This is a genomic window from Mesorhizobium sp. B2-3-11 (assembly GCF_006442215.1).
Taxonomy (GTDB): domain Bacteria; phylum Pseudomonadota; class Alphaproteobacteria; order Rhizobiales; family Rhizobiaceae; genus Mesorhizobium; species Mesorhizobium salmacidum.
In genome coordinates, this window is record NZ_VFVS01000008.1 from 112,409 (window position 1) to 170,079 (window position 57,671).

A 57,671-nucleotide genomic window follows, 5' to 3' on the forward strand; every position below is an offset into this window, starting at 1 on the left:
GCCGCTGGCCGCGCCGATGACTGTGCTCTTAGTATTGCCGCCGATGGCCTGGCCGACGAGAGCACCGCCGGCGCCGCCCAATAGCGCACCCGTGGTGGCGCGCTGCTGGCCTTCGGTCTGCGACTGGCAGCCCGCGAGTGCCGCGGTGACCAGCACCGCTAAAATAGCCTTTCTAACGATCATGACTGGAACTCCTATGAAGCCCCGGGAACTGACAAGCGGGGGGCGATGGCCCGAGTGCGGCTGCATTGCGGCGGAACGGCGGCGCGCCGGCTCACGAAGTGAGACAAGGTTTGCCGGTAGTTGAAAGCCATGGTTTCCAAAGCGGAAAGCTAGCCGGACGGACGATTCGATTAAACTGGACTGGAATTGCTATGCGCTGACCGCTAGGATTGACAATCGTCCCGATGGTGCAAGGCGATGGACAAGGTTGCTGCGGCCCGCGAACCTCCTATGGAGAGGAGAAGGGTTCGCGCGGCTCAATATGTACGAATGTCCACCGAGCACCAGACTTATTCCCTTGAGAATCAGAAGGATGCAATCCGCAGTTATGCCGAGGTCATGGCGTACGATATCGTCGCCACCTATGAAGATCCCGGCCGTAGCGGGTTGCACATAGAAGGCCGGCCCGGCCTCAAGAAGCTGCTGTTCGACATTGAACACGGACTCGCGGACTACGAGACGGTCGTCGTTTACGACGTGAGCAGATGGGGCCGGTTCCAAAGCGTCGATGAAAGCGCTTCCTACGAATATCGATGTCAGATGGCGGGTGTACGGATCGAGTTTTGCGCCGAGCAATTCGCGAATGATGGCACCGTCGGATCCGATGTACTCAAGGCCATAAAGCGCAGCATGGCTGCAGAGTACAGCCGGATGTTGTCACAGAGGGTCTTTTTGGGCCAGGTGAGGATGGCCCGCATGGGCTTCCACGTAGGCGGCATGCAGGGGCTCGGACTAAGGCGTCTGATGGTTGACCAGTTCAGACAGCCCAAACTCATCCTCGCCCGCTACGAACACAAGAATTTCCAGACAGACCGGGTGATCATCGTACCGGGGCCACCGGAAGAGATAGCCACTGTTCGATTGATCTTTCGCCTGTTTGTCCGGTCACGCAAAAACGAACCTCAAATCGCAAAATATCTGAATGACCGGGGGATCCTGAATGACTTCGGCCGGCCTTGGAAGCGCGAAGGCGTGCGCCGTGTCCTGACCAATGAGAAATATATCGGCAACAACGTTTGGAATAGACGATGCACCAAACTCAAAACCAAGGTTGTGTACAATCCCCCGGACCAATGGGTCAGAGCGGACAACGCCTTTGAACCTATCATCAGTTGCCAATTGTTCGACAAAGCACAGCAAATATTGAAATCGCTTTATCTTCACATGAGCGATGACGAGATGCTGGCAGCCCTACGAAAACTCCACAAACGTCATGGGAAACTGTCTTATGACATCATTAACGCAGCGCCCGAATGCCCTTCGAGCTATCGCTATAGCGCGCATTTCGGAGGTCTGCTCGGTGCATACAAGCTGATCGGTTGCCTGCCGCCCAGAAAGTCTCATTTCATCGAAATTGACAGGCGCCTCAAGGCTATCCGCCATCGCGCAATGGAACACCTGCTGGTCGCGATCGAACAGGTAGGCGGCCGAGCTTCCCAGGACCCTGTAACGGAGCTCATCCGCATCAATGGCGAGTTGACCTTAGCGCTCGCGATCGCCCGGTGTCGCGTTTCGCATTCTGCCTATCCCCGCTGGTCTTCGAGGGCCGTGCGAGAGGCCAGGGCGGATATTTTCGTTTTGATCCGAATGCAGCCGGGCAATCTGATCATTCGCGATTACCTGATCGCTCCGACACATGAAATCTCTGAGTTTAAAGGAAATTTCCATGTCAACAATGGAATGAAGCTGGATGCGTTTCTTTTCCGATCACTAGATCCGCTCGTTGCGCTGGCTGAGCGAGCATTCGTAGGGAACGCCGCATGAAGGTGCGCCGCGTAGTTTTAGGCTTGGAAGCCGCCGACCTCATTTTGCAAAATAACCGCACAAGACACGCAGCGCTTTTGGAAAAGATGCACGAGCCCAACAGATGGTTCACCGGTCCATGGCTGTGCAAAACCTATCAGGCTGAATGCCAAAGAACGCGGGACATGATCGCCGAAGCGAGTATCTCTCGGCATCTGCTGGAGACGATCACAGAGGTGTTTCGATATCCGATTAAGCAGGAATCGTTCCGTCGCCTGCTATCGGCCGAAAGCCTGGCCTCTGTGCCGAAGGCCCTAACCGAAGGGCCTACTTTGAACCTGCTCGCGGACAGTTCAGCGCCAAGGCCGCTGGTCAATGGAGTTTCTCCCGAGGCTCTCGATCTTTTGCAGGATTGGAATGTGCCTCCACAGGTCTTCGCGTCCTTGCGCAAGATGGTTCCGGAAAGGCAGCTCAAAGCGGCAAGGCTCATGATCGCCCTGAAGAGAATGGGCTTCCACTATGCGCAACTCCTCTCAACGCTCACTCCGGCGTCGCAGTTGGCGGATCCCTTCGTGCCGAGAAAGAAGTTTGTCGGGGTGACAGCCGACCAGCTGGCCGCCATGGAAGCTGAGTTTGAATTGCTGAACGAAGAATTTCTGTACTGCGCAAGCCTTCGTGGCACCTGGGCGCTGGAGTTGATGGTGGCAAGGCTCTATCTCGACCGTCTGATGGAAAACGCACGGGTGGTCAGACACCTTGCGCGGGATTTCCCGGAGCAGCTCGGGAGGTTCCAATCGATACTGGACATTCCAGCAGGTGGGGAAGCTTTGACGAGCCAACCGGTAAAAACCGGGCTAAAGCGCACGCATTTCGTCTTTTGAGTTGACCCCTTCGGGCAAGATGCAGCCCGCTACTCATTGCGCCTCAGCCCTTCGGGCTTTACCATGGCATGATGCGAGCATTTTGTGCACCAGGCCCCCAAAGTGTGCCACTCACGGAGGTCGCCAAGGGAAACATCCAAGCCGGCGTGAACGCTGCCATCGATGATCGTTTGCGGCGGAATCACGACCTGGCCTGGTGTGATGATCTTTTCCATGACATGGCGACTGTTGTAGTGGATCAGCAGCATGCCGGGGCGGCGCCGGATGGCTGCCTGCCAAACGGCTGGCTGACCATGGCATCCGGAGACCGACACATGGTTTCGAGATGCGTCTTCTCATCTCGGTCCCAGATTCGATCCGGAAATTGTCTCCGGTCGTGTCTGCCATCTAGGGTCGCGCCTTGTGCCAGCCGCGAGAGAAGCCGTTGGAAACTGCCGCGCGCGCCAGCGCGAGCTCGCGCTCGATTTCGGCGTCCCTGGCCAGAATGTTCAGCAGTGCGATCACGGCGTCGCCGCGGCCACAGCAACGGCAACGGCATGCTGCGCCGCCATTTCCAGTTCCGACATAGCTTCGCCGGTCGGCTTGTTTTGGCGCTTTCGCATCTATCCTCCAATCGACACGACGGTACGGCGACCCGGCCTACATGCTTGGGAGGCGTATAGCGGTGCCGGCTGGCCACCGAGTGCCGTGAGAACGAATAAGGAACATTTTCCTTGCCCGTCAAGACGGATCGTGGAATCTATCCCGCATGAGCGACGAACCGACGAGCTTGCCGATGGCATGACGCCGGCGCCGCGAGAGCGCACCAGAGCGCTCGGCCACATCTGCGAGCAAACCCGTTGCGCGAAGCATGCCGGGCTCGGTTTTGCCAGGCCTCGTCAGGACCCACACTGGTTCTCTTGAGCACAAAAGGGACGGCGAGCAGTACCTATAGGAGACATGCCATGCTTTACATGGACGAAAGCCATCAGCCTGAGTTGAACACAAACCTCGTCAGCGACCGGCCGGAAATCGAGAAGACCGTCAGGCGCGTGTGCAAGTTGCTGAACAAGCTGTCGCAGGACGGAGCGATTTATGCGCACGGCTGGGTCGGCGCCGAACTTATCAACAGCCTGGTCGGTGACGAGGAGAGGGCCATCGAGCTATCGCGGATCATCCAGCGACAGATCGAAAAAGAACTGCGATCGGTGCATAGCGCGAAGGGATCGTCGACCAACTAAATGGCGGCGGCCCGTTCGAGATCGCAATTAGTCGTGGTTATGGCTGTGGCGCAAGTCGACGTTGCCGTGGTCTTCGGAGCGCGAATGTTTTGGTCCGGATAACTTGGCGGCTCTAAGCCGTGTCACCGGGGTGGCAAAATGCAAGTATTAGCACTTGCTTGACGAAGCTGTTGACCGCCCAGAATCATCGTATGGCTCAGGGCATCAAGATTGGCGATGAGGTCGCGATAACCGCAACCGTCCGGCGGCGGGTAACTGAGGACCACGTGAGCGTTTCCATCCCTTCTTATGGACAGCCGCATCCGATTGTCGATCAAACAGCGAAGGTGCAGAAGGGGCAGCACATCGAGCTAATTGGCAGCGTCACCCACATCGACGAAAATCACGTGACGGTGAACCTATGCATTTCCGTCACCCTCGATGCCGGTACCGTCAGACTGGTGACGCCCTATAAGCCGCCCACGCGGAAGACGCCACGGATGGATAAGGCCACATAGAAAGCCGCCATCAAGCGGGACGTCTCACCCGCCTGGAAATGGCCCGCAATAGGTCCGCTTCGTTCGTGGTCCCGGCGTCGAAAACCTGGAACACTTCCCTAGCCAGGGATTCCCGTTGTTCCCTGTCTTTTTTGGCTAGGCGGCGCTCGCTACACAGCCGGTCAAATACCCGCTGGAGCTTATCCAGATCAGCGGGCCAGTAGACATTACTGTTGCTCGACCAAGGCATTGCCGCCGACCTCGGCGCGGCTTTGAGAAGACACCATTGAGGCAGCAGGAACCCGCTCCAGAACGCTACACGGAGCGGGTTCCTATTCCTATTCCTGACCACAGGGCGGGCTCAGGCAAGCGCTGCTGCGGCCAATGGAATTGCTGAAAGGGTGTTGCCTGCCGCGGTGGGAACGCAAGTAGGTCTTCCGGATGGCACCACCGCCGAATGGAGGAACTCCTCGGCACGAACAGAGTTGCCGACGCCGGGACATGGCCGGATTGAACCGGAGCCGGTCAAAGGCAGAGGCAGAGTCTGGAAGGCCGTTGCGTCCCACCCTCGCCCTCTCACGAGAAACCCCCAGAGCGGGGTTCTGTTAAGGCGACGCATGCAGCTTGCGTGACCCACAGGCATCGGCTCCCAACAGCGCATCGAGTATGATGGACATTGCGCTATCCTCCGTTGAACCTGACCATCAATGCACATCTCGGCGGGGCGCTTTTTGGCCTTGAGGTTCGATGGGAATTCCCCAGGTCTCTGCGTGGCTGAAGAGCCCGCACCGCTCCGGGCGGTGCGGGCCGACCAGAGATCGGGTCTTTGGTCAGCGACAGGCCGGTGCAACGCTGTCGCCGTTGGGTCAATTTTCAGCGACGGACAAGGTTCCGTGCTGCGAAAAAGCCGGCCACCTTTCGGCAGCGGGAGGGCTGGAGTGGTTGCGACGGGTTGACCGATTGAGGCCGAAGCTACGTCCAAAACTGTCGTGTTCTGGAAAGCGGTGGTCTATGCCCATCGCATTCGCGATTTGGGTGGTACGCAATTGGTCCATTTAATGATGTGATCCCTCCTCAACGTAGGTCAGGGCCGGCCGCAATAAACCCGCCGCCCCATTCACGGCAGCGGCGGGCGTCCCTAGGGATGAACCAAGGGACTGCCCGGGGCGGGGTGACCCGGGCTCATAGCAAGATGCAATTTCGGTGCCGAGTGAACTGTGCCGCCATTAAACACTAATGAAAAAGCCGGCCGCGTGGCCGACGGACTCGGAGGTGACTGCAGCTGAGGAATTGACCACCGCATGCTCAACATGCCGTGCCAGACAAGGTTCCGAGCACCAAGCCGGCCGGGTCGGAACGGGCTCCGATCACTCAACCTGGGTCAAAGCCACGCCGGATCTCGGCGGAACCGGTGAACGCGTGATCGGCAATGCCGTGAAGGGATATCGGCAACAGAGATGGGGAGGAAGTTGACAGCATTTTCGCGGTCATGGTCGATGCTGTCGCCAACCTCGCCCGAGATGGAGGAGTCTCGTGACACTTCGGCGGAACGGGTGACGACTTCGAGTGTTCTTACTGGCGGCAACAAAAGGAGCAACGTCATGGCGGCACCCCGAGCGGTTTGGAAGGGCTTCCTGAAGGTCGGGTCGGTTTCGTGCGGCGTGAAGATTGTCGGTGCGACCAGCGAGGCCTCCAAGATCCACTTCAAGATTTTGAACCGCGAAGATGGCCTGCCTGTCAAAAGCGCGTATGTGGATGAAGAGACCGGGGATGTCGTCGAGAGCCAGGACCAGGTTAAGGGTTATGAGGTGGACAAGGACCATTTCATCAATATCGAGCCTGACGAGATCAAGAAACTCAAGCTGACATCGGCCCACACTCTCGAGGTGGATTCATTTGTCGCGATCGAAGACATCGACACCCGATATCTGGAAAAGCCCTATTACCTGATCCCGGCGGACGGTGCCTCCCTCGAAGCCTTTTGCGTTCTTCGCGACGCGATGGCGAACAAGCGCGTGGCTGCGCGCTCTTGCGTGGTGCTCTACCAGCGCGGGCGCGAGGTGCTGATCCAACCTTTCCAGAAGGGGATGCTGCTGACCGAATTGCGCGCTCACAGCGAGATGACGTCGGAAAAGACCGTGTTTGAGGGCTTGAAAAGCCATAAATACGACGAAGACCTTCTTGAGATAGCCGAACTGTTGATCGACAAGAAAGTCACCAAGTTCGACCCGTCGAAATTCGAAGACACATATGAGGACGCGTTAATCGCCATGATCGACGCCAAGCGCAAAGGCAAAGCGCCGCCCAAGCCGGTGCCCGCACCAAAAGAGAATGTCGTCGATCTGGCCTCGGTCCTTCGCAAGAGCCTGGCCAAGGAAGGCATCAAGGGCGGCGCCAAAGCCAAGAGCCGAAAGTCGGCGTAGAAATGCTGGCGCTTGTCAAGCCTCCAGGTCTTAGTTCTGTTCCTGGAAGAACGCCGAAGGGGCTCCCATGTGCAATGACTACGAGCAGCACGTCCTCTGGGCCGAATATTGCCGGATGATGGCCTCGCTGACGTTGAAGATCCCGAACCATCAGACCGAACTCGATCTGCCGCAGGCAGACGACATTCGCATCAACGACCCAGCTCCAATTATGCGTGCCGGCGGCGGCGTCATAGAACTTGCATCGATGACGTTCGGGTTCCCGCCATCAGGACCGAAAGGGGGACCGGTGTTCAATTTCCGCTCGGAAGGCAGGCAATTCGCAAACAGCAACCGGTGTCTGGTCCCGGCGTCTGCATTCTTCGAATTCACTGGCATCAAGTATCCAAAGGCCAAACATCGGTTTACGCTCAACGGCGCTCCGTTTATGGCGATTGCCGGCTTATGGCGTGAGGGCACCGGCAACAAGCCGCCGACCTTCACGATGCTCACGACCGATCCCGGGGCGGACGTTGCGCCATATCACAACCGCCAGGTGGTTGTGCTCAAGCCTGAAAATTGGCGGGCTTGGCTCGATCTTACGAAGCCCGAGGCCGAACTCTTGCGGCCGCTTTCGGCCGGGGCGCTCTCGGTGGAGACTGTGCGGCCCGAAAGCGCGTGACACGGCGGCGCCTATTCCATGTCTGGCACATCGCCACTGACCAATAGCGTTGTGGGCGGACCGTAATCGCCTAGTGCAGGGTCGGCATCTCGGCTCCAGGCGATCACGCCAATATGCTTCGAGGCGAGCCCCTTGGCCATCCTGATCGCGCGCTCCTCGCTTTACTGATCAGTCGGGCCCTAGGCGGTGAACAGTTCGCCATCTTCACCGCGGTCGAAGGCCACGACAACGATGAGTTTCGGCTTTTTCTGGGAAGGCAGGCCGTGGTCGGACATCAATCCATCAACTCAAGGAATTGATAGTTCTCCGGCGCCGCATCACTTGGCCAGTCAGCGCAGCAGGCTATGATTGCCGCCTTATTGGCGTCCATCCAGATCGCCGCCGCTACATCCTCGTCCTTCGAGGGTGCTCATCGTCAAAGCTGGAATCGTCCCAGTTTTCGAGCGCGAACATCCCATCCGTTGCCTCTTCCGCGGATATTCCCGCTGCGGCAAGGACAGCTTTGGCCGCTTCGATGCCGCGTTGCTTCTCTTCCGGCGAAGCGCCTTTGATTTTCAGCTGAAGCCTCATCACTCGCCTCCCGCGGCCAATCTGGTCAACAGTGAACGAAATAAGAACAAAAAGTCAAGAGCGGCCTTGACGAGGCAGGAATAGATTCCTTATTCCTGAAAGACATATGAGCAGGAAAGGCTATGGGAAAGCGCCAGAACGCGCCGGGCGGCGAAGCTATGTCGGATTTGGAAACCGCGGTGCAGCAGGCCATCGCTGCGGCGGGCGGCGATTGCGTAGTCGCACTGCTGCACGTTCTATCCAGGAACACCGAACTCGAACGTGAGCTCGCGCTGTCGCGCGCGGCAGTTTCCAACGGCTTCTCTCGCGGCTGGCACAGGGACGCATCTGATGGCGAATACGGCCGAGGACAATTTCCGCATCGAAGTCTGGGACAGGGAGGAAAAGACCCATCTCGAAACAATTTCAACGTCCCCGGATGCGACAGTCAGCCAAGCCGCCTGGCAGGCTGCAATTCGCCGTCGACCCGGCATGCTGCTGATCCACTACAACAGCCGGCATGTCATGGAAAAAATCTTGACGCCTGGGGAGGTGAAGATCCCGCCACAGGCAATTGTCGACGGAAGCATTCATGCCGGTCTGGACGTCTCACTCGGGGACTTACGCGAATGGCACAAGCTGCGGGCGTGGTGCAAGACTTGCTCTCATCACGCCGAGGTGAAGCCGGCCGCGCTGATCGGGCGATACGGGAAGGCCGCGCTGTTCAGTACCGTTGAGCGGGCGCTTCTCTGCACGAACTGCGATCGAGGTGGCCCGGTGAGATTGGAAATCCACAAACTTCCCCGGAACTGAGAGGATGTTCAAAATGCACGATCTGATCACTTTCTTCCAGACCAATGCGACTCTGGTGATCGCCAACCCTATAGCCTTTATGACTTTCGCAGTTCTTTTTGGAGGCGGAGGGTTCATCGTTGGCCGCTACTTTTTGACAGAGCGCATTGCAAACTTGGAAAGCCGGATCGCAAGGCGTGATGACGAAATCGAAGCCCTGAAAATTGGACGTAAGCGCAAGCCTGAAGAGCCGTCACTGATCCCAATAAAAGGCACTTCGGCAATTGAGAACGATGCAACGCCGCTGTTGGGACAATGGCCGGATCGGCGCCGGCCAGGAACACTGTCTGCGCCACCACGTCAGCGACGCAGCTAACCATCTGGTTGTTTAGGCTCGGTCGTTCTTAAATTCTGAAAGGGCCTGCGGGGAATTTCTGCGCGAGATATCGAACGACGCGCACATTGTTTATCAGGAAGCTTCGCGAACCTTTGCCGTTGCAGCAATCGAAGCCGACCGCAACTGACCGCCACCAGGTCCGAATGGACGACCTCCTGAAAGCTCACATCTACCGTACAAATTGGATGGTTGGGTAAGACGAACAAAGTCTGCAGACGATCCCTTGCTTTCCGGCCATTCGCGCAACCAGAGTACGAAGCTTCTAGCCATCGTGATGAGCGGCGTGCCGCCGACAATTTTTGCTCAGCGGTCAGGTTTAAAGAAGCGTTGAACTTCCTCAGCCTAGGCCGTGTACTTATTAACCAAGCGTCATGTGACTGGTGACGACATCCCGCTTTGCTCCTCTAGCGACGAAGTTCGTGCGGCAGGGCAGTATGTGGCGGTGGGCCAACAGCGGAAGTTCCTTGCTATGTTTGAGGGAGAGCCCTCGTGCTATTGAAATGCACCATCTCTTCGCTTCCATTTTCCCGGGCGGAACATCTATGGCGCGCGTTGCTCGAGTCGATTTGCCGCTACGTTCGGTGCTTGAGCCGCTCTACGCCAAGGCGGGATTCGCTGACGCATTCGCGATCGATCTGCCGAGCAATGCGACGGGCGATGCCGAGCGCCTCGCCGCCCATATGCTTACGGGGCAGGCGCGGTGGGTTGGCTGGCTAATAGCTATAAGGGATACATTGGTTGCGGGGTTTGGCCTTAAGACATCGTCTGAGTTGCGCGATGACGTTTCGACCGACAGGATCGATTTCTTCCGGGTCTACGATCGGCGCCGTCATGAGATTGTTCTTGGCGAGGACGATCGCCATCTCGACTTCCGTTTGTCCGTTTTGGTCGAAGAGTCCGCTTCGTGCCGCCGACTCGGCGCTACAACGGTCGTGACCTTCAATCATTTGGGAGGGCAAGCCTATATTGCGGGAATTGCGCCTTTCCATCGCCTGATCGTAAAGTCGTCTTTGCGTCGAGCCGAGCGATCGGGCTGGGTGAACTGTGAGGTGGTGCGCCGCCGGCCTGGATCATGGCGACTCTCGAGGTCCTTCGCCTTGCGTTCAAGCGTCGCGTAGTCGTTGCCGTGTTGCTCAATTAGGTTGTGATGGCCGAGAACAACATTGCCTTCCGCTCCCAAGCGGCAACGGTACGGCAAATGTGGCACGATGTGGAGCGGCGCGCGGCGACCCACGGGCGCCGCCTTCGGCTTCCAGCGTGGGGCCGTAGCGCCGCACCTCGGCGGGAACCCGCCTGGGTGAGACGCGCATTCCAAGCGCGCGCCGGCTGTAAACCCCCCGGGACTACCGTTTTCCCCCGCTTCCTTATTCTTGCAAGGAACCAATCGATGCATTCCACGTTGTCACCGTTGCGGCGAGGTGCATCTTTGGCCGCGGGGGGCGGATTCATTAGATAATCAACATTTGAAAACCGCTGGGGTGGGAGTGGCAATGTGAGCGTGCAGGCATCAAGAAAGCAATTAGATCGCCGACAAGTTCTCAATTCCTTGAAAGCATTCAGACGGGGAGACTTCTCGGTCCGCATCGATAATGTTTATGAGGGTATAGACTCCGACATCGCCGAGACCTTCAACCAGATCGTCGAACTGAACGATCAGGTGACACGCGAGTTCGAACGCCTGAGCAGGGTGGTGGGCAAGGATGGCCGGATCGGCGAGCGCGGCCATGTTCGCAATGCTACTGGCAGTTGGGAATCCAGCGTCCGGTCAGTCAACGACCTCATCGAAGACATGGTCCAGCCCACGGCGGAAGTGGCCCGCGTCATCGGCGCCGTTGCGAAGGGCGACCTGTCTCAAACGATGATGGTCGAAATCGATGGCCGACCGCTGCGTGGCGAGTTCCTGCGCATTGGCAAGATTGTCAACACTATGGTCGGGCAACTGGCCTCTTTTGCATCGGAGGTGACGCGTGTCGCGCGCGAGGTAGGCACTGAGGGAAAGTTGGGTGGACAGGCCCGTGTGAAGGGCGTGGCTGGCACATGGAAGGACCTGACCGACAACGTCAACGCTATGGCCACCAATCTCACTGGGCAGGTGCGCAACATTGCCGAAGTGACCACAGCAGTCGCCTCCGGTGATTTGTCAAAGAAGATCACGGTCGATGTCAAAGGCGAAATCCTCGAACTCAAGAAAACCATCAACACGATGGTTGATCAGTTGAACTCATTTGCCTCGGAAGTGACCCGTGTTGCTCGCGAGGTGGGCACCGAAGGCAAGCTCGGCGGTCAGGCCCGTGTCGAAGGCGTTGGTGGTACCTGGAAAGACTTGACCGACAACGTGAATTCGATGGCTGAAAACCTCACGGGCCAAGTGCGCAACATCGCCGAGGTTACGACTGCGGTCGCGTTGGGCGACCTTTCGAAGAAGATCACCGTCGACGTGAAGGGCGAGATCCTCGAACTTAAGAATACCATCAACACCATGGTCGATCAGCTCAATTCCTTCGCTTCGGAAGTGACGCGCGTTGCACGTGAGGTGGGCACGGAAGGCAAGCTCGGGGGCCAAGCCCAGGTGCGGGGCGTGGCAGGGACATGGAAGGATCTGACTGACAACGTCAATTCGATGGCCGAAAACCTCACCGGCCAGGTGCGAAACATTGCCGAGGTCACGACTGCGGTCGCTTCGGGCGATCTATCAAAAAAAATAACCGTGGCCGTGCAGGGCGAGATCCTTGAGCTCAAGGACACCATCAACACGATGGTTGATCAGTTGAACTCCTTTGCTTCGGAGGTGACCCGCGTTGCGCGTGAGGTGGGAACCGAAGGCAAGCTCGGTGGCCAGGCGGAGGTGAGGGGCGTCGGGGGTACTTGGAAGGATCTGACCGACAACGTCAATCTGATGGCGGCAAACCTGACAGGGCAAGTCCGCAACATTGCCGAAGTGACCACGGCGGTCGCCCGAGGCGATCTCTCAAAGAAGATCACCGTTGACGTGAAAGGTGAAATCCTTGAGCTGAAGGATACCGTCAATACGATGGTCGACCAGTTGAACTCCTTCGCCTCCGAGGTGACCCGCGTGGCGCGTGAGGTCGGCTCGGAAGGCAAGCTGGGTGGTCAGGCGCACGTCGAAGGCGTTGGCGGCACGTGGAAGGACCTGACCGACAATGTCAATGCCATGGCAGGCAATCTGACCGTACAGCTGCGCGACGTGTCGAAGGTGGCTACGGCAATTGCGACTGGCGACCTCACCCAGAAAATTACCGTCGATGCGCTCGGCGAGATCCTGCAGATCAAGGACGTGATCAACACGATGGTTGATCAGCTGAATTCCTTTGCCTCCGAAGTAACGCGCGTTGCCCGCGAGGTCGGTTCCGACGGCAAGCTGGGTGGCCAGGCCCAGGTGCGAGGCGTGGCGGGAACTTGGAAGGACCTGACTGACAATGTCAACGCGATGGCAGCCAACCTGACGGGCCAGGTCCGCAACATCGCGGAAGTGACCACCGCGGTGGCTCTCGGCGATCTTTCGAAAAAGATTACCGTCGATGTGAAAGGCGAAATCCTCGAGCTGAAATCGACGATCAATACCATGGTCGACCAGCTGAATTCGTTTGCCGGGGAGGTCACGCGTGTGGCCCGGGAAGTTGGCACCGAGGGCAAATTGGGCGGGCAGGCGCAGGTGCGCGGTGTCGCCGGAACATGGAAGGATCTGACGGATAACGTGAATTCCATGGCCGAAAATCTCACCGGCCAAGTTCGCAATATCGCCGAAGTCACGACGGCGGTCGCGCGCGGCGATCTCTCAAAGAAGATTACCGTCGACGTGAAAGGCGAAATCCTCGAACTAAAGTCGACCATAAACACCATGGTGGACCAGCTGAATTCCTTCGCCGGCGAGGTAACGCGCGTGGCGCGTGAGGTCGGCACCGAAGGCAAGCTTGGTGGGCAGGCCCAAGTACGTGGCGTCGCCGGCACGTGGAAAGACTTGACGGACAACGTCAATCTCATGGCGACGAATCTGACCAATCAGGTTCGCGGTATTGCCGAAGTCGTCACCGCCGTCGCTCAAGGCAATCTCAAGCGCAAATTGATGGTCGACGCGAAAGGCGAAATCGCTTCTCTGGCAGACACCATCAATGGCATGATTGAAACGCTCGCGACGTTTGCCGACCAGGTTACCAACGTCGCGCGCGAAGTCGGCATAGAAGGAAAACTTGGCGGCCAGGCACGCGTGCCGGGCGCGGCAGGGCTGTGGCGAGATCTGACCGACAACGTCAATCAGCTTGCCGCGAATCTGACCACCCAGGTGCGCGCAATCGCCGAAGTCTCGACCGCTGTGACGAAGGGCGATCTGACACGCTCGATTAGTGTCGAGGCGTCAGGTGAGGTCGCTGCGCTCAAGGACAACATCAACGAGATGATCCGCAACCTTAAGGATCAGACGCTGAAGAATGCTGAGCAGGACTGGTTGAAGACCAATCTCGCCCGTTTCTCGCGCATGCTCCAGGGCGAGCGGGATCTGGCTACCGTATCACGTCTTATCATGTCCGAACTCGCACCTCTGGTAAACGCGCAGTACGGCGTCTTCTACGTGACCAATCGCGACCAAGAGGAGTCCTATCTGGAGCTGGCGGCATCTTATGGCGCCGAGAGTAAAGCGGCCATCAAACACCGCCTCGATCTGCGGGAGGGGCTCGTCGGTCAAAGTGCAGCCGACAAGCGCGCCATCATGCTTGATAACGTGCCGCCAGACTTTTTGCGCGTAACATCCGGCCTTGGCAGTGCCTCGCCTGCCAATATCATCATTCTTCCGGCCTTGTTTGAAGATGAGGTCAAGGCCGTCATCGAGCTCGCATCTTTCAGCGAATTTCGCGACACGCATCAGTCATTCCTCAACCAGCTGATGGAATCCGTCGGTATCGTTCTCAACACCATCGCGGCTACGATGCGCACCGAAGGTCTCCTCAAACAGTCCCAGCTGCTTACGTCCGAATTGCAGGCCCGTCAGACGGAACTGACCAAGAAGCAGGAGGAATTGCACGCCACAAACGAAGAGCTGCAGGAAAAGGCGCAGCTTCTGGAAAACGAAAAGAAGCAGGTCGAAAACAAGAATCTTGAAATCGAGATGGCGCGAAGGGCGCTTGAGGAAAAAGCCGAGCAGCTGGCGCTTACATCAAAATATAAGTCAGAGTTTCTCGCCAATATGAGCCATGAGCTCAGGACTCCACTGAATTCTCTGCTCATTCTTTCGAATCTTCTGGCGGCCAACCAGCAGGGCAATCTGAACGAGAAGCAGATCGAGTTCGCGCGGACGATCAATTCGGCCGGCACGGACCTACTCAGCCTCATCAACGACATTCTCGATTTGTCGAAGATTGAATCCGGGACCGTCTCAATTGACATTAATGATATGCCTGTGGCGCATCTGCGCCAGCATATGGAGCGGACATTCCGCCAGCTTGCTGCCGACAAGGGCCTAGGCTTTGCCATCACTGTCGATTCCGCGCTGCCCGACACGGTACGCACGGACGAAAAGCGCCTCCAGCAAATTGTCCTTAATCTGCTTTCCAACGCGTTCAAGTTTACCTCTCACGGTGAAGTCAGCTTGAATTTCCGATACGAGAAAGCCGGACGCCGCAACGGTGCCAAAAAGTCGATAAAAGCATTGGCGATCGCCGTGTCCGACACTGGCATAGGGATTCCAGAAGACAAACAAAAGCTGATTTTCGAGGCCTTCCAGCAGGCCGACGGCACCACCAGCCGGAAGTATGGCGGCACTGGTCTTGGCCTCTCGATCAGTCGCGAGATCGCCCGTCTGCTCGGCGGAGAACTGAGGGTCGAAAGCACTCCTGGTAAAGGTTCGACATTCACGCTCGTCATTCCGCTGGATGGGCCACGAGTTGCAGTGACAGCGGATCCCGAACTGATTCCTGCTACTGAGAGTATCGCTACCGGCGCAACCTTGAGCAGTCCGCCATCGGCCGAACTGATGGACGATCGCGATTCGATATCGGCGGAGGACAGGGTCGTTCTAATCGTTGAGGACGACCCGACCTTCGGAGGGTTGCTGCTCGGCCTGGCGCGATCGGCTGGTCTTAAGGGAGTGCTCTCAACCGCCGGATCAGGCACTCTGGCGCTGGCTCGCAAGCTGGTTCCCGATGCGATCACCTTGGATATTGGACTTTCGGATATTGACGGGTGGGTGCTCTTTGATCTGCTCCGTCATGATCACAAGACCAAGGGCATTCCAGTTCATGTAATTTCTGGGGCCGAGGACCTCGAAGGTCTGGCCCGAAAAGGTGCATCGAGCATCTCCACGAAGCCTGTATCATCCGAAGAGTTGATGACGGTGTTTCAGGACATCCATTCTAGGAAACTTCGCGTTCAGCGGCGGGTCCTGGTGGCCGACCCGGATCCGGAACGCCGGCTATCCTTAGTCGAAGCGATCCGCGACGGGGTGACCTCGGTCGCTGCAATCGGCCGAATTGCCGCGAACGCAGAGGATGATATAGATATGGCCTCCTATGATGCGATTGTGCTCGGCTTCGGCAGGTCCGCCAAGGACAACGCGCAGGCCCTGGATGAACTTTCCAGCGAATTCGCGGACGTTCTTCCGCCACTGTTGTTCTTCGCTCCCCACTCGGATGCAATTGACCAAGTGCTGGCCTTGAACCCAACCTGGAAGGACACGCCGAGGGCCGAGAATTTCGCTCAATTGGCTTTACATATTTCCGCAACACTCCCAGGTGACCAGCGTCCGGATGGACACACAGAAACGGAGCAAGCCGACGATAGGGCCGATCTTGCCGGCGCTAAGGTGCTGATAGTCGATGACGACATCCGCAACATCTACTCGCTGACCAGCGTTCTAGAGACGTTCGACATAGAGGTGATGCACGCCGAGCGTGGCCGCGACGGGATCGCGCTCCTGGAACAAGCGCCGGATGTCGACGCTGCGTTGATCGACATCATGATGCCGGAGATGGACGGGTATGAGACGATGCGTTTGATACGCAATACGCCCGCAATCTCTCACATCCCCCTGATTTCGGTGACCGCGAAGGCAATGAAAGGTGACCGGCAGAAATGTCTGGACGCCGGTGCTTCCGACTATATTGCCAAGCCGGTCGACCTCGATCTCCTGCTGGCCTTGCTCCGGGTCTGGATCGGTCGCTCGCGGGCGCGGGGCGAGAATGCGGGAAAAATGCTGATGGCAGTAAACTGACGGGTGTTCGATGGCAAAGCTGTCGCGGATACGATCGAAGAAGTCGCAGTTCGAGGCCCTCGCCAATGATCCGACGAAGGCACGTGTCCTTGCCGTCGACGACGACGAACGCAATCTGCTAGCGATTGAAGAGGTCCTCAGCCCGATCGCGGAGATTGTGGCAGTACAATCCGGCGAGGAGGCCTTGCGTCGCCTTTTGAAAGAGGATTTCGCTGTTATTTTGCTGGACGTGCTGATGCCGGGTTTGGACGGCTACGAAACAGCGGACCTCATCCGCCAGCGTGAACAGTCCAAACGTACGCCCCTCATCTTCCTTACGGCCATCAACAAGGAAGATGCTCATATGCTGCGCGGCTACGATGCAGGCGCTGTGGATTATGTGTTCAAGCCGTTCGACCCGGTCATGTTGCGCTCAAAGGTGGCTGTCTTCGTCGAGCTTCACGAAAAGACCCGGGAAATCCAACGCAACGCGGTCGCCGAGCAAGGCTTGCTGGCAAAGGCCCTTCAGGCCGAAAAGGAAAAGCTCGAAGCCGAGCGATCGCTGCGCAACGCCGAAGAGCGTCAGGAAGCTATCCTCAGTTCCTTGCCCGTCTGCTTTCATGCGAGAGCCGCCGAGCCGCCCTTCGCAGCCCGCTTTGTGACAAAAGGGGTGGAACGCTTAACGGGATTTCCACCGGAGCGACTCACGTCGGATCCGCACTTCGGGCTAGGCCGGGTCCATCCAGATGACCTGCCAACGGTGAAGGAAGCTTTGCTGGCTGCAAAGGCAAACGGCTTCTACACCTGCGAATTCCGCTGGCAGTGCGCCGATGGGAAATACCGCATCTTTCTGGACCAAGGTGTCCTATCGAAGGGCGACGGACGTCGACAAGAAATTCTGGGCACGTTGCTGGATGTAACCGAACGTCGCGGACTTGAGGACCAGCTTCTCCAATCACAGCGCCTCGACGCCATCGGCAAACTTACCGGTGGACTGGCGCATGACTTCAACAATCTTCTCGCCGCAATTCTCAGTGGGCTGGGATTGCTTGAGCGGCACGTAACGCTCGACGAGAAGGCGCGGCCGATTATGGACTTGACCCGGCGTTCGGCAAAACAAGGCGCGGAACTCGTGACCCGTATGCTCGCCTTCTCGCGACGGCAAAATCTGAAGCCAACAGCCGTACGCCTCGCAGCGCTTGGGGACACGATGAACGGGCTGGTGGCTCCGGTGTTGGGCGGCCTGGTCCGCTTTGATTGGATGGTCGATGATACCGTTTGGCCGCCGCACGTCGATGTCGGCCAATTGGAGTTGGCCTTGATGAACTTGGTTTTCAATGCACGTGACGCTATGCCTTCGGGTGGAACAATAAGCGTGCTCGCGAAGAACCGCACTATCAAGACCGCATCCGAAGATCTAACGCCTGGCGACTATGTGGTCATCACCATCAAGGACACTGGTGCCGGCATCCCGCAGGATATTTTGGCCAAAGTCGTCGAACCGTTCTTCACCACCAAGCCGGTCGGCAAAGGAACGGGCTTGGGTCTCAGCACGGTCTACGGTTTCATGAAGCAGTCCGGCGGATCGCTCCGTATAGACAGTGTCGTTGGTCGTGGGACTACTATGGAACTTTGGTTGCCGCGCTCGACCGAGCAACCAGCCGGCGACGTAACAGAGCTCGATGTAGAAGAGATACAAACAGGCACCCGCAAGGCGTTCCCGTCTATCCTGCTCATCGACGACAGCAGTGTGCTACTGCAATTGACGGCCGAGTCGCTCAGGCGCCGTGGCTTCAAAGTGACCTGCGCAGCAGGGGGCGCGGAAGCGCTGGCGATTATCGAACGAACGCCAGGTGAGTTCGACGTCATCGTGACCGACTTCGCTATGCCGCTCGTCTCTGGTGTGGACGTTATTCGGTTTGCGCGCAATCTCCGCTCGGATTGGCCGGCAATCCTCATAACTGGTTATGCTGATGCGGAAGCGATTGCCGATCGGCCGGCTGACGTCCCGTTGCTGGGCAAGCCTTTCCGCGAAAAAGACCTCGTCAGGAGCATCCTGCAGCTGGGCGGCAATGCGGCCCTACAGGCAACCTAAAACCGGGTTAAGCGACGCAAACAAGGCTCGGCTGATCGACCCAGTGGAATGCGGTCGCATCCGGATATGAAGCAATCCGGCCAACGCGAAGCGTCGTGGCTCCGCGACGTAATATATTCACTCTACCTCATTGTCGGCCTAGGCGTCGTCCGCCTAGGCGCCCAGTTTGTGGGGTTCTAGAAGCTTTTCGAACTTTCTGCCTCGCGTATTCCCGCGAAGCTTTGGCATGGAGGCCCTAACCCACTGCGACGACTTTCTCTACGTCGCGTTGTTGCAACGGTCATCAGCAGCGAGCTTTCGGAAAATCGGCATGGGCGCAGAAACCAGCCCACGCAACGTACACCGATAACATGCGTTCTATTGGCAGAGCAGTCGCCGATCTGAGGATCAGCTTCATGCGCAGACAAAGCCGGAGGCGATTGGGATGACTAAGTTCAGAGAAGCCCTCGAGCGCGGCAAGACAGCCTACCAGCAAGAGCAGGATGCGAATGTCCCAGTGACGGACTTTGCCACCAAAGCCAGTGCTTGGCTAAACGATGTCGTTGTTGCCTCGTTAGAAGCGGCCAAGGCCGAGGTGGCGGGCGAGATGACGATCGATATAGACACGGCACCGCGGCGCCGTGGCAGAGTGTTAACGCCCGCTGTTCGGTTCCAAATCTTCCGAAAACCAGGATTGAAAAAGACGGCCAGAAGGGCATTCACCGTCAACGTTCAGCTAAGTGGAGAGGTGTCGGTTTCTTCACCGGGTATGGTGGCCGAGGCTGTTGGAAATCTGGGGGATAGGTCTGGGGAGAGGTTTCGCAATCTCGTCGTCAAGCTGATCGAAGACGTCGCTAGGGGCATGTGACGGGGGAATACCCATGAAGGGCGTGCCGCTGCAGTGAGAACCATTAGCCCCGAGTTCGTCGCAGATTCGTTCCCTGGCGATCGGAGCCGATTTGGAAAGCTTTGAGGTAGTACGTACCCGGCGCATTGGGTCACGATTTCGAAGGAATGTCCGCCTCAACCGGGATCACGCAGTAGCGGCAGTTCGCGCCGCCTCAGAGACCAAGGCTCGGTAGGCGCCGTTCGAGAGTTTCATCAATCCGGCGCGGTCACAGATCTAAAGCGCGCCCGCTGAGGGAACCGTTTCTGGAGCCGCTCCACATTCAGAATAAATTCCTACGTCTAGGGCGCTGTCGATTAAGGACACTGCGGATCGGTTGTGGCCTCCCGACCGAAGCCGACCGCGACGATCTCCGGCTCTACCTCCTCTTCCAAAAATTCTCCATGGACAGGTAGGTGAACGACGCTGTCCAGCTTAACAGCACCAGGCCGGTGAGTGCCTCTGAAGAGGCAATCAGTCGCATCGGACCCTCGGCCCTGATGTCACCGACTCCCAGCGTTGTATAGTTGGTGATGGAGAAATACAGGAAGTCGATCCAGCCATCGGAGATTTTTCCGACGATTTCGCCTAACAGGCCGCAGCTATGAAGGCCCCAGAAGACGAAACCGTAGAACGTAATCTCGACAGTATGCGCGGCAAGCGCTCCAAAAATAACGATCAGCAATCGTCCTCGGCTCGGAAATCCGCCGATCTCGGCTGACCGGGCCGAGCTCGCGACCATTTTGAAAGCCTCATAGTGGACGAGAACGCACGCGATTGCCAGAACGAGCGATACGAGACTGACTGCGATGACGTTCATTATGGGTGCACCGTTTGAGGAAGGCTTCGTGTTGATCGCCCAAATCGGTGCCTGTGTGAAGGTCTGGTTTTCTGCGGCGCGGCTGATTGGCTCGTCCGGCTCGCCCCCAGGCCGCGGACAAGCGTTTGCCCGCAACGGTATTTCTTGCCGGCGCCGATACGATCGAGATCCATGGCAACGAATTCGCTTCAATGGAATTGACGCGCCAGAGAGCGCTCAACTTTGGCCTGGACGGCAGGCAGAGGAAGGATAAGTAGCGCAATGTCGTGTAGGGAATGAAGACAGATCCTCAAAGTGAACTTCAGCGGCATGAGATGCCTTGGCAGCTGCTTCGGCAGGTGTTGGTGGGTTGCCGAGCTTCATGCCGGTGGTCTTGCGCGAGGCAAGGGCGGCCTTGGTCCCGAGATCAGCCGCCGCTCCTTCTCGGCAAGCGCTGCGTAGAGGTGCAGCATGAACGGATCGGCATCTGCGCCAAGTTCAGCCACGATGAACGGAACACGTTGCACCCTAAGCCCAGGGATGAAGGCAACGTTGCGCGACAATCGATCGAGCTTAGCAACAATGACCGGGCATTTGGCCCGGCGCGCGAGGGCGAGGGCCGCTGCCAGTTGAGGCCGGTGGTCGAGAGCATCCGAGCCTTTGCCCGTTTCGATCTCGGTAAACTCATCGACGATCGCAATGCCGTCGGCTTCCGTGCAGCGAGCCACGGCGGCACGCTGCGCCTCGATGCCAAGGCCTGACCGGCCCTGCCTATGAGTTGACAACCGATAGTACGCGACGGCGCTCGACATGGCTCAAACGTCCTCGGGTGCCCTCGACAGCATGCGAGGCCATTGCCGGTGATGCTTTTCTGCTCGGTCAGTCCGATCGCCCACCGCTGTGCGCGGCTGGACAGTGTCTCGATAGGAGCGTGGGTCATTGCGGTCCTGGCATTCGGGTGGGCAGGTGGACCCTAACTTGGTCAAGCGATCTCTCTCAAGCGCACTTTGACGGTAGCTCAGGTGGATTGGCTCGGAAGCATTCTTTCTCACAAGGAACTTTCGGCCAACTCTCCCCGCGTTGCTCTTGGACCCAAAAAGCTCTTGGCCGACGGAACATCGCAGGTTCCATGAAGTTGGAGCAGCACGGAGGAACGTGCCATGAACAGTGTCATCTATCTTATCGGCCTCGTCGTTGTCGTGCTCGCGGTCCTCTCCTTCCTCGGTTTTCACTAGGTGACCCATGCAACGTAATGACGGCCAGGGCCGTAACCCCGCTGATTTCGACAAGGCGACAAGTGACGTTTCCGACAGACTTGCCCGGGAAAAAGAGCGCGCAAGCGAGTTGCTTCACGATGCCCGCGACGAACTGACCCGCAAGGCTGGCGACTACGCGACAGAAGCAACGCAGGTTGTTTCGGACAAGGCGCAGGAGACGCAGCGCGACATTGCATCGAGCTTGGCGGCGTTGGGCGGCGCGCTACGCGCGGCCAGCGATCACCTGGCCAACAATGATGAAAGGACTGCATCGAAATTTGCCTTGGACGCCGCCGGCGGCCTGGAGCGGCTTTCCTCCTCATTGAAACAAAAACCGTTCGGCCAGGTGCTTGAGGATGTGCAGTCCTTCGGCCGGCAAAACCCCGGTGCCCTGCTCGCTGGCTCCGTATTGGCTGGATTGGCGCTTGGACGGTTCATCAAAGCTTCCCCACCGACGAGCCCCGAAGCACCTCGGAGTGCCCCGCGAGAAGCCAACTCGCAGACCGTTCGAGCTGCTGATTGGTCGGCTGACAGGTCCCGAGCCTCCCGAGGCTATGGCAATGCCGATGACGCCCTGACTACGCAGGATGCGGAGCAAGACAGATGAACACTCAGGACAATCCCAGCCTCGCGACCCTAGTGACCGACTTGGCCCAGAACGTCACCACGCTGGTGCAAACCGAAGCCAGGCTTCTGCGGGCGGAGCTTTCAGAAAAGCTTACCAAAACGGGCGCTGGCGCCGCTGAGGTGCTGGGCGGAGCAATCTGCCTGCTCGCGGCTCTGATCGTACTGCTGCAAGCACTGGTCATCGCATTGACTCGGGCAGGGTTGGGCGCCGGGTGGTCCTCCCTGTTGGTCGGCGCGGTGGTAGCAATTCTTGGCGTCATCCTGCTGCGCACCGGGATGGCAAGCATGGCGCCTTCCGAACTGACTCCTGACCGGACGCAGGAACAGCTCAGGCGCGACGCGAATGTAATCAAGGAACAAGTGAGATGACCGACAAATCCGCAGCCGAACTTGAACGCGAGGCGGAGGCCGCGCGCGCCAGGGTAGTGGAAACCGCCGAATCCATTCGAGGCAAGATGACCCCGGGGCAATTGCTGGACGAATTCACCGGCATCTTCTCCGGGGGAGAAAGTTCGGCCATGCTCGACAACCTGAGAACACAGGTCAGGGACAATCCCTTGCCCGTGACTATGGTGGGCGCAGGTCTGGCTTGGCTGATGCTGGGCAGCGGTCCGTCGAACGGCAGGCGCGACCCCCCGGCCGCGTATGCGGCGCCTACTCCCCCCAGCGGGCGTGACGAGGCGGAGGGCGGCGGCCTGGGCAGCACGCTCTCCGAAACCGCTGAAGCGCTCTCGTCGGCCGCAAGCAGCGTTGGCGCCACAATATCAGGAGCAGCAAGCGGGGCCGCCGAAGGACTGGCGAGCAACGCTGCCAGTGCAGGATCGACGGCTGGCGGGATGGCTGCGAAAGCCAGCCGCTCGGCACAGGAGCTATTGAATGATCAGCCCTTGGCTGTTGCGGCGGTCGGTCTCGCCATCGGCGCCGCGATAGGCGCCATGCTGCCCCATACCGCGATGGAGGATGAGCAACTGGGCGGATATCGCGAGAAGCTTCGCCAGACCTCGGAGAGCATACTCGAGCAAGGCGTCGATCAGGCCAAGCAGGTTGCCGCAGACGCCTATGAGACGATCAAGCAGGAAGCTGGACGGCAGGACACACAAGCAGGCACGGTGGCCGACCAGATTGGTGAAATCGTCAAGTCTGCGGCTGACACGACAGAGCAGTCCGTACGCGAAAGGGTCTCTCGTCCTCCAGAGCAAAAATCCTAGGTGTGTAGTCCCCAACTGTGATGGTGTAAAAACAGAGCTGGAGCCATCGGCGGTATTCTGGTCGGCGAACGTTAGGACAGCTTTTTCAACATTGGCCGATAGCTGCCCAACTAACCTTCGCCTGGGGTCGAGCCGGTTGCACAGCCTGCTCCAAGGGAGCAGCAAATTCGGCGCATAGCGGAGCACGCTGTGCAGCGGATCGGCAACGGTGGACCGAAGCGAAGCGGCAAGTCTCAACCTCCTTGTAAATCCTCGGGCCTGCCATTCAGTCCGCCCCATTTCCGGATGTTTCACCCTTCAGAATAACCCGGACGTAGTTAGCACCGAGTAGTTGGCAATACTTGACCGAAACACCGGCGGCAGTCTGGCGGCGCCAACCACCACTTCATCGCGGGCAGACGGGCTCACGGCAAGGCCCGTACGTGCTCGATGGCCTGGCGTAGACGTCGCATTCCCGCCTCGCTCTCGGCCTTGTTGCAGGCGGCATAGCCAAGCACCAGGCCATTGCCGGAGGATGACCAGTAATATTTCGACAGCGGCGATGCGTTGACACCGAGTTTGTCGGCACAATGCACGACCGCCCGGTCGTCACAACGTTCGTGAAGCGAGGCAACGACCTGGATACCGGCTTCCGCCGCCGAAAGAGTGATGTGATCGGCCAGTTCGGTCTCGCACAATTCGTAGAAAAACTTGCGTCGCTCGGCGTAAATGCGGCGCATGCGCTTGAGGTGGCGGCTCATGTGACCTTCATCGATGAAATCGGCTAGCGCCGCCTGAAGCACCAGGGGTGCGAATTGCCCGGTGGTGCTCAGCGCATGCGGAATGCCCTTGCACAAGGCGGCGGGCAAGACCATGAACCCCAGCCTGAGCGCCGGAAACAGCAACTTGGCAAAGGTGCCGACATAGATGACCCGGTCAGCGTAATCCATGCTCTGTATGGCGGGGACCGGCCTTCCCTGAAATCTGTACTCGCCGTCGAAATCATCTTCGATGATCCAGGAATTGTTGCGCTCGGCGATTTCGAATAGCCGCAGCCGCTGGTCCATGCGCATCGTGATCCCCAGAGGATGCTGGCAGGCGGGCGTCACGTAGATCAGGCGCGGTGAAACCTCGGGCTGGTTCATCTGCCAGCCGTCGCGGTCAACGACAAGCGGCACAATATTGGCGCCGGCGACCGTGAAAGTCGCCTTGGCCGCGTAATAGCCCGGTTCCTCCAGCCAGACCGTGTCGCCCGGATCGAGCAGCAGACGCGCCAGCAGATCGAACGCCGCCTGCGCTCCCGTCGTCACGACGATCTGTTCGGGAGAACACCGCACCCCCCTGGCCGAGATCAGATAGCCGGCAATCGCTTCCTTGAGCGCCGGCAGGCCGGTCACATGATAGGTACCGAACAACATGTCGGCGCCAAACGTTGCCCGGCGTGCGAGCAGCCTGCCCCAGACGCCAAACGGGAAGTTTTGCGGGTCCGGCATGCCCGGATGAAAGGCAAAGCGTCCCGGCGATCCGTGATGGAAGGGTTGCTGCATCAGGCTCTCGCCGCGCCTGGAAAGCGGGCGCTGGATTGCCGTGGCCATGGGTTTGCTGCCTAGATCGGTCGAGTTCACGGGCAGGTCGATGACCACCGGGCGCGCGCCCTGCCGGCTTGCGAGATAGCCTTCCGTCGCCAACTGGTCATACGCACCGACGATAGTGTTGCGGGCGAGGCCCAGATCCTCAGCCAGAGCCCGCGTCGATGGCAATTCCGATCCCGGCGCCAGACGACGCCCACGGATCATGGCGGCAATCTGCCGATAGAGCTGGCGATGGATCGGTTCATCGATTGTCCGATCGATAATCAGCGCGTCCATCGGAAAGGCTTGGCGCCTTCGCCTTGATATCTGCATCGGAAAGGCCTCGCGGCAAGAGAGCTGATCGAGCTTAAGCGAGCGCCGCGCCAATTGAAACTGGCACCTTCACTTCCCGTCAAACTGGCTCTCGCGATGGAGACAGATCGGCGCTTAGATGAAAAGAAACAGGAAGCGACGGGCCGGACAGACCACACGCGGAACGCCTTCACCGACCTGATTGGGTTCAGATGAGGCGCCGCCAGCAACGGCATGGCCTGTCCGATGAGGAGCGATGATGGCTGTCCGCATAGGCATAAATCCGATCACATGGAGCAACGACGACGTGCCCGAGCTGGGCGGGGATACACCACTCGAGGTCTGCCTTTCCGAAACGGCCGAAGCCGGCTATGCGGGAACGGAGCTCGGCGGCAAGTTCCCGCGTGCCAGCAAGGCGCTGGCTGCAGTTCTCGCGGCCTATGATCTTAAGCTGGTCTCCGGCTGGTACGATGGCCGGATCTGCGAAAAGGAGGTCGAAGAGGAGTTCGACGCCATCCTGCCGCATCTGACGCTGCTGCGCGACCTCGGCGCCAAGCACGTCGTCTACGCCGATACCTCGCGCGGCCGCCATGGCGCCATTCACGATCCGATCTCGCAGCGTCCCAAGCTTGCCGACGGCGAGTGGAAGTCCTACGGCAACAAGATCACGCGACTGGCCGAACGGTTCGCGGATTTCGGCATCGGCATGGCCTTTCACCACCACATGGGAACCATCATCGAGACCGATCACGAGATCGGCAGGCTGATGGCCAGTTCAGGGCAAGCCGTTGGCCTCCTCTATGACACCGGCCATTGCCTGTTTTCGGGCGGAGATCCCGAGACGTTGCTGCGGCGGCATGTCGGCCGCGTCGTCCACGTGCACTGCAAGGATGTGCGCCCGGATGTGCTGAAGCGCGCTCGCGCCCTGGATATGAGCTTCATGGGCGCGGTGATGGAAGGCATCTTCACCGTGCCGGGAGATGGGTCCATTGACTATTTGACGCTTTTGCGGGTGCTCGCCGACAATGGCTATGCCGGCTGGCTGGTGGTCGAGGCCGAACAGGATCCTGGCAAGGCTCATCCGCTTACCTATGCGACGATGGGCTATCGCAACCTGCGCGACCTGGCCCTCGAGGCCGGTTTCGAGGTCAAGGAACGGGAGAACTGATACCCTTCGGGGCGCTAGGGAGCGGCAATGAGTTCTGTCCTGTACCAAGGTGTGGTCAAGAACTACGGCGCGCTGAACGTCTTGCGCTCGCTTGACCTTGCCGTCCCCGACCACATGTTCCTGGCCCTGCTCGGTCCTTCGGGTTGCGGCAAGACGACGGCGTTGCGCATCCTTGCCGGTCTCGACATGCCGAGCGCCGGCAAACTTTTCATCGGCGAGCGTGAGGTCACCCGGCTGCAGCCGCGCGACCGCGACATCGCCATGGTGTTCCAGAGCTATGCGCTCTATCCCCAGATGACGGTTGGCGAGAACATCGGCTATCCCTTGTGGATCCGCAGCATGCCGGACGGCGAGCGTCGCGCCAAGATCGACGAGGTCGCAGCGGTTCTGGAGATCGGCCACCTGCTCGATCGCCGGCCGCGCCAGCTCTCGGGCGGCCAGAGGCAACGGGTGGCGCTTGCGCGTGCCATCGTCCGCGATCCGGCGGCCTTCCTCATGGACGAGCCGCTGTCGAACCTGGACGCAAGGTTGCGCCTGACCATGCGCGGCGAGATCAAGCGGCTTTGTCAGCGGCTTGGCGCAACCACCCTCTATGTCACCCACGATCAGGTCGAGGCTTTGACCATGGCGGACTTCGTCGCGGTGATGCACGCCGGTGAGCTGCAGCAGATGGCACCGCCGGGCGATATCTACGATCGCCCAGCCAACCGTTTCGTGGCCACCTTCGTCGGTAATCCGCCGATGAACATCCTTCCGGTCGCGCTTGCCGAACAAGGCATCGCGATCGGTGGAACGCTGGTTCCGATCCCCGCTGCCCGGCTGGCGGCATGCCGTGTGGCGCAAGTGGTCGAGATCGGGCTGCGGCCGGAAGACATGAGCGTTTCGGCACCGGGCGCGCCCAACGCGCTGCCTGGTGAAATTTATGTTGTCGAACCCATGGGCAACGAGACGTTGGTCAATGTTCGCATCGGCGGCGGCAATGTCTCGGTCCGCGCTGGCCGCGACTTCAGGGGCGCGGTGGGCGCCAATATCGCGGTCACTTTTGATGTGTCGAACGCATGCTTCTTCAATTCGGCCGGCCTCACGGCCGTCCACAGGGTCAACAGTGATGGAGAGTGAAATGACGCAGTCCAGCAGAAGCAGACTTACTCGCCGCTCCGTACTCAAGGGAGGACTTGGCTTGGCGCTTGCCAGCACCGCCCTTACCGTACTCGGCCTGCCTGTCCCGGCCAGGGCGGCCGGCAAGAAGGTGATCATCGGCGCTTTCGCCGATGGCGGCCTGACGCCGTTCAAACAGAAGATCATCCCGCTGGCCAAGGATGCCGGCTTCGACATCGAATTCCTCGAGGATGAATATGGCGTGACGCTGGAGAAGTGGTTCGCCGACGCCAAGAACAGCGCCGGCCAGTACGACCTCTATCTTCTCGACGATCCATGGGTGCCGCAGTTCGGCGCCGCCAATGTGCTCGAGGATCTTGGAGCGGCCGGCATCGACGGCGGCGACAAGGACTGGATTGGCTCGATGATCGACATGGGCTACTGGCCGCCGCAGAAGGGCGCACGCGTGAAAGGCTTCGAAACCGCCACGCCGACGCTGATCTGCGTGCCGTTCGTCGGCGATCTGCAGACCCTGACTTACCGCAACGACGTCTACACGAGCGGTGCGCCGAAAACCTGGGACGAGGTCATCGCCAAGGGCAAGGAAGGCGTGGCGGCGGGCAAGATCAAATATCCGGTCGTGTTCCGCGGCGTTTCCGGCAATCCGATCGTGACCAGCTGGTACCCGGTCTTCCTGTCATTTGGTGGCTCCTTCTTCGACGACAAGTGGAACCCGGTCTTCAACTCCGCCGAAGGCAAGGCCTCGGCAGAATTCTTCGTCGGCACCATGAAGCAAAACGCGCCGAGCGGCGTCGTCGAGTTCGACTCGGACCAGGAAGGTGCGGCGATCCTCGGCGGCGAAGCAGGCGCGATCATCCAGTATTCCGGCAATGCGCTGAAGGCCGACGATCCGACACAGACCAAGGTGGCTGGCAAGCTCGATTTCGGCGTCGTGCCGAAGCACACTGCGGCGATCGCCCAGATGGGCATCTTCATCGCCGGCATTCCGAAATCGGCGCCCAACAAGGCCAATTCGGTCGAATTCCTGAAATGGTATGTCAGCGCCGACATCCAGGCCAAGCTGTCGGAAGCAGGTTCCATTCCGGTCAAGCGCAGCGCCTTCGGCATTGCCAAGCCCGGCAACCGGCTGATCCCGGTCGCTCTGCAGCAGCTCGACGCCGGCGCCCTGCCGAGGCCGCGCACGCCAGACTGGGCCAAGGTCGAGGAACTGCTCGGCATCGAACTCAACAAGGCGCTGCAGGCTGGCTCGGGTGGCGGGGCCGCATTGGACAATGCCGCCAAGCAGGTCAAGGACTACCTGTCTTCGGTCGGCTACTATTGATGGGAAACGGCGGGACGCAGAGCCGCAAATATCGTCTGCAGGGGGCGGGGCTCGACCTCGCCCTCCCTTATCTTATGCTGGCGCCAAGCCTGCTGATCGTGCTTGGCGTGCTCGTCTATCCCTTGTGGGACGGTCTGCGCGCCAGCACCAAGGTCTATCGCTACGGCTCGGTCGTCGCCGATGTCGGCACGCATAACTACATCCAGCTGTGGAGCGACCCGCAGTTTTTGAACTCGCTCTGGGTGACGGTCGAATTCGTCGCCCTGTCGGTCACCTTCGAGGCGATCCTGGGCTTTGCCCTGGCGCTATTTTGCCTGCGGGAATTTCGCGGCATCCGCTTGCTCAGAACCATTCTGATCATCCCGATGGTGATCACGCCGGTCGTCGTCGCCATCGTCTTCCGGCTGATCTACGCCAGCGACGCCGGTATGCTGACGGCAATCTCCGAGTGGACGGGCGGCGGCCAGGTGCAGATCCTCGGCAGCCCCGTCAAGGCCTTCATCGGCCTCGTCGTTCTCGATGTCTGGGAATGGACGCCGCTGATGTTCCTGATCCTGCTGGCCGGCCTGCAGTCGCTACCGCACGAACCCTTCGAGGCCGCCCGCGTCGACGGCGCCGGCAACTGGCGCGTGTTTGCCGACCTGACCTTTCCGATGATGCGGCCCGTGCTGGCGATCGCCATCGTGCTTCGAACGATCGACGCCTTCGGCACGTTCGACCAGGTATTCGTGCTCACCCGGGGCGGACCGGGCGAGGCGACGCGGTTGGTCTCGATCTACGGCTATGACACCGCCTTCAAATTCCAGCAGACGGGCTATGCGGCGGCACTGTTCGTCACCATCGGTCTCGTCGTGCTTGCCCTGGCCTTCAGCGCCGTGCGGCTTTTGCGCAGGGTCGACGCATCATGAACAGTCGTCTGGCCCGCATCGGAGTAATGAGCGCGGTGCTGACTATCGTGCTCTTGCCCATCTACTGGCTCGTCTCGACCTCGCTGAAGTCCAATCGCGAGATCACCCAGGAAGGCACGCTCTATCCGCATGTTCCGACTCTGGACAATTACATTAGGCTGTTCACGGAGAAGCAGTTTGGCGCCTATCTGACCAACTCGCTGGTGGTGACATTCTTCTCCGTGGCGATCGCCCTGGTCGCCGGCGCCATGGGGGCCTATGCGATCGCCCGCTTTCGCCTGCCTTTCGCCATGGAGCGCAAGGTCGGATTGTTCCTGCTGACGCTGCGCATCGTGCCGCCGGTCGTCATCCTGATCCCGGTCTATCTGCTGATGCTCAAGCTCGGCCTGCTCGACAGCTGGTTGGGTTTGATCGCCACCTACACCGCCTTCAACATCACCTTCTGCGTCTGGATGATGGAGAGCTTCTTTCGCGAAATCCCCGTGGATCTCGAGGAAGCCGCCATGGTCGATGGCGATTCCCGTTTCGGTGCGTTCCGGCGCATCACCCTGCCGCTGGCAGCACCCGGCCTCGCGGCGACCGCCATCTTTGCCGTGCTTGTCACTTTCAACGAATTCCTGTTCGCGCTGGCGCTGACGGCCACGCCCCGGGCGATGACGATGCCGCGCGGCACCGCCACGCTGATCGGCCGCATCGACACCGACTGGGCCTCAATGTCGGCGGCCGGCGTCATCGGCGCGCTGCCGATCGTCTTCTTCGCGCTTCTGGTGCAGCGCCATCTGGTTCGCGGGCTGACCATGGGAGCCGTGAAATGACGACCCGGCTGGGCAGCCACTCACCTCAATCAAGTCGCCGTCCCGGCCACGTTCAAGGCCGCGCGACACCACGCGGCCTTTCAGGGAAATCAAACCCATGATCGATGTCTGTCTATTCGGAGCGGGCCTTATCGGCCAGGTGCATGCAGCCAACCTGGCGCGCCATCCTCGGGTGCGCCTGCGCTACATCGTCGATCCGAACACCGAGGCCGCATCGAAGGTTTCGGCTCTAACAGGAGCTGAAATCGCCGGCACCCAGAGCGTGATGAATGACCCATCGATTCGCATGGTGTTCATTGCTTCGGCAACGAGAACGCATGCGGACCTGGCCATGGCCGCGGCCGCCAGAGGCAAGGCGATCTTCTGTGAAAAGCCAATCGATCTTGATCTCAAGCGCACGGATCAATGTCTGGCGGCTGTCGAGAAGGCAGGTGTGCCCTTTCAGATCGGATTCAACCGTCGGTTCGACCCGAGTTTTCGGGCGCTGAAGGCCCGCCTTGCGCAAGGCGAGATCGGCGCCATTGAACAGGTCATCATCACCAGCCGGGATCCGGAACCGGAAACCGAGGAAGCGCTGGCCGGGGGAGGGGGCGTCTTCCGGGAAATGACCATCCACGACTTCGACATGGCACGAAACCTGTTGGGCGAGGAGCCGGTGGAGCTCTTCGCGACCGGGTCGTCACTTGTCGCGCCGCAATATGCCAAGCTGGGGGACTACGATACCGCGATGTTCGTGCTGCGCACGGCCTCCGGCCGGCAATGTCACATCAACAACAGCGTCAGGGCCGCCTACGGCTATGACCAGCGCATCGAGGTGCATGGCGCGGATGGGATGCTGCGGGCCGGCAACAGGGAGCCGACATCGGTCGAAATATCAGGCGCAAAGGCGATATCGCGCGACAAACCATATTACTTTTTCGTTGAGCGCTATGCCGAGTCCTATGCCGCCGAGATCGATCATTTCATTATCTGCGTCGAAACAGGGCGACGGCCCGACGTCACGGCAAGCGACGGCCGGAAAGCGATGATCCTGTGCGAGGCCGCGCTTGCCTCCGCTAGGTCGGGCAGGTTCGAGACCGTCAGGTTTTAGTGCAATCGAACGAGGAGCTTCCAGATGAAGATCGGGATGATTACGGACAGTCTCGGCGACCTCTCATTCGACGAGATGTTGCGCGCCTCGGCCGAGCTTGGACTGCAGACATTGGAGTTCGCCTGCGGCAACTGGTCGTCCGCGCCCCATATCGACCTGCAGGCCATGCTGGCGAGCGCTGCCACGCGCAAGGACTTCGTTGCCAAGGTCCAGGATCACGGGCTGACGATTGCGGCGCTCAATTGCTCGGGCAATCCACTGCACCCGGGGCCGCAGGGCAAGGTCCACCATAGCGTGACACAGGACACCATCCGGCTGGCCGGCCTGATGGAGATTGATCGTGTAGTCATGATGTCGGGCCTGCCGGGCGGGCCGGGTGACGCCAACCCGAACTGGATCATCACCGATTGGCCGCCGGAATGCCTCAAGATCCAGCGCTATCAGTGGGAAGAGCGGATAATTCCCTACTGGCGCGATCTCGTCGCGTTTTCAAACAACCTCGGCATCCACAAACTATGCCTGGAACTGCATGGCCATCAGTCCGTGTACAATGTCCAGACATTGTTCAAGCTGCGTGACGCTGTCGGAGAAACGGTCGGCGCCAACTATGACCCTAGTCATCCGCTGTGGATGGGGGCGGACCCGATTGCCGCCATCCGCACGCTCGGCTCGGCCATCTACTATGTCCACGCCAAGGATACCCGGATCGAGCCAATCACCGCGGCCATCGACGGCACGCTCGATCCGCGCCCACCAAACCTCTATGCCGAACGGGCCTGGAATTACATCACACTCGGATACGGTCACGGTGAGACCTGGTGGCGGCAGTTCTGTACCGCGCTCAAGCAGGTTGGCTACGACGATGTCTTGTCAATCGAGCACGAGGACATGATGCTGACCCCGATGGAAGGTATGCGAAAATCGGTTGCGCTCCTGCGCAATGTGGCAATCAACCTTTCATAAAGCGGGAATTTGCCTATGTTCGGGCACGGAAGCGGCCTCCTACTGACTAGTTCTCGGCGTGGCTGAAGACGACAGTACCGCTGTCCTTGCGAACTTCAACGCATACGACGCCGTCGTCAACCCTTCGGGTCTGGAACATGGCGATTGCGTGATCTTTGGCCGTCTTTTCAGCGTCAAAGGTCACCTTGTCAAAAACGCCCTGCCGCCCGTACCAGATCACTGTGAACGCCATTTCCGGCTCCTCCACTGGAATGAAGTGCCTGCCACAGAGGTCAACACGGCGTGTAGCAATGGCCTAGTCGCCGTCGCAGCTTGGAATGGACCCCAGCCAGCACCGTGTTCGGATAACATGCGCATGACGCAGCGCGGCCGCTTCCGGGTCGTCGAAGCTGGGCCCCATCGATCCGAACGAGCATGCGCTGACCGGCCTCCAACCACGCGAAGTGATTAGTGGTGTGCCGGCGGGCGCAAGTGGCAGGGCGGGTAGATATGCAACCCGGCCCTTGTCTTCCTGAACCGACTGCCCTTGGTAGCTTTGATCGTCGCTTGCGCGATCGAACCGAGCCTGTTCGTCGCCGCCCTTTGTCGTGCTAGCCATCTGCAACCAGCCCTGCAGGGCCCCGATACCACCGCAGGCTCGGTCGCGTTCGCCCAGCTTATTGCGGTCCCCACGCCACTGGGTTATTTTAGCAGTTGTGGGAACAGCATCTGCCATCGATCGCGGGTGCGACCTTGCCGTCTCGGCAGATTGTGAAGTCTTTAACAGACCAGGTGTCGCAAGCTGTGTCTTGTGCACCCCAGGTCATGAGCAGTTAAGGATGCGCCATGCTGCGATGTTTTGCGTTCATTGCGGCCCTGATGCTCGCGAGCTTCACGGCGTTCCAAGCTTGTGCCGATCGAAGGGTGGCCCTTGTCATCGGCAATTCCGAATACCGCGAAATTCCCGCCCTCAAGAATCCGGACAAGGATGCCGAGGACGTGTCGAGCACCTTTCGGCTGGCTGGATTCGACGTGTTCGTCGCCAAGGATCTCACCAAGATCGAATTCGAAAAACAGTTCCGCAACTACCTCGCGGCGGCGGACGGTGCCGATCTGGCGATCGTGTATTATTCCGGCCACGGCTTTCAGATCGGCGGTGAAAATTTCCTGATCCCCGTCGATGCATCGCTCAAGAACGCGGCCGACATTGAGGTTCAGGCCGTCAAGCTCGATGATGTGCTGCAGCAGTTGAGGACGAAATCGAAGATCCAGGTGATCATCCTCGACGCCTGCCGCAACAATCCGTTTCCGCGCAAAGACTATTGGTTGCGAGACCAGCTCATCGTCGCTGGCAACACCGGCCTTGCGCAGGTTAAAAGTTCGCTGAACACGCTTATAGCCTTCGCCACCGAGCCCGGTGCTGTCGCTTATGACGGAAGTGGCGACCTCAGTCCTTTTTCCTCCGCCTTCTCCCGCCGCGCGCTGGCGCCGAACCAGGAGATACGCTCGGTCATGGCGGCCGTCCGCCGGGATGTGGTGGAGGCTACGGCCGGAAAGCAGGTGCCTTGGGAAAACTCGTCGCTGATCGACGAGGTCGTCCTCATGCGTCGCGCCAACCGGCCTGCACTGCCGCCCGTGTTGGAAAAGGTCGTACCGTCCGGCGTCGGCCCTGTCGCGCTCGACCTGCCGGAGCCGGTCGATGTCGATGGCGGTGCGGTCACCGTCAGCATCGACAGGCAGCCGGCGCTAGGGCGTCTGATCTTGGATGGCAAGGCGGTTGCGGCGGGGGAGCCGATTGCCGGCAAGGATCTCCCTCGATTGCGAATGGACGTCCCCAAAGGTGCCGGGGCCCAGGAACAAGTCGACATGCTGGCCTATTCAACGCACGACAATTGGGGCGGTGAATCCCGGGGCATCCTGGTGTTCCGGGTCAAGAATGGTGAGGGTGCCGAGGGCAAGCAACTTATAGCCTCGCTCGAGTCCGAGCAGAAGCAGCAAGCAGTGGAACGCGGTATTCATATTGCGGGCGCCGCCGAAGCAATCGAAAACCATGAGGTCCAGATACCAGTCGGCGTCGGCCCGGTTCCGTTGCAGCTCGATTTCCCAACTACGGATCCGGCGGTCAGCCTGAAACTTGCAGGCTATCCGGCAACGGGAACGCTGTCGCTGCCGGATCGGACCTTGTCACCGGATTCAAGCCTGATGGCCAATGAAGTCGACCACTTGCGCTACGAACCCCAGATCGGCGCCGTCCAGCCACTGATCGTCGGCTTCGAAATCAGGGCCGACAACACGTCGTCAAAGCCGGCGACGATGAAGCTGTCGCCAAGCGTCGACCCCTGCGACAGGGAGGCCGGTGAGCCTCTTGACCTGCAGGGCGTCGTCCCCGGCCTGCTGCCGAACGAAATCAGCAACAACGCCGCGGAGGTCTGCCGGGCGGCGGTGAAAGGGTATCCGGACGTCGCCCGCTTCCACTACCAACTCGGCCGGGCACTGCTTGCCGCCGGGAAGGTCAATGAGGCCTTGAAGGCGATCCAGGAGGCTGCCGATAAGGGGCATGTGCGCGCAGTGTTCGAGCTTGGCTACCTCAACGCGACGGGAACGGGAATGCCCGTCAATCGCAAGCAGGCCAATACCTTTTATGCTGCAGCGTCCGGCAAGGGCGACCCCTATGGCATGACCTCGTGGGGTCGCGCTTTGTTCAACGGCTATGGCGTCGAGCGTGATACCGCCAAAGGGCTGGACCTGCTGCTCAAGGCGGCGGCGATGGGGCACACTTATGCCATGAACGATCTCGCTGCCATCTTCACCGAAGGCCGTAATGGCGTGCCTGCCGATGCAGCTCGCGCCGTGGCTTTCCTCAAGGCTGGCGTCGAGCGGCAGGACATGTATTCGATGAACCTGCTCGGCCGCAATTACCTCGCCGGCACGGGTGTCGAGAAGGACCCCAAGACAGCGCTCTCGCTTTTTCAGAAATCGATGGATCTTGGCCAGCCCTACGCTCCCGGCAGCCTGGCGCGTATGTACAGGGACGGTGTCGGCGTACAGCAGGATCTTGCAGAAGCGCAAAGGTTGTTCGAGCTGGCGACGGCGCGCGGCGACCAGTCGGCTGCGTATGATCGCGCAGCTCTGGAGATGCAAAGGGGTGAACAGGCGGACCAGGCCTTGGCGGTGCGCTACCTTGCTTTCGCGGCCGCGCTCGATCTTCGCAACGAAATTCCCGATGCCAGGAATACGCTGTCGAAATTTGGCTCCAGGGTGAAGACGGCGGCCCTGAAGCAAATGCGTGGGGACCTGAAATCGAAGATTTCGGCGAAAGGTTCGTTGGACGATCAACTGGTCAGGACGGCCAGGGCGGTCTGGGAGCAAGCCAACCCGCGCCGGGACGTGTTCTGATAACATGGAGCAACAGATGGGCTGGGCATTAAAACAGGTAATCGTCGCAACGGTCCTATCCCTCACGGTGGCAGGGTGCACGACCATTGCACCCCCGCTCGAACCGACGACGACAAAACATCGTACGAACTCTGTTCGCACGACGACCGCGCCAAAGGTGGTCAAGCAGAAAAATGTGACCGCCAAGAAACTGCTTACGCCGATCAAGACCGAGACCACCCCAGTCATTGCGCCCTTGGGCGGCGGTGGCGCTGGCGGTAGTGGCGGTAGTGGTGGTGGTGGCGGTGGCTGGGGGTGATAGCGCCTCTACAGCGCACGACGCGGTGCAGGGCTATCGTAGGCCACAACGCGCTGGAACTGCTCGCCAAGCAGGAACAAGTGCTCTATGGTTGCGGCGTGCCGTTAGCGGGATCGGGTTGCCTGGCGGGGGCGTTCCATGTTCGAAGTCATTGCATTCTGGCAAGCGCGAGCAAAAGCGCAGCGTGCTGGCCTGATCATCGTAGCCATATTGGAATTGCTGGTCCTTGGACCGCGGACAGCGAGCGCCGCGCCGAACTGGACGCTCGATCCCGACGCTTCGGTGCTTACCTATCAGTCGGTCAAGAAAAACACGATCGTCGAGACCAACAAGATCAGGAACATCACCGGCACGCTGAATTCCGCCGGTGATGCCAAGATCAGCTTCGATCTCAATTCCGTCGACACGGGCGTCGACCTCCGCAACGTGCGCATGCGATTCCTGTTCTTCGAAACATTCAAGTACCCGACGGCCGAACTGAGGGCAAAGGTGGACCCGGCTGCATTTGCCGACTTGCCGGCCAAACGCCGGATCAAGGCAACTTTGCCGTTCCGGCTCAGTCTACACGGAGTCGATAAGGACCTGGAGGCGAGCGTCGTCGTCACCATGATCAGTGACACCCAGGTCTCGGTTGCTTCCGAGGCTCCCGTTGCGGTGCATGTGGAGGACTTTGGCCTGCTGCCGAACGTCGACAAGCTGCAGCAGGCCGCCAATGTGACGAACATAGTGCCCACTGCCTCGGTGTCCTTCGACTTCGTCTTTGTTGCTGAGGGCAGCAAGCCGGCCGCTGGGCAGACAGTCGCGGCCAGCGGCACCGAAGTCGGTCCCGTGGCCACCGACGCCGCGAAAGCCAACTTCAGCGACGAGGAGTGCCTCAACCGGTTTGCAGTGTTATCGCGCACCGGAGCCATCTATTTCCGTCCAGCCAGCGCCAGACTCGATGCTAAGAGCCGTCCGTTGCTCGCCGAGGTTGAGGGTGTCGTCGGCAAATGCCCGACCCTGAATGTGGAAGTCGCGGGCTACACTGACGCGGATGGTTCGCCAGAGGCAAACAAAGCGCTCTCCGAACGGCGCGCCCAGGCGGTTGCCGATGCTTTGGTCGCCGATGGCGTGCAGCGCCGCCAGATCAGTGCCACCGGCTATGGCGAGGAGCGGCCGGTTGCGGCCAACGATACGCCAAAGAACAAGGCACTCAATCGGCGCATCGAATTCTCCGCCACGAAGCTCGCGAACTGAGGTCGGGGTGGGCTCCCGTCCATTCGCGTTTTGCGCTGGCTTGTTTCGCGGCGCTGGCCTTGTGGCGATTGTCTTGCTTTTGACTGTGACCGCCGCGACTGCCGAGCGCCGTGTCGCGCTGGTGCTCGGCAACTCGCAATATCAGCACGCCGCGCCGCTCGCCAATCCGGTGCGCGATGCCCAGGCCATGGCCGAGCGCCTGCAGAACCTTGGTTTCGATGTGGTCTCCGGCTTCGACCTGACCAAGCAGCAGACGCAGGCCACGGTCGCCCAGTTCGCAAAGCAGGTGCGCGGCGCCGATGTCGCGCTTTTCTTCTATGCCGGACATGGCTTGCAGGTTTCAGGCAAGAACTACCTGCTTCCGGTCGATGCCGCGCTCGAGGATGAAACGTCGCTCGACTTTGAGGCCGTGTCCGTCGATTTCATTTTGCGTCAGATGTCTCGCGAGACCAGCGTAAGGTTGGTGTTTCTGGACGCGTGCCGGGACAATCCCTTGGCCGATGTCCTGGCTAAGACCGCGGGCATCAAAGGTGCAAGCAGCGGCCTTGCGGAAATCGCGATCGAAAATGGGGGCGCGGGAACGCTCGTTGCGTTCGCTGCCAGTCCCAACCAGCTCGCCTATGATGGGTCGGGCGACCACTCGCCCTTCACGACGGCATTGCTTCAGCACATTGGGGAATCCAATGTCTCCATCACCGAAGCGATGAACAGGGTGACCAGCGACGTCTTCAAGGCGACGGCCGGCAAGCAACGCCCCTGGGCCAATGTTTCCTTGACCACCGAGGTTGTCCTGCACAAGGTCGATCTCAACGCGCCGCTGATCGTCGGGCAGTCGAGCACCCCGCCGGCTGAAGCCAGCTCCGGGACGCGCAAAACCGGCGGGTCGTCGGCCCAGGATGACGATCAGCTTGCGCTCGATGTTCTCCGTGCGAAGATCCCGAAACTGGCCACCGACGGCCCCATCTTTTTCGATCGTCCCGTCAAGTTCGGGGAGCCGGCGATCGACGGCAAGAGCATCGCCCAACTGATCAAGGGCGAACCGCTGTTCAGTCCGGTGGAAGGTCTCGACAAGTCGGTCTGGGAAGGCAAGCACTGCGATAGCTGCCATGAGTGGAATGAGGCCCGGCTCTGCGAGCAGGCGAAGAATTTCGCTGCCAACGACGTCTCGGTCCTGCGGCTGCAGCATCCGCTCGGTACCCGATTCAAGGTCGCGCTGGCCAGATGGGCGCAAGGCGGCTGCCAGTGATGCTGGGCTGCTGCCAGCGCCGGTGAAGGCGAGCAGGGGAGGCGAATGCCGTTAGGCCTCCATCTCCACCATCTGGATGCCCATCTCGACAAAGGCGGAAAGCAAGGTAAACCGGTCCGCCAGCGCGGCGCGGGCCAGTCCAGCGAGGATCGCGGCATTGACGGCATGGGCGGCAGGAAATCCGCTCGATTCCATTTTGAGGGTCGGGTCACGCCATACTGCTGCCAGAGCGATCCAGGCGGCCGGCGTTGCCGGCGGCAGGTCCAAGGACTTGCTCAAGACGGATTGATGGTGGGGGTTGTCGGGTTCGCCGACGCGGGCATGAACAAGCGCCAGCAAATCGAGATCCCGGTTCCCGAGGAGCTCGGCGACATTCCTCAGGCATTCATGTCCCCACCAGACGGCGGCTCGCTCGGGGAGGAGGTAGGCACAGAACGTGACTGCTTCTTCCGGGACTCGCCCGGCAAGCAGGTTACGGCAAAAATCAAGCGGCGGCTGACCGGTGGCCAGCGATTTCATGTCCCTGGCGATGGCGGGACAAGCAAGAAACAGATCCCGTGCCGTTCTGTATCCGAGTTCGTTAGCCATGGCTGCCCCCCTGAAAGCCAGCAGACAAACACTCAAGCCTGTGGCCGAGCGCCGGTCAAGCGTCAGCCTTTAACGGTGGCGGACACGAGCAAATTGCGTTTGTCCACAGACAATCGCTTCCCGATTTGATATGGTAGCCGCCAGCGAAATCCACTCGGACAGGAGTGACGGTCATGCGATTGGGCAGTTCAGCCTTGGCATTGGTGGCCATGCTTCTTACGACGCACGTATCCGCCGATCCGCTTCAGAAGTCGGAAGACATCGTGAAGTTCTTCGCCGGCCAGCCCGGCAATCTGGGTGCTTCGCGCGGCATCTGCGTCGGCACGGAGGAAGAGTGCAAGAGCAAGGCCGAGAAGACTGGCTCAACCTCCCAAAAGGCCGGCCTCGACATGATGATCAATTTCGCCCTTAATTCCGCGCAACTCGACCAGGTTGCGCGCACCGAACTCGATGAGTTCGCCAAGGCGCTGAAGGACAATCGGCTGAGCACGTTCAGCTTTGTCGTCGAAGGCCATACCGATGCGACTGGCTCGGACCGCTATAACCAGGAACTTTCGCAGCAAAGGGCGCGGTCGGTGGCGGCCTTCCTGACGGCCAACGGCGTAGAATCTGCCAGACTGGAAGCAATCGGCCTCGGCAAATCGCATCCGCGCGTCGCCGATCCTTATGATCCAGTCAACCGCCGCGTGGAGATGCGCGTCAGGACCGAGTAGGCTGTCGCCAACAGGCGATCATTTAACAGCGATATGCATTAGCCCGGCTGAAACGCCCCTTGGATCGAATTGAGCAGCGCCGTTATGGCCTGCTTGTATTTTTCGAACCCCGGTGATGTCTGTCGGATTTCGGTCGTGGTCGTCGCCGGCTGGCCCGCGTCTGTCGCCACGCGCAGCACTTTTTGACCCATCTTCCGCTCGGCCCAGTCAATGACATAGCCAGCGGTCTTGCCGATGAGGAAAGGATTGGCCTCGATCACCGCTGACCCCAGAACGGCGTTCAGTTGCGACGAGCCGGACGCAACCAGCACCTGGTGCGCGCCTTCCATGCCAAGGAAGTGGCAGAGGTAAAGGCGCCCTGCGGTTATCTGGTGGCCGCGCGCGCGCAGATAAGCCTCGCCTTCGCGCGCGAGGTTGCGCACCATCTCACGCGACAGCGTCACGTCGTAGCGAAGCGCAAGCAGGTCAGCGGTCGAGAGCGAACGGGCAAGATCGGGGCGATAAGTGTTCATCATCCGGATCCAGGTCTTGGTGATGAACTGGCCAGCGCCGGTTGCTGATGAGTTGGGGTTCTTGGCGCGGGCGCTGCCGCCGCTTTCGACATGCACGATACGGTCGGTTAGCGTCTCGACGGCGGAATCGCCGGAGCTGCCGGATCCGCCGGAGCGGGCGTCAGCGCCGGCAGCAACCGTGGTGGGCGTTCCGAGCGGATCGATTGCCTCGCCGTTTTGATAGAGTTCGAAATGCAGATGCGGTCCGGTCGAGAGCCCGGTCGTGCCAATATAGCCGATGACATCGCCGGCCTTCACCTTGGTGCCGACGCCGCTGGCGATGGCGAACTTCTGCATGTGCGCATAGCGTGTCTCGCGTCCGTTTGCATGGGCGATCTTGACCAGATTGCCATAGCTGCCGCCATCGCCTTGGAAGCTGATCTCTCCGTCGAAGGCCGCCATGATCGGCGTGCCGATCGGAGCCGCCCAGTCGACGCCTTTGTGGATTCGAACCGTCCCTAGGATGGGATGCTTACGCGGGCCGAAGGTCGAGGTCATGACCCCGCTCACCGGCGTGACCATGCCGCTGGCGATGGACAGCGAACGGACCTGATCATCGCCCGTCACGCAGGCATACTGGCCCTCGCTTTGCTGATAGACGAAGCAGTCGAGGTTCTTGTCCCTACCGAGGACGCCGACGTAAAGCACCCGTCCGGATATCTCGCCTTGGCCGCGCGGGGTCTGGGAGTAGATCAGCACCAGGCGCTGGTCCTCGGCGGCGAAGGCGTCCAGATCCTGTCCTCGCGACAGATACATGATCGCTTCGCCGATCACGCTGGTCGGCACCTTGTTGCGTGCCGCGGTCGAATAGATTGCGTCGAGCAGGCGGTATTGCCGCTTCGGCCCGCCCTGATCCGAGCCACCGGAATAGTTGAAGAGGTCCTCGCGAACCCAGGGATCGGCGCCGGAAACAAAGGGACCCCCGGCGCTGCGCGTCAGCGTACCGACATAAACATTCCTTGCGTAGACGGAGACCTGCATCAGCGACATGGCGGTGGTCTCGCGGTTGGGCCGGAAACCGCGCAAGGCGACCACAAAGCCGGGCTCCAACCCGTCGCGGTCGAACAGCGCTTTCAGCGCCTCGCCCGCAAGCCTGGCGTCATCCGCGGAGAAATGCGCGTCGAGCGCCACGCTTTCCAGGCTGCGGTCGTTGAGGACTTTCACGAAGGTGTCCTCTGTCGCCTCGAAACGCTGATATTCGCTGATGACGGTCGCGACGGTGGTGTTGTTCTCGATCGCGGTCTTGGCGAAGGCAGGGAGCGCTGCTTCGCCCTGGTCGATGGTCTCGCCCCAGCCGGCCTCGGGGTCGTCTGCATCGGCTTTAAGCGGCGAAGCTGGGGGCACCCCGCCTTCATCCGGCGTCGCCTGCAGGTCGTTCGCCAGATCATCTTCTTGCTCATTGGGTGCCATGGCAGGTGCGGCCGAGGTCGGCTGCTGATTGTCCGGTGCTGCAGCGGAGGGGTTCGGAGGTGCCTGCCGCTGCGCCTGGAAGAAGGCAAAATCCTCCTGCGTCGAGGGGATTGTCGTCATGAACTTCTCGCTGGCGCTCAGCATCACGTCGGACAGGATTTCGATCTGCGGCGAAGCCCCGGAACTGTCGAGTTCGGCCGGGCGCGCAATAGTGTGGCCCTTCGTGGCGGTCTCGTCATCGGGTGCCAGTGTGATCCACATCGGGTCACCGGCAAGGTCGATGATCGCCGGCACATAGACCGCCGCGTCGGCGGGCACGTCTTCCATGCCTTCGACGGGATGCAGGTCCTCATTCTGGTCGCCGAACGACCACTCATCCTTGGTAAGATAGAAGCTGGTGGCGATGGTGATGACGGTGAGCGTAGCAACGCCGGCAAGGACGCGGCGCCAAAGTTTACGTCGGCGTTCGCTCTGGCGCGCCAGCTTCTTTTGTTTGAAGCTCGTGTCGATGCTGTGCGTCACGGGCTGCTTCCGGTCAGGAAATAGGTCCAGCGCACCTGCTCGAGCGTATCGACCTCGACGAATCGCGCCGCGATATGACCGCGCGGCCAGCACTCCTCGATGCCACGGATGGAGAAGCGGCGCCGATCGACGCACATTTCGGTCGATCCGTTGAGGATCGCATGGCCGAACACGTCGGTGGCGTAGAGGTAGATGTAGCGGTTGGTTAGTTCCTCGCGGATCACGTTCACGCACTGGTTGGCGCCGATGGTCCACCAGCCGTCGGTCTGGTCGGCACTGTCGACCTTCTGCCCGACTGCGAGGTTGACGACGTCGAGCGTCTGGTTGCAGACGGTGAATTCAGCACGCGCCGTGCCGGTCGAGAGGATAGTGAGCAGCACCGCACCGAACAGCGCGCAACCGGCCAGGCGGTCGGCCAGCAAGAATCGAAACCAGCTACGCTTTACGCGTGAGGGATGCTGGCAAATAGACAGCGAGCGACGGTCCATCGGCGTTTCATCTCTATCCGCCGAGCCGAAAATATTTGGCGGCGGCGGAGAATTGCGAGCCGTCGGCCTCGATCTCCTCCAGGATCTTTGGCAGAAGGTCGGAGGCCGGTGTCGGTCTCGAGAACATCGCGGCCTGGATATCGTGCGGTCCGGTGATCACCAGCATGATCTGCGGCAGGGGCTTGCCGGCCGCTTTGTCGGCGGCGCCCAGACCGATCGGGATGCTGAATGTCGCCTTGTCGGTTTGCGCCACCATGCGGTCATCGAGGTTGAAGGCAATGCCGCGGTGGTCGATCAGCATGACGTTGGAAACGAGCCCCCCATGCGTTGCCAGCGTGCCGCTGATCGGCGCGCCATCCGGCACCGATGTCCGGTCGAGAACGAGCCGCGGGCTATCCACCCGGTTGCGGTCGAGAAAGCGCAGGAGCCTGGTCACTTCACACTGGGGCTGGTCGATCAGACGGACGCTGATGTCCGGCTCGAGATGGAACCTTGCCCGAAATTCATTGAGCAACTGCTCGAATGGCTGCACGGCCGTCGCGAAGCCTTCGATAGCTACGGCGCTGGCGTCTTCGGATGTCAGCGACGCGTAGAAACAGTCGCCGCCGCTGAAGTCGCGCACCCATGAAGCGCGTTGCGCGGTCTCGTCGCCGGTCGTCGCCGGGGGGACCGCCGGCTTGGGCACATTCATCGCGACTTCGGTGTTTTCGGGCTGTGTGGTCACCGGTGGCGGTTGCTGGGACGACTGCGCCGTCTGTGTCGGCTCTGATGGCACGGTTGCCGGCGGCTGGATGGCGGGCGGGAGAGGCGCCGCCGGTTCAGCCGGCGGCGTGGTCGGCTGCGTCGGCACGGGGCGCTGCGCAATCGGCGGCGGGGAAGCCTGAGGCTTGGCCAATTTGGAGAGCCTGTTGACGAGGTCGGTTGCGCTTGGTTTTGTCGCTGGGAGGTCTGCCTCCTGCGCCGGCTTGCCCTCTGCCTCCGCCTGGCTTCGCGCCGATGTCTCCGGCGGCTGACTGACTGGTTTTGGCACTTTCGCACTCTCCTCGGCCTTTGGCACCGAAGCTGCCGTTGGCGGATTGGCGGTCGGCGTCTGGGCTGGCTTGATCCCGACCCCTGGCACTTGCGGGGGATTGTTGTTAGCCTGTGATTTTGTTGCCGGCTGCTCGCCTGCAGCGTCCGCCTGGTTCTCAGCCGGTATTGCGGTCTTCGCCTTTACATCCGGCAGGGCAGGTGGCTTCACCGTTTCGAAGGTGCCGGCGTTGTCGGTTTTTGACGGCTCTGGCCGAGGTTGCACCGGTGGGTGTGGCTGAGGTTTCGATGCTTCCGGTTGCGGCGCCTGGGCCACCGTCTTTGCGATCAGCGGCTTGAGTTTCTCTTCGGCCGGCGGTGGCGCCAGTATGCCACTGAAGTACAGCCCGCCGCCCAACAGGAGCACCAGCGCCGCGAGGCTGCCAGCGATGGCCGGCATCCGAGACGACTTTCGCGGCGGCATGGTCGTGCTGGCCGGCGCGGGCGTTGGCGCGGACCTTGGTTGCGACAGATGCGCCGGCCGCACATGTTCAACGAAGCGCTGTTCGCCAGGAGGAGGCGAAGGCTGGACCCTGGACTTGGGCAGTACCGTCCAGCCGGCGCGCGGCAATCCCGAGCGTTCACGCGAACCGTACGCTGCCGGCGCCAATGTGACCTCGACGTCCTCGTCACGCGTTGCCCTGGCGATGTCGGCCATGCTGGCCGGCCGATCGCGCGGGTCCGGCTGCAGCATCGCGCCGACGAGCTCGTGGAAATTGGGATCGATGTCGGACAGGTCCGGCACGGTTCGGCGTTTCTCGACGACGTCGTACTGGGTGCCGCTCATATCGAGCGGCTTTCCCCGCAAAACGGCGGCCAGCACCAGGCCGAGGCTATAAATATCGGACTGCTCGCTCACCTCGCCGCCATAGAGGCCGAGCTGTTCGGGCGAGACGTAATTGTATTTGCCAGCGAACTTGCCGCCAATCAGCGTTTCACCGCCTGCGGCCGCCGACCGAGCGATGCCGAAATCAATGATCTTGGCGCGCTCCACCCGCCCGCCGGGCAGGATGATGTTGTCCGGCGACAGGTCTCGGTGAACCGCGCCCGCCTGGTGCACCGCGGCCAGTCCCGAGGCCAGGCGATGGCAAAGGCGTCGCACTTCTTCTCCCGGCATCGGTCCGCGACGCATCACGTCGAAGAGTGATTGGCCGTCCACGAACTCCATCGCCAGATAGGGGCGGCCGATCTTCGGATCGATGGTGAAGACGTGATAGCGCACCACTGCGTCATGCGACAAATGGTTGAGGATCGAGGCTTCCTTGCGGAACAGCGACAAGATCGTCTGGTCGCGGGCGAATTCGGGAAGTACGATCTTGATCGCTACGTGGTCGCCGGTTTGGATGTTGTGGCCGCGATAGACTTCTCCCATGCCGCCGGATGCGATCCTCTCGTCGAGTTCGTAAATGCCGCTGAGCTGTGTGCCGGCGCCAGCATAGGTGACCTTCGCTGATAACCGCGTCTTGTCGTCGTCGCTCATCTGGCCAGGCTCTCCGCGCCGGATCGATCCTGATGGAGCGCACCGTCGCGCCCGCCGCCGATCTTCACCAGTACGATGGTCACATTGTCGGTCCCGCCGCGCGCCAGCACCATCTCCAGCAGGCTTTGGCACGCCGCCTGCGGCGTTCCCGATCTCACCGTGGCTTCGATCTCGGCGTCGCTGACATGTGCCGTCAGGCCGTCGGTGCTCAGAACGAAAACATCCCCCGCTATCAGCTCGCCCTGCTGGAAATCGATCTCGAGCTCGTCGCTGACGCCGACAGCATGAGTAATGACATGACGGCGCGGCCAGGTAAGCGCCTCTTCCGCACTGATCATGCCGCGATCCAGCAGTTCCTGGACCTCGGTGTGATCCTTCGAGACCTGAAAGATCATGCCGTTGCGGACCAGATAGATGCGGCTGTCGCCGGCCCACAGGCCTGCGAACCGCCCGTCCATGGCAAGCAAGGCCGCGAAGGTGGAGCCGATGGTGACGCCGCGGGATCGCGAGATGTTGCGGATCTCGGAATTGGCGCGGCTCAGCCGGTCTTCGAAGCGCGCGCGAAGGTCCGGTGCCGAGCTCGCGATGCCAATGGTTGCCAGATGATCGACGATGCTGGCCGACGCGACCTCGCCGGCCTCGTGCCCGCCCATGCCATCGGCCACCACCCAGAGGCCGGTCTGCGGGTCGATCAGGTAGTTGTCCTCGTTGTGGTCGCGCACGCAGCCCCTATGGCTCACGCCGAAGCTTTCGATGGGAAGGGCGACAGTGCTCAATTTGCCACCAAGCGCTTCGCGAGCGTCCCCTGTGACCAACCACGGGCAGCATGCCCAGGCCACTTTGCCACATGCGCATACATTAGAGTACCGAAATAAGGGCTGCAGCCGTAGGCGCGCTTGAACACGGCCATGTCAGAAAGCCTTCGGACAGCTGAAGCCGGCCAGGGCTGGCAACAGGAAGGGATCGGCCCCCGATCCGGACTGGATCATGTAAGCGACGTCTCGTCCGCCGATCACGAAGCGGGCTTCGGTGTTGGCGCCGTTGGCGGTGATGGTCGCCTTGTCCAGCAGACGCTTCAGGGCCCAAGCTCCTTCGAATTTAAGCGCTGAGTCGCGGCCTGGCATTTCCGGCATAAGGGTAAGGCTGGCGGAAGCCGAGGCAGTGCTGTTTGGCCACGTCACCGTGCTTGGCGCATTGCCGGTCTGACTGCTCTGGACAGTCTGGCCGTCAATGTTGAGAAGCGCGTTGTCCGCGTCTCCATTCAGCGAAAAAGGCGTGATGGTGAGCGAAACCGACGGCACCGAGCCGCCGGAGGGGAAGAAGGCGCTGCGGATCTCGGCAGCCGACTGAAAGGATTTCAAGGTCGACTTCGCGAGCTCGTGGCCGGAGCGGGCATCCTGTCTCCAGGTCCATTCCTGGCCGGTCATGTCGATCAGCGACGCAAGGTTCTGCGCGAAGAAGCGGTCCATCAGCCCGCCTGGTGCGAAAAGCCTGGCGAAATCCGCTATCGAGATCTCTTCCGTGCCGTCGCTGGCGAAGGGATAGCGACCGTTGACCGCCTCCTCGCAGGCTCGTGTGACCGTCTGGTCGAGATTCTGGTTGAGGTTGGCCACCGAAGCTTCGGCGATGTTACTTGCAAACTCGTCCGTTGCCGCGTTGACCATGCGCGCAAGCGGCCTTGGAAGGCGCGAGACATTGGCGCGCAGCGTGGAGATCTGCAGCTGCAGGTTGGCGTTGATGCGTTCGGCCTGTGAAGGGACTTCGGCCGAAAGCGTCAGGCTTTGAAAAATGTCGTGAAAGTTCCGCGCCAGAGCATCGAGCGGCCGCCGTCCATTGGCGCCGCTGACCAGGGACTGGAACGATCGAAACTGTGCCTCGACGCTCGCACCGGCACTGTGTGCGAGAGCCGAGCCCGAACCGGCACGGGTCTGTGACTTGCCGCCGGCGATCTGCAGGCCGATGCGAGCCAGGCCTTTGGCCATGGTGACGGGATCCTCTTGTGCCGCACCGCTTTCGCTCTCGGCCATGGTGTTCTCTTTCGACAATGCGGTCTCCTCAGCGATCGCCGTGTAGAGCCGATCGAGAGGCGAGCCCGCCGCGGCGAGGGCGGAAAGCGCGAGATATCGCGGCTTGTCCTCGAGCAACGCCTTGAACTTCAGTTGGTCGAGTACGCCGTTCCATGCGGAGGAGAATTCCTTGCCGTAGCGGTCGATCAATTCAGGGCCGAGCTTGGGCAGGTCCTGGTCGATGCCGCCCTGTTCCTCGCCGCCGCCAAGCACCCACCGATCGTTCATAAGCGTTTGGGCGATGCGCGAAAGCTGCGGCAGGAAAAAACGGTTGAAGCCGGCGCGCGTGTAAAGTCCGGGAACGTTGAGATCCGCCAGATCACTGCCATCGGTTCGTTCAAACACGAGCTGTGCCTCAGGACCGGCTTTCGCCGCGAGGGAGAAGTTGTCCAGCCTTGCGGCGTAAACCGCTGACTTGATCAGCGCCGAAGCGCGGTCGGCAAGGCTCATGCGGCCAAGGGAGCGTTGCGCGGCTTCGATCAACGGTTGGTTGAGCTCGAAGAGAGGATCGTAGGCGTCGTCGAGGGCGAGCATCGCGCGCAGATGCTTTTCGAGCTGCGCGCGGCCTGCGCGGTTGTTCTCGCCCGGATAGCGGTTCACTTCCCAATCCTGCTTCATCCAGGAAACGATCAACTCGTTATCGACCTTCGGAGCCTTGCCGCCCAGCATCAGGTAGATCTTCAGCGGCTCGTAGAGCGCGATTGGATCGGCTATCTTGGCCTGGATGGTCCGCTCGGCCTGCACCAAGAGCCGGGAGCGGAATGTCCGCTCGAGCGCTTGCCGGTAGGCATCCCTGGACGCCGACAGCAGCCTCTCGCGCTGGCCAAGCCCGAACGTCCCCTCGATCGGCTTTCGCTGGTCGCCGTTCCCGAACCCGGCTGGCAGGTTGCGCAACTGGTCGAGCGGGCCGATGACGTTTTCGAGATCGACATCGGTCACCATGGTACTCTTGAGCAGCGAATCCGCGCTGTTGCGATACTGCGCCATGGCCTGCCTGGTGGAGGCGATCAGCGACTTGTTGGCGAAGAAGCTCAGCCCAAGCACGCCGAGCGCCGTCAAGGCCGCCAGTCCAATCGCGGCGAGGCCGCCAAATCTCGCGAACCTGGCGCGCCGTTCGGCCGCCCGGTCGAACGATACCCAGCCCGATTCCGGAAAGATCACCTTGGTCAGGAGATCGTGCAGGAAGAAGCTCTTGCCGGTGCCGGAAAAATGCGCCTGCGAGGCGCTGCCGAAGCTGCGCCCGATGGTGCCCAGCACCTGGTCGAACGGTGTTCCTTCCTGAGTACCCGAGGAGAAATAGAGGCCCCGCAAGCTCACATTCACCCGCGATCGAGAGGCATCGAACAAACTAGTGATGAAATGCGCTGTCGGGTTCCTGAGGGCGCCGAACTGCGCCGGGAAATCGAAGATGGCGATGCGGGCCACCGGATCAGCCTCTTCCTGCAAGCGATCGACGACTTCTGCTGCCAAGCGCTGCGCCAGACCGTCGAATTCGGCCGGCGCCTCGCTGGCCATGTTCCTTGTGCGATCTACGGTCTGGAACGTTGCGCCCCATACCTTGCGCCTGCGCGCTTCGTCGAATTCACCGAAATAATCCATGAAGCCGGATACGAGATCGGCCTTGGTGAAAAGCAGATAGACGGGAAACTGGACCTTCAGCGTCTCGTGCAATTCGCGCAGGCGGCTTCTTATCTCGGTGATATGCGCCTCGATCTGCTGGTCGTCGAGGCTGATTAGATCGGCGAGGCTGATGGCGAGGATCACGCCGTTGATCGGTTGCTTGACGCGGCTTTTCTTGAGTAGTCGCAGGAATTCAAGCCAGCTTGCCTTGTCGCGCTCGCGGTCCGATTCCTGCGTCGTGTAGCGGCCGGCCGTGTCGATCAGCACCGCTTCGTCGGTAAACCACCAGTCGCATAACCGTGTGCCGCCGACGCCGGCCACCGGCTGGGCATTGCCGAAGCCCGCAAGCGGAAACTTCAGCCCGGAATTGACCAGCGCCGTCGTCTTGCCGGCGCCTGGCGGCCCGATGATGATGTACCAGGGAATATCATAAAGGAAGTTGCGCTTACGGCTCGTCCGCCTCAGGGCTGCGATGGCTTCACTCATGCGTGCTTCGAGCACCTGTGAGTCGTCGCTCCGCTCGTCGCTGCGCACGATGGCCGTTTCGAGTGCCTTTTGCGCCTTGCGCCTTTGCCAGAAGCGAATGCCGTAGAACAGTGCAAGCGCCGCCATGGTCGCACCGATGATCACCGCCCTGAGCCACACGGACCCAAGCGGGCGGGTATCGGCGAAGCGGATCAGGGGTCCGGCATACCAGATGGCGGCCGAGTAGCCGGCCAAGGCAAGCACGCTGAAGATCGGCAGCACCCAGCCGACCAGCCGCTCCTGGCCGCGCCCGCTCACAACGCGTCCTCCTTTGGGATTATCACGTCGACGCGGCGGTTCTTGGCGCGCCCTTCAGCCGTCGCATTGTCGGCGATGGGTTCGTCTTCGCCCTTGCCATCGACGCTCAGGCGCGATGGGTCCTTCAACTGCTTGGCCATCAGGGCCTGCAGCGCTTTTGCGCGCGCCACGGAAAGATCGAAATTCGACTTGAACGGGCTCGACTTCTTCGGCTTCACATTGTCGGTATGGCCGACGATCTTGATCGGTCCGGGTTCGGCATCGAGCGCCGTGGCAATGTCCGCCGCGATGGGCTGGAATTGTGCCGTCGACTCGGCCTGGCCTGATACGAACAAAAGCTGGTTGCTGATCTCGACAACGATGAAGTCGCCCTTCGTGCCGACGCTCAGTCCGCCGCCGGCGACCTCCTTGGCGAGTGCCTTTCGGATGCGGTCGATCTGCGTGGTGTTCGCAGGAGGTGGTGGCGGGTTGGCTTGCACCGGTTCGCTGGGTGCCGCCACGCTGGCGCGTTCAATGGTAACCGGGGTCGAAGGATTGAGCGCCAGCAACTCGCCGGCCGTTACATCGCCTTCATTGGTGATCAATATCCTTAGCCAGAAAAAGGCCGCCGTCACCAGGGTCGCCGCGGCGGCTGCGATAGCCCACAGCGGCAGCCGCACTCCTGGCCTGGCCAGCGCCGCCGCCATGCCTTGCCACCGCGGCGAAATGTCTTCGGCGGCACGCGGCCGGAAATAGCGCAATGTGTCGTAGACGTCGTGCCGGACGCGCTCCAGCGCGTTGCGTTCACGCGGCAACCCCCGATACTGGCCCTGGAATCCCAGCGACAGGCAGGCATGCATCAATTCGAGCAGGTCGCAATGCGCTTCAGGCTTGGTGAGGAGATTGTTCAGCGCTTCGTAAAAGCCCGCACCTGTGGACTGCGTGTGGAAGAACCTCACCACCATACTGTGCTGAGCCCAGCTTTGCTTTTCCGGCCAGGGTAGGTTGCCGATGAGATCGTCGGCAGTTTCGCAAAGTGCAAACTTTGCGATCCGCGCGTCTTCTTCCCCAATTCCGGCTTTGGCGGTGGTACGCTCGAACCTCTCGATAACGTCTGCGGTATGCTCCGCCAGAGCGGCCGCTTGCCATTCGACCGGTATCAACCGCAACTGGCCGAAAAGCATGAGCAAGGGGGCTGCGGCGGCAAGGATAGGATTGGCCGCGGCATACTTCACGCCGACGGTGGCGTTGAGCAAGACATCCTGCTGCAACGCCGGTGCCCTTGCAGGCACCGCTTCGTCGTCCTGAATGACCACGGTTCGGGACGACCAGCCGGGGGGCGTCTGCCGGCCGACGCCGGGGTCGAACACCGTCGATTCCCTGGCGGGTGATGGAAGAGGGGGCACGCTTGGCGCACCGGAACGACCGGGGGCCAAAAGCGGCTTTTGCCTTGGCCGTGGCGCGCGGATGACGGTTTTGTCCGGAGGCTCGGAGGAATCGTCCTTCGAGCTCATCGGCGCACCACCGTCGAGGTGCAACGAACTTTCACGGGAGGGGAAAGCGGCGCGCAAGGGTCAGGATCAGCAGCGAGCCGCGTGGAAAGCCTGATCTTGCCGAAACATGACATTCCTGCACACGCCCCAAGCCGCGCCGCTCTGCCAGCCTTGGCAAGCGCCCGTGTGTATTCTAGTCGCACAGGCAGCCGATTGAAATCGGAAAGCGGGCTGATCAGGCAAGCGGCCTCTTCTATGGGGCTCGTAATAGAGCCCGTAAGAGCGGTGCTAACGAGATTTGGCGAGTACGGCTATTTCTGCTTACAGGCCTTGGCATAGGCTTCAGCGAAATAGGCGAGGAAGACATCCAGCATGCCGTTTTCATGCTTGTCCTCCATCGTGCGCCACGTAGCGACGAGCGCATCCCAGGCTTGGCTTTTCCTGGATGAAAAGGAGGCAGGCGGGATCTTTTTGGCAATCGCCTCCGGCGACAGGTCGTCGAGCAGCCTCGCGAGTGCGGCCTGCATGGCGGCGTAGGTTGCGATTTCGTGGGTCTTCAGGTCGCCGAACGCGTCCTCGATGCTACGTTTGGCATCGAGATAGCCTGCCCGGCGCCTGGCAAACATGATCTCCAGCATGTCGTCGGTCCCCGGCACGAATTTCAGCGGGTTGTTGTCCTCGGCGCCGATCATCGTGCGGTGCGCGCTCTTGGCGAGCACCTTGGCCGCCGCGCGCGCCTTGAGCAGGAGGGACAGTTGCTCGACCGTGGTTCGCAAGACCCCGCCGATCTCGGTCGCGACGTCATGCGGGTCGCGTGACGACAACAGCTCCGGCGACAGACCGGCCGCCAAGGCGACGTCGCGAAGTATTCCGACCGCATCCGCCGGCTGCTTGGCTGGGACAGCCGGGCTGGGCAGCGGCGCCGAAGGCGTCGACATGGGCGCTGCCTCGCCCGGTCGCTGCTGCCCCGGATTGAGGAATGGTGTACTGCCGAGTTCAACCGGCCTTCCCGTCGAGCGCGACAACTCGCGTTGCGTCGAACCGGTCCTTGCTTGCGCATGACCGGTGGCGCCGCGCTCTTCATCGATCGAAACGGTGATGACATAGCGGCCGATCAGCAGCCGGTCGCCTCGGGTCAGTCGATGCGGCGCATTGATGCGCTGGCTGGAGCCGTTGACGAAAGTGCCGTTGCGCGAGAGGTCATAAAGCCAGAACGAGCCCGTCTGATAGCGGACTTCGCAATGCCGGCCGGAGATGATTTTGTCGGGGTCCGAGAGTGTCCAGTCGCAACTTTCGCGCCCGATTTCAAAGCTGCGGTCGCGCGCGGCATAGCTCGTCGCGACCCCTGGCGGCAGCCTGTCGACATTGCTGATCTGGAGCGAAATGAACATTCGAGGCCACTGTCAACGCTGAAATCCAAGGTATTCTAGCAGCTTGCCAGCGCGGTGGGAGAGGTGCGTTTAACATGAATGCACTCTACGGTTAGCCATTGCTTTTGTTTGGCCGCCAGAAAACATATGCTAGGCTTGCAATGGTCCGGTGCGGTGAATTCGAAAACTTCCCGAGCGTGATGCAGTTTGCAGGGCGGGGCTTCAATCCATCACACTGAGGGCGGCGTCCAGGAGGGGCACGACCCATGCCGAACGAACGTGCCACGGTTGTGCAGACGCCGGTTGGCGCCGATGTGCTGACCTTTACCCATCTTGTCGGTCGTGACGAGATCAGCCGATCTTTCGCCTATACTGTCGGGTTCGTCAGCAAGAGCCGTGACATCGATCCGCTGAGGATGCTGGGCGGCCTCGTTTCGGTCGAAGGCGAATCGGATCCAAAGCGCTGGTTCAGCGGCCTGGTCTCGGATTTCAAGCTAACCCGCATCGAGGACCGGCTGGCGTTCTACGAGGCAACCGTCAGGCCGTGGCTCTGGTTCCTCGGCCATACCACGGACTGCCGCATTTTCCAGAACATGACCGCGGTCGAGATCATCGAAAAGATATTCTCCAAATACGGCATCGCCAAATTCGAAAAGCGGCTGCAGGGGTCTTATCCCTCGCGCGAATATTGCGTGCAGTACGATGAGAGCGATCTCGATTTCGTGCAGCGGCTGCTCGAGCACGAAGGCATCTTCTATTTCTTCGAGCATGACGAGGGCAAGCACACGCTGGTGCTGTGCGATGCGATGAGCAAGCTGAAGCCGGCGCCAGGCTATGAAAAGGTGCTCTATAATTTCGAAGGCCACGGCTCGCGGCGCGATGTCGAATACATTACCGAATGGATCCCGGGCAGTGCGGTGCGGCCAGGCGCCTATGCCCATACCGACTATGATTTCGAAAAGCCTGGCGCCGATCTGATGGCGAAATCCGCACAGCCCTTCGGCCACAAGGAAGCCGCGGGCGAAAACTATCGTCAGCCCGGCGCGCACCTCGATGTCGGGCGGGGCGACAAGATTGCGGGTATTCGCCGCGAGGAACTCCAGGCGGTACACCAGCACAGCACGGCGGTGGGCACAGTGCGTGGCCTTTATTCAGGCTGCAAATTCACGCTCGAAAGCTTTCCGCGCGACGACCAGAATACGGAATATCTGGTTATAAGCGCCGAATACCGCCTGTTCGATCCGGGCTACCGGACCCAGAACGAAGCCCACAGCGAGAATTTCAAGGCCGTCTTTGGCGTTGCGCCCACCAAACTGCCCTTCCGGCCGCCGCGGATCACGCCGCGGCCGATCATGCGCGGGCCGCAGACCGCGACAGTCGTCGGCCCCTCGGGCGAGGAAATCTTCACCGACAAATACGCGCGTGTGAAGGTACAATTCCATTGGGACCGCCTCGGCAAGAAGGACCAGAACTCGTCCTGTTTCGTGCGCGTGTCGCAGACCTGGGCCGGTGGCGGCTGGGGGTTCATCCAGATCCCACGTATCGGCCAGGAGGTCATCGTTGATTTCATCGAGGGCGATCCGGACCTGCCGATCATCACCGGCCGGGTCTACAATGCCGCCGAGATGCCGCCTTACGGGCTGCCGGGCAACGCGACGCAATCGGGCTGGAAGTCGAATTCGTCAAAAGGTGGCGGTGGCTACAACGAGTTGATGTTCGACGACAAGGCCGGTTCCGAGCTGGTCAACTTCCAGGCGCAGAAAGACCACCATTTGCTGATCAAGCATGATCGCAACAAGACCGTGCAGCACGACCAGTCCGACCGCATCGACCACGACGCCAAGCACTCCGTCGGCCACAACCTCGACGAAGACGTCGGGAATAACAAGACAGTCAAGATCGGCGTCAATCAAACGACCAATATCGGCAGCAACGACACCGAGACGGTAGGCGCGAATCGCTCGCTGACCATCGGCGCCAACGAGACGATCCACGTCATAGCCAACTCGACGGAGAACATCGACGCCAGTCATTCTCAGGCGGTCGGACTGGTGCAGACGGTGACGGTGGGGGCGGCGCGCATCGACACGGTGGGCGCCACCGAGACACGCAGCGTCGGCGCGGCACAGACGAACACTATTGGGGCTTCGCGGTCGGTGAGCGTAGGTATCAGCCAAAGTCACAGTATTGGCGCTGCGGACAGTTGGGACATCGGTGCCGGCCAGACCGTCAATATTGGCGCCGACCAGAGTTTCGCGGTGGGCGGAGCACAATCGACTGAAATAGGCAAGGCGCGAACAGCCAAGATCGGAGCTGATGACGCCACAGACGTCGGGGGCGCACATGCGCTCAAGGTCGGCAAGGGCAGCGGCATTCAAGTCGCGGAAGACAGTACGATCAAGGTCGGCAAAAAGCTGATGATCAACGCTGGCGACGAGATCACGTTGAAGTGCGGTGATGCATCTATCACCATGAAGAAGGACGGTACCATCGTTGCCGACGGCAAGGACATAACGATCAAAGGCAGCGGCAAGATCACCGTGAAGGCGGGCGGCGACGTGATCGTCAAGGGAAGCACTATCAACAACAATTGAGGTCATTGTCATGGAAACGCTGAAGCGGATCGACGGTGTCGTGATCGGCCTGCTGATAGGCTTCGAAGACGGAGCGCCACTGGTGGTTTTTGTCGGCAATCCCCGCGAGACGGCGACTGCAGCCCGTAGTCTGACAGAGTTGGACGCATCGGCGATCGGCTCCGAACTGGCATTGCTCTTCGAAGGGGGAGATCCGATGCGCCCGCTGGTGGTCGGGCGAATCGTCGATCCTGCCCATAAGAAGCAGGAACTGAATGTTGTTCGGGACGGCAGCCGTGTTGTGATCACTGGCGAGGAGCGCATAGAGCTGCGTTGCGGATCTGCGTCCATCGTTTTGGAAAAGGATGGCCGCGTCACCATTCGCGGCACACAGTTGACCAGCCAGGCGAGCGGCACCAACCGTATTCGCGGCGGAGCCGTGCATCTCAATTGAGGTAACCAATGCAGCGGGTCGCCTCCATCGCACCGCTCGTCGCGCAACATGCGGGCGACGCAGCATTCCTGTGGTTGCGTCGTCGCCACGAGATAGACATGCCGTTCCTCGACGAGACCGACATCGGTCGCATCGACCAGCGCCTGGAGGCCAACATCGAAGGTCTCATGGCCGCGGGCGAGAGCGGTTGGCAGGCGGCGCGGGCACAGTTTGCTGACTTCGCCGAACCCGGCGAGATTTTTGTCCTAGGGGTCGTTGCGCTACGCTCGGGAGAACGAGAGGCCGTCGAGATCGCGCTTGCGGCTGTCGAAGAAGCCGGTGGATCCGCTCTGGCTTGCTTGTCCGGCTCCGTGGCGCGAACGCCGCGTGATCAGCTGAAACCCTTCGTCGCGGAGTGGCTAGTTGGGCGCGATCCGCTACGCCGCAGCCTGGGACTTGCTGCGCTTCAACATCATCGCATCGATCCCGGGGCAAGGGTCGCCGAGTTGCTAGCAAATGCCGACCCCGAAGTCAGGCGGCGTGCTCTTCGCCTGGCAGGCACCTTCAAGCGCCGCGACCTGTTAGCGCCGGTGATCGCGGCGCTCGACGCCGATCTTGCTCGCGAGCGCCTAGCGGCTGCCCTCGCCGCCTGCCTTCTGGGGGAGGCGCGGTTGGCTCATCCGGTTCTCGACCGGATCACGCTGACCCAAAAGGACTTGGCTGCACCCGCGATGGAACTGCGCCTGCTCACCACACCGGGCAAGGCTGGCAAGGAATGGCTGCAATCGCGGCTCGACCAGCCGGCGCTGAGCATCACAGCTACCGCGGCCGTCGGCCTATTCGGTGATCGCGCGGTGATGCCGTGGTTGATCGAACGGATGCGAGAGCCGGACCTCGCCGAGGCCGCCGGGCTGGCATTGCGCGACCTGTTCGAGGTTGATTTCAACGACCTAGCGCTGTTTACCAGCGATCCAGCGCTGCTCGGGCCGGACTTCACTGCAGACGAGCCGCTGCCGATCGCTGACAAGGTCGCCGCCTGGTGGGACGAAGGCCACGGCGGACGCGGCCACGGAACCTTCCGCTCGATGCGGCGGCTGCGGCTCGACGCCTTGCGCGCGGCGCTTGCGGAGCCGGACGCGACGCTGGCCGACTGGCGCAGGACGCGCCGCTACCCTGCCTGGATGTAAGTCTACCTACCTCCGCTCGTCCGCATCACAACGGCGGCAGCGCGCAGGCCGCTTTCCGAGGCAACCTCACACAAGGCGACAGCGCCCGGCGCGTACTCCTCGCGGAAACTGTCGGCCGCCAGCATCAGCGCCAGCGCGCCGCTGGCGGCGCCGATGTCGCCGACTGTCATTGCCGGATAGGCGGTCGCCATCAACTCGCGACGGGTGCGGTAGAAGCGCGGCCGCGCTATCAGCATTTCCCAGCCATGGTAGCGTTCGCCATTGCCGTTGCTGATGATGAAGTCGATGTCCGGTTCGGAAGGCCCGGAGCCGTTCACCGCGTCGCGCAGGGCGCCGAGCATGGCGCGTCCCTGACTGTAACGCTCCGAAAGGACACTGTCCGCTTCTTGGGCCAGGCCGATGCCATGGATCGCGGCCACGACGCGTTCGCGTTTGGGCTCGCGCGCCAGGCGCACAAAAACCGCTGCCTCGCCCGGCACTAGGCCCTGTGCGTTCGTGCCCTTGAGCCGCCCCGCCTGACCGAGGCGCGCAAGG

The 57,671-nt window shown here is 60.8% G+C and carries 46 protein-coding genes and 1 pseudogene (2 of these 47 running past the window's edge); 30 read left to right on the forward strand and 17 right to left on the reverse strand.

Going from position 1 to position 57,671, the window contains the following annotated elements:
- Positions 1 to 183, reverse strand: the 5' portion of a protein-coding gene (locus tag FJ960_RS13430) for a YMGG-like glycine zipper-containing protein (RefSeq protein ID WP_140508130.1). It extends 135 nt beyond the left edge of the window; the window shows 183 of its 318 coding nt (coding positions 1-183); the start codon lies at positions 181 to 183; the stop codon falls past the left edge of the window.
- A 237-nt stretch (positions 184 to 420) separates the two neighbouring features.
- Between FJ960_RS13430 and FJ960_RS13435 the strand changes: the two genes are divergently transcribed.
- The gene (locus FJ960_RS13435; RefSeq protein ID WP_140714506.1) at positions 421 to 1,986 is read left to right on the forward strand and encodes a recombinase family protein; all 1,566 of its coding nucleotides are present in this window, start codon (positions 421 to 423) and stop codon (positions 1,984 to 1,986) included.
- Positions 1,983 to 2,846: a plasmid partitioning protein RepB C-terminal domain-containing protein gene (locus FJ960_RS13440; RefSeq protein WP_140714508.1), complete on the forward strand. Its 864-nt coding sequence runs from the start codon at positions 1,983 to 1,985 to the stop codon at positions 2,844 to 2,846. Before FJ960_RS13435 ends, FJ960_RS13440 begins: the two co-directional genes overlap by 4 nt.
- 29 nt (positions 2,847 to 2,875) lie before the next feature.
- On the opposite strand, the gene FJ960_RS29860 is transcribed toward FJ960_RS13440, so the two are convergent.
- Positions 2,876 to 3,094, reverse strand: coding sequence for a hypothetical protein (locus FJ960_RS29860; RefSeq protein ID WP_246672780.1), 219 nt, complete (start codon positions 3,092 to 3,094; stop codon positions 2,876 to 2,878).
- A 696-nt stretch (positions 3,095 to 3,790) separates the two neighbouring features.
- Between FJ960_RS29860 and FJ960_RS13455 the strand changes: the two genes are divergently transcribed.
- The 4 genes from FJ960_RS13455 (at position 3,791) to FJ960_RS13475 (ending at position 7,626) form a co-directional block, all read left to right on the forward strand.
- Positions 3,791 to 4,066: a hypothetical protein gene (locus FJ960_RS13455; RefSeq protein ID WP_140508136.1), complete on the forward strand. Its 276-nt coding sequence runs from the start codon at positions 3,791 to 3,793 to the stop codon at positions 4,064 to 4,066.
- Between the two features lie 191 nt (positions 4,067 to 4,257).
- Positions 4,258 to 4,563 (forward strand): hypothetical protein, encoded by a 306-nt coding sequence (locus FJ960_RS13460; RefSeq protein ID WP_140714510.1) that lies wholly within the window; start codon positions 4,258 to 4,260, stop codon positions 4,561 to 4,563.
- Between the two features lie 1,580 nt (positions 4,564 to 6,143).
- Positions 6,144 to 6,965 (forward strand): Ku protein, encoded by an 822-nt coding sequence (locus FJ960_RS13470; protein WP_140508204.1) that lies wholly within the window; start codon positions 6,144 to 6,146, stop codon positions 6,963 to 6,965.
- Positions 6,966 to 7,032: 67 nt separating this feature from the next.
- Positions 7,033 to 7,626: an SOS response-associated peptidase gene (locus FJ960_RS13475; RefSeq protein ID WP_140714512.1), complete on the forward strand. Its 594-nt coding sequence runs from the start codon at positions 7,033 to 7,035 to the stop codon at positions 7,624 to 7,626.
- A gap of 11 nt (positions 7,627 to 7,637) precedes the next feature.
- Here FJ960_RS13475 and FJ960_RS13480 read toward each other — a convergent pair.
- A pseudogene (locus FJ960_RS13480) lies at positions 7,638 to 7,901 on the reverse strand (hypothetical protein).
- Between the two features lie 109 nt (positions 7,902 to 8,010).
- Positions 8,011 to 8,196 (reverse strand): hypothetical protein, encoded by a 186-nt coding sequence (locus tag FJ960_RS13485; RefSeq protein WP_140714514.1) that lies wholly within the window; start codon positions 8,194 to 8,196, stop codon positions 8,011 to 8,013.
- Between the two features lie 330 nt (positions 8,197 to 8,526).
- Between FJ960_RS13485 and FJ960_RS13495 the strand changes: the two genes are divergently transcribed.
- The 6 genes from FJ960_RS13495 (at position 8,527) to FJ960_RS13520 (ending at position 19,504) form a co-directional block, all read left to right on the forward strand.
- Positions 8,527 to 8,988, forward strand: a complete 462-nt coding sequence (locus tag FJ960_RS13495) for a hypothetical protein (protein ID WP_140714516.1) — start codon at positions 8,527 to 8,529, stop codon at positions 8,986 to 8,988.
- A 13-nt stretch (positions 8,989 to 9,001) separates the two neighbouring features.
- Positions 9,002 to 9,343 (forward strand): hypothetical protein, encoded by a 342-nt coding sequence (locus FJ960_RS13500; RefSeq protein WP_140714518.1) that lies wholly within the window; start codon positions 9,002 to 9,004, stop codon positions 9,341 to 9,343.
- Between the two features lie 563 nt (positions 9,344 to 9,906).
- A complete protein-coding gene (locus FJ960_RS13505; RefSeq protein WP_246672781.1) occupies positions 9,907 to 10,482 on the forward strand; it encodes a DUF2867 domain-containing protein in 576 nt (191 codons plus the stop codon).
- Positions 10,483 to 10,862: 380 nt separating this feature from the next.
- Positions 10,863 to 16,583: a HAMP domain-containing protein gene (locus FJ960_RS13510; protein ID WP_140714667.1), complete on the forward strand. Its 5,721-nt coding sequence runs from the start codon at positions 10,863 to 10,865 to the stop codon at positions 16,581 to 16,583.
- A gap of 10 nt (positions 16,584 to 16,593) precedes the next feature.
- Complete coding sequence (locus FJ960_RS13515; protein WP_140714520.1) at positions 16,594 to 18,657, forward strand: response regulator; 2,064 nt, start codon at positions 16,594 to 16,596, stop codon at positions 18,655 to 18,657.
- 424 nt (positions 18,658 to 19,081) lie between these two features.
- Positions 19,082 to 19,504 (forward strand): hypothetical protein, encoded by a 423-nt coding sequence (locus tag FJ960_RS13520; RefSeq protein WP_140714522.1) that lies wholly within the window; start codon positions 19,082 to 19,084, stop codon positions 19,502 to 19,504.
- 397 nt (positions 19,505 to 19,901) lie between these two features.
- On the opposite strand, the gene FJ960_RS13525 is transcribed toward FJ960_RS13520, so the two are convergent.
- Together FJ960_RS13525 and FJ960_RS13530 are read right to left on the reverse strand one after the other, a co-directional pair.
- Positions 19,902 to 20,342, reverse strand: coding sequence for an ion channel (locus tag FJ960_RS13525; RefSeq protein WP_140714524.1), 441 nt, complete (start codon positions 20,340 to 20,342; stop codon positions 19,902 to 19,904).
- Positions 20,343 to 20,701: 359 nt separating this feature from the next.
- Complete coding sequence (locus FJ960_RS13530) at positions 20,702 to 21,133, reverse strand: recombinase family protein (RefSeq protein WP_348642358.1); 432 nt, start codon at positions 21,131 to 21,133, stop codon at positions 20,702 to 20,704.
- Positions 21,134 to 21,563: 430 nt separating this feature from the next.
- Here FJ960_RS13530 and FJ960_RS13535 point away from each other — a divergent pair, with 430 nt between their 5' ends.
- Genes FJ960_RS13535 through FJ960_RS13545 form a run of 3 tightly spaced genes read left to right on the forward strand, consistent with a single transcriptional unit; the run spans position 21,564 to position 23,412 of the window.
- Positions 21,564 to 22,184 carry a hypothetical protein gene (locus FJ960_RS13535; protein WP_140508150.1) on the forward strand — a complete coding sequence of 207 codons (621 nt, stop codon included), beginning with the start codon at positions 21,564 to 21,566 and terminating at the stop codon, positions 22,182 to 22,184.
- A complete protein-coding gene (locus tag FJ960_RS13540; protein ID WP_140508152.1) occupies positions 22,181 to 22,573 on the forward strand; it encodes a phage holin family protein in 393 nt (130 codons plus the stop codon). The genes FJ960_RS13535 and FJ960_RS13540 overlap by 4 nt, the downstream gene beginning before the upstream one ends.
- Entirely contained in the window at positions 22,570 to 23,412 is an 843-nt protein-coding gene (locus FJ960_RS13545; protein ID WP_140714526.1) for a DUF3618 domain-containing protein, read from the forward strand. The genes FJ960_RS13540 and FJ960_RS13545 overlap by 4 nt, the downstream gene beginning before the upstream one ends.
- 404 nt (positions 23,413 to 23,816) lie before the next feature.
- Here the strand turns inward: FJ960_RS13545 and FJ960_RS13550 are convergent, their stop codons facing one another.
- Positions 23,817 to 25,259, reverse strand: a complete 1,443-nt coding sequence (locus FJ960_RS13550) for a PLP-dependent aminotransferase family protein (RefSeq protein ID WP_246672783.1) — start codon at positions 25,257 to 25,259, stop codon at positions 23,817 to 23,819.
- A 274-nt stretch (positions 25,260 to 25,533) separates the two neighbouring features.
- On the opposite strand from FJ960_RS13550, the gene iolE reads away from it, so the two are divergent.
- The 7 genes from iolE (at position 25,534) to FJ960_RS13585 (ending at position 32,658) form a co-directional block, all read left to right on the forward strand.
- Positions 25,534 to 26,442, forward strand: a complete 909-nt coding sequence (iolE, locus tag FJ960_RS13555) for a myo-inosose-2 dehydratase (RefSeq protein ID WP_140714530.1) — start codon at positions 25,534 to 25,536, stop codon at positions 26,440 to 26,442.
- 27 nt (positions 26,443 to 26,469) lie between these two features.
- A complete protein-coding gene (locus FJ960_RS13560; RefSeq protein WP_140714532.1) occupies positions 26,470 to 27,561 on the forward strand; it encodes an ABC transporter ATP-binding protein in 1,092 nt (363 codons plus the stop codon).
- Between the two features lie 61 nt (positions 27,562 to 27,622).
- Positions 27,623 to 28,882 (forward strand): extracellular solute-binding protein, encoded by a 1,260-nt coding sequence (locus FJ960_RS13565; RefSeq protein WP_181165891.1) that lies wholly within the window; start codon positions 27,623 to 27,625, stop codon positions 28,880 to 28,882.
- On the forward strand, positions 28,882 to 29,790 hold the full coding sequence (locus FJ960_RS13570) for a sugar ABC transporter permease (protein WP_181174236.1): 909 nt from the start codon (positions 28,882 to 28,884) through the stop codon (positions 29,788 to 29,790). Before FJ960_RS13565 ends, FJ960_RS13570 begins: the two co-directional genes overlap by 1 nt.
- The gene (locus FJ960_RS13575) at positions 29,787 to 30,605 is read left to right on the forward strand and encodes a carbohydrate ABC transporter permease (RefSeq protein WP_140508165.1); all 819 of its coding nucleotides are present in this window, start codon (positions 29,787 to 29,789) and stop codon (positions 30,603 to 30,605) included. Before FJ960_RS13570 ends, FJ960_RS13575 begins: the two co-directional genes overlap by 4 nt.
- Before the next feature lie 97 nt (positions 30,606 to 30,702).
- Complete coding sequence (gene iolG, locus FJ960_RS13580; RefSeq protein WP_140714538.1) at positions 30,703 to 31,695, forward strand: inositol 2-dehydrogenase; 993 nt, start codon at positions 30,703 to 30,705, stop codon at positions 31,693 to 31,695.
- A gap of 24 nt (positions 31,696 to 31,719) precedes the next feature.
- On the forward strand, positions 31,720 to 32,658 hold the full coding sequence (locus FJ960_RS13585) for a sugar phosphate isomerase/epimerase (RefSeq protein ID WP_140508169.1): 939 nt from the start codon (positions 31,720 to 31,722) through the stop codon (positions 32,656 to 32,658).
- A 46-nt stretch (positions 32,659 to 32,704) separates the two neighbouring features.
- Here the strand turns inward: FJ960_RS13585 and FJ960_RS13590 are convergent, their stop codons facing one another.
- Entirely contained in the window at positions 32,705 to 32,890 is a 186-nt protein-coding gene (locus tag FJ960_RS13590) for a hypothetical protein (RefSeq protein WP_140714540.1), read from the reverse strand.
- A 671-nt stretch (positions 32,891 to 33,561) separates the two neighbouring features.
- Between FJ960_RS13590 and FJ960_RS13595 the strand changes: the two genes are divergently transcribed.
- From FJ960_RS13595 to FJ960_RS13610, 4 genes are all read left to right on the forward strand, one after another.
- The gene (locus FJ960_RS13595; RefSeq protein ID WP_246672785.1) at positions 33,562 to 36,033 is read left to right on the forward strand and encodes a caspase family protein; all 2,472 of its coding nucleotides are present in this window, start codon (positions 33,562 to 33,564) and stop codon (positions 36,031 to 36,033) included.
- A gap of 16 nt (positions 36,034 to 36,049) precedes the next feature.
- A complete protein-coding gene (locus FJ960_RS13600) occupies positions 36,050 to 36,331 on the forward strand; it encodes a hypothetical protein (RefSeq protein ID WP_140714544.1) in 282 nt (93 codons plus the stop codon).
- Positions 36,332 to 36,469: 138 nt separating this feature from the next.
- Positions 36,470 to 37,567, forward strand: a complete 1,098-nt coding sequence (locus FJ960_RS13605; RefSeq protein ID WP_140714546.1) for an OmpA family protein — start codon at positions 36,470 to 36,472, stop codon at positions 37,565 to 37,567.
- Between the two features lie 73 nt (positions 37,568 to 37,640).
- Positions 37,641 to 38,813 (forward strand): caspase domain-containing protein, encoded by a 1,173-nt coding sequence (locus FJ960_RS13610; protein ID WP_246672786.1) that lies wholly within the window; start codon positions 37,641 to 37,643, stop codon positions 38,811 to 38,813.
- Between the two features lie 51 nt (positions 38,814 to 38,864).
- Here FJ960_RS13610 and FJ960_RS13615 read toward each other — a convergent pair whose 3' ends face one another.
- Complete coding sequence (locus FJ960_RS13615) at positions 38,865 to 39,401, reverse strand: hypothetical protein (protein WP_027143745.1); 537 nt, start codon at positions 39,399 to 39,401, stop codon at positions 38,865 to 38,867.
- 173 nt (positions 39,402 to 39,574) lie between these two features.
- On the opposite strand from FJ960_RS13615, the gene FJ960_RS13620 reads away from it, so the two are divergent.
- Positions 39,575 to 40,114 carry an OmpA family protein gene (locus tag FJ960_RS13620; protein WP_246672787.1) on the forward strand — a complete coding sequence of 180 codons (540 nt, stop codon included), beginning with the start codon at positions 39,575 to 39,577 and terminating at the stop codon, positions 40,112 to 40,114.
- A gap of 38 nt (positions 40,115 to 40,152) precedes the next feature.
- On the opposite strand, the gene FJ960_RS13625 is transcribed toward FJ960_RS13620, so the two are convergent.
- From FJ960_RS13625 to tagH, 7 genes are all read right to left on the reverse strand, one after another.
- Entirely contained in the window at positions 40,153 to 42,597 is a 2,445-nt protein-coding gene (locus FJ960_RS13625) for a M23 family metallopeptidase (protein ID WP_140714550.1), read from the reverse strand.
- Positions 42,594 to 43,085, reverse strand: a complete 492-nt coding sequence (locus FJ960_RS13630) for a DUF1036 domain-containing protein (RefSeq protein WP_181174237.1) — start codon at positions 43,083 to 43,085, stop codon at positions 42,594 to 42,596. The genes FJ960_RS13625 and FJ960_RS13630 overlap by 4 nt, the downstream gene beginning before the upstream one ends.
- Positions 43,086 to 43,098: 13 nt before the next feature.
- Positions 43,099 to 45,633 (reverse strand): serine/threonine-protein kinase, encoded by a 2,535-nt coding sequence (locus FJ960_RS13635; RefSeq protein ID WP_140714552.1) that lies wholly within the window; start codon positions 45,631 to 45,633, stop codon positions 43,099 to 43,101.
- Positions 45,630 to 46,409 carry a PP2C family serine/threonine-protein phosphatase gene (locus FJ960_RS13640; protein ID WP_140714554.1) on the reverse strand — a complete coding sequence of 260 codons (780 nt, stop codon included), beginning with the start codon at positions 46,407 to 46,409 and terminating at the stop codon, positions 45,630 to 45,632. The genes FJ960_RS13635 and FJ960_RS13640 overlap by 4 nt, the downstream gene beginning before the upstream one ends.
- A 135-nt stretch (positions 46,410 to 46,544) precedes the next feature.
- Complete coding sequence (gene tssM / locus FJ960_RS13645) at positions 46,545 to 50,078, reverse strand: type VI secretion system membrane subunit TssM (RefSeq protein WP_140714671.1); 3,534 nt, start codon at positions 50,076 to 50,078, stop codon at positions 46,545 to 46,547.
- Between the two features lie 20 nt (positions 50,079 to 50,098).
- On the reverse strand, positions 50,099 to 51,487 hold the full coding sequence (gene tssL, locus FJ960_RS13650) for a type VI secretion system protein TssL, long form (protein ID WP_348642359.1): 1,389 nt from the start codon (positions 51,485 to 51,487) through the stop codon (positions 50,099 to 50,101).
- 398 nt (positions 51,488 to 51,885) lie between these two features.
- Entirely contained in the window at positions 51,886 to 52,965 is a 1,080-nt protein-coding gene (gene tagH / locus FJ960_RS13655) for a type VI secretion system-associated FHA domain protein TagH (protein ID WP_140714558.1), read from the reverse strand.
- 245 nt (positions 52,966 to 53,210) lie between these two features.
- On the opposite strand from tagH, the gene tssI reads away from it, so the two are divergent.
- Genes tssI through FJ960_RS13670 form a run of 3 tightly spaced genes read left to right on the forward strand, consistent with a single transcriptional unit; the run spans position 53,211 to position 57,137 of the window.
- Positions 53,211 to 55,538: a type VI secretion system tip protein TssI/VgrG gene (tssI, locus tag FJ960_RS13660; RefSeq protein ID WP_140714560.1), complete on the forward strand. Its 2,328-nt coding sequence runs from the start codon at positions 53,211 to 53,213 to the stop codon at positions 55,536 to 55,538.
- Positions 55,539 to 55,548: 10 nt separating this feature from the next.
- Entirely contained in the window at positions 55,549 to 55,971 is a 423-nt protein-coding gene (locus tag FJ960_RS13665) for a DUF6484 domain-containing protein (protein ID WP_140714562.1), read from the forward strand.
- A gap of 8 nt (positions 55,972 to 55,979) precedes the next feature.
- Positions 55,980 to 57,137 (forward strand): hypothetical protein, encoded by a 1,158-nt coding sequence (locus tag FJ960_RS13670; protein ID WP_140714564.1) that lies wholly within the window; start codon positions 55,980 to 55,982, stop codon positions 57,135 to 57,137.
- A 2-nt stretch (positions 57,138 to 57,139) separates the two neighbouring features.
- Here the strand turns inward: FJ960_RS13670 and FJ960_RS13675 are convergent, their stop codons facing one another.
- Positions 57,140 to 57,671, reverse strand: the 3' portion of a protein-coding gene (locus tag FJ960_RS13675) for a hypothetical protein (protein ID WP_181174238.1). The gene runs 509 nt beyond the window's last position; only the last 532 of its 1,041 coding nucleotides appear in the window; its start codon lies off the right edge, out of view; it ends in the stop codon at positions 57,140 to 57,142.

Bases quoted from the DNA above. Each gene is read 5' to 3' on its own strand.
- FJ960_RS13435 (WP_140714506.1), top strand. From the start codon at position 421: ATGGACAAGGTTGCTGCGGCCCGCGAACCTCCTATGGAGAGGAGAAGG.
- FJ960_RS13440 (WP_140714508.1), top strand. From the start codon at position 1,983: ATGAAGGTGCGCCGCGTAGTTTTAGGCTTGGAAGCCGCCGACCTCATT.
- FJ960_RS29860 (WP_246672780.1), bottom strand. From the start codon at position 3,094: ATGCTGCTGATCCACTACAACAGTCGCCATGTCATGGAAAAGATCATC.
- FJ960_RS13455 (WP_140508136.1), top strand. From the start codon at position 3,791: ATGCTTTACATGGACGAAAGCCATCAGCCTGAGTTGAACACAAACCTC.
- FJ960_RS13460 (WP_140714510.1), top strand. From the start codon at position 4,258: ATGGCTCAGGGCATCAAGATTGGCGATGAGGTCGCGATAACCGCAACC.
- FJ960_RS13470 (WP_140508204.1), top strand. From the start codon at position 6,144: ATGGCGGCACCCCGAGCGGTTTGGAAGGGCTTCCTGAAGGTCGGGTCG.
- FJ960_RS13475 (WP_140714512.1), top strand. From the start codon at position 7,033: ATGTGCAATGACTACGAGCAGCACGTCCTCTGGGCCGAATATTGCCGG.
- FJ960_RS13485 (WP_140714514.1), bottom strand. From the start codon at position 8,196: ATGAGGCTTCAGCTGAAAATCAAAGGCGCTTCGCCGGAAGAGAAGCAA.
- FJ960_RS13495 (WP_140714516.1), top strand. From the start codon at position 8,527: ATGGCGAATACGGCCGAGGACAATTTCCGCATCGAAGTCTGGGACAGG.
- FJ960_RS13500 (WP_140714518.1), top strand. From the start codon at position 9,002: ATGCACGATCTGATCACTTTCTTCCAGACCAATGCGACTCTGGTGATC.
- FJ960_RS13505 (WP_246672781.1), top strand. From the start codon at position 9,907: ATGGCGCGCGTTGCTCGAGTCGATTTGCCGCTACGTTCGGTGCTTGAG.
- FJ960_RS13515 (WP_140714520.1), top strand. From the start codon at position 16,594: ATGGCAAAGCTGTCGCGGATACGATCGAAGAAGTCGCAGTTCGAGGCC.
- FJ960_RS13520 (WP_140714522.1), top strand. From the start codon at position 19,082: ATGACTAAGTTCAGAGAAGCCCTCGAGCGCGGCAAGACAGCCTACCAG.
- FJ960_RS13525 (WP_140714524.1), bottom strand. From the start codon at position 20,342: ATGAACGTCATCGCAGTCAGTCTCGTATCGCTCGTTCTGGCAATCGCG.
- FJ960_RS13530 (WP_348642358.1), bottom strand. From the start codon at position 21,133: ATGTCGAGCGCCGTCGCGTACTATCGGTTGTCAACTCATAGGCAGGGC.
- FJ960_RS13535 (WP_140508150.1), top strand. From the start codon at position 21,564: ATGCAACGTAATGACGGCCAGGGCCGTAACCCCGCTGATTTCGACAAG.
- FJ960_RS13540 (WP_140508152.1), top strand. From the start codon at position 22,181: ATGAACACTCAGGACAATCCCAGCCTCGCGACCCTAGTGACCGACTTG.
- FJ960_RS13545 (WP_140714526.1), top strand. From the start codon at position 22,570: ATGACCGACAAATCCGCAGCCGAACTTGAACGCGAGGCGGAGGCCGCG.
- FJ960_RS13550 (WP_246672783.1), bottom strand. From the start codon at position 25,259: ATGGACGCGCTGATTATCGATCGGACAATCGATGAACCGATCCATCGC.
- iolE (WP_140714530.1), top strand. From the start codon at position 25,534: ATGGCTGTCCGCATAGGCATAAATCCGATCACATGGAGCAACGACGAC.
- FJ960_RS13560 (WP_140714532.1), top strand. From the start codon at position 26,470: ATGAGTTCTGTCCTGTACCAAGGTGTGGTCAAGAACTACGGCGCGCTG.
- FJ960_RS13570 (WP_181174236.1), top strand. From the start codon at position 28,882: ATGGGAAACGGCGGGACGCAGAGCCGCAAATATCGTCTGCAGGGGGCG.
- FJ960_RS13575 (WP_140508165.1), top strand. From the start codon at position 29,787: ATGAACAGTCGTCTGGCCCGCATCGGAGTAATGAGCGCGGTGCTGACT.
- iolG (WP_140714538.1), top strand. From the start codon at position 30,703: ATGATCGATGTCTGTCTATTCGGAGCGGGCCTTATCGGCCAGGTGCAT.
- FJ960_RS13585 (WP_140508169.1), top strand. From the start codon at position 31,720: ATGAAGATCGGGATGATTACGGACAGTCTCGGCGACCTCTCATTCGAC.
- FJ960_RS13590 (WP_140714540.1), bottom strand. From the start codon at position 32,890: ATGGCGTTCACAGTGATCTGGTACGGGCGGCAGGGCGTTTTTGACAAG.
- FJ960_RS13600 (WP_140714544.1), top strand. From the start codon at position 36,050: ATGGGCTGGGCATTAAAACAGGTAATCGTCGCAACGGTCCTATCCCTC.
- FJ960_RS13605 (WP_140714546.1), top strand. From the start codon at position 36,470: ATGTTCGAAGTCATTGCATTCTGGCAAGCGCGAGCAAAAGCGCAGCGT.
- FJ960_RS13615 (WP_027143745.1), bottom strand. From the start codon at position 39,401: ATGGCTAACGAACTCGGATACAGAACGGCACGGGATCTGTTTCTTGCT.
- FJ960_RS13620 (WP_246672787.1), top strand. From the start codon at position 39,575: ATGCGATTGGGCAGTTCAGCCTTGGCATTGGTGGCCATGCTTCTTACG.
- FJ960_RS13630 (WP_181174237.1), bottom strand. From the start codon at position 43,085: ATGGACCGTCGCTCGCTGTCTATTTGCCAGCATCCCTCACGCGTAAAG.
- FJ960_RS13635 (WP_140714552.1), bottom strand. From the start codon at position 45,633: ATGAGCGACGACGACAAGACGCGGTTATCAGCGAAGGTCACCTATGCT.
- tagH (WP_140714558.1), bottom strand. From the start codon at position 52,965: ATGTTCATTTCGCTCCAGATCAGCAATGTCGACAGGCTGCCGCCAGGG.
- tssI (WP_140714560.1), top strand. From the start codon at position 53,211: ATGCCGAACGAACGTGCCACGGTTGTGCAGACGCCGGTTGGCGCCGAT.
- FJ960_RS13665 (WP_140714562.1), top strand. From the start codon at position 55,549: ATGGAAACGCTGAAGCGGATCGACGGTGTCGTGATCGGCCTGCTGATA.
- FJ960_RS13670 (WP_140714564.1), top strand. From the start codon at position 55,980: ATGCAGCGGGTCGCCTCCATCGCACCGCTCGTCGCGCAACATGCGGGC.